The organism is Streptomyces sp. NPDC012637 (assembly GCF_042954805.1).
Lineage (GTDB): Bacteria > Actinomycetota > Actinomycetes > Streptomycetales > Streptomycetaceae > Streptomyces.
On the sequence record NZ_JBIBDS010000011.1, the window covers coordinates 112966 to 170636 of the forward strand.

The window sequence follows — 57671 nt, forward strand, 5'->3', positions numbered from 1 at the left end:
TCGAACTGCTTCTTCTGCGTCTCGGTGTCCTGCGCGGCGTTGTTGTACTTGACCTCGCAGTCGGAGCAGAGGGCCTTGATCTTCGCCTCGATGATCGGGCGGTCGAAGGTCTCGTAGCGCGTGGTCTTGTTCTCGGGCAGCAGCAGACCGATGGTCTTGCCGTCGCCGCCGCTCGCACCGTCGGAACCGTTGTCGCCGGCCTTGCCACAGGCGGCGAGGGAGAGGGCCATGGAAACCGCGGCCGTACCTATGACGACGCGACGCGTCACTGCGTTCATGTGGGGTTGCCTCCCTGACGAGGCCGCGACGTTGCGGCCGAGGTGGCTGGAAGTCAACTCGGCCGCGGCTTCGACGTCAAGAAGTAAATCTTTAACGAGATGGCAACGGTGCCATTCGTTATCTAAGTGAAGGCAGGCGTCTTCGGTCCCGCGGCGGCCGAAAGCCCGCTGTCAGACCCCTGCAAAAGCGTCGAATCGCCCATCTCGCTGAGTACGAGGGCCAGGGCGCCGAGCACTTCCGCGCGGCCGCCCAGGGCCCCTGGGGCCAGCGAGAGCTGACGGGCGGCGCTGGGGATGGCGTAGCGCGAGACGGAGTCCCTGATGGGCGCCAGGACCAGCTCTCCGGCCTCCGCGAGGTCGCCGCCGAGCACGACCCGGCTCGGGTTCAGGAGGTTGCAGAGGTTGGCGACGCCGCTGCCGATGTGGCGACCCACGTCGGCGACGACCCGGCGGCAGCCGGGATCGCCCTCGCGGGCCAGCTGGACCACCCGCTCCATGGTCAGGTCGGGCCCGTGGCTGGACTGGAGCAGCGGCAGGACGTAGCGCGCGGCCGTGAAGGTCTCCAGGCAGCCGCGGTTGCCGCAACGGCACACCGGGCCCGACTCGTCCAGGGTGATGTGCCCGATCTCGCCGGCCGTGCCGCCCGGGCCCCGGTAGACCCTCCCGTCGATCACCAGACCGGCGCCGACACCGCTGGCCACCTTGATGTACGCGAGGTCCTTGACGCCCCGCCCGCTGCCCCAGACCAGCTCGCCGAGGGCACCGAGGTTGGCGTCGTTGTCGACGTGCACGGGCACGCCGAGGCGGGCCGAGAGCTCGTCGGCGGGGTTGATCCCGCTCCAGCCCGGCAGGATCGACGTGGAGCCCAGGGTGCCCGAGGACACGTCGATCGGGCCCGGCACGCCCAGGCCCACGCCGACGACCTTGTCCCGGCCGATGCCGGTGGCCGCGATCAGGCGGCTGACCAGCTGCTCGGCCCGGTCGAAGCCCTCCGCGGCCGAGGCGTCCACGTCCAGTGGCTCGGCCTCCTCCGCGAGCACCTGGTGGGCCAGGTTGCCGACCGCGACCCGCAGGTGCGTGTGCCCGAAGTCGACGCCGATGACGATGCCGGCGTCGCCGCTGAGCGAGACGCTGCGGGCCCGGCGGCCGCCGGCCGAGGTCGGCGTGACCTCGACGGTGCCGCCGTCCTTCAGCTCCCGCACGATGTTGGAGACCGTGGCGGCGGACAGGCCGGTCGTCCGGGCGATCTCCGCCTGGGTGAGCGATCCGGCCATCCGTACCGCCCGGACGACCCGCTCGAGATTGGCCCGGTGCAGCGAGGACTGCGACCCCGGAGTCTCCATTGACTCTCTCCACCCTACGACGTGTACAAGTTATGAACTCCAAGCTCCTTCGTGGGGCTTGTCGCCGTCAAGTCCTCGACGGTAGTCGAATCCGGAACGAAAAAGTCCGGCCCCGGAGAGACGACTCTCCGGGGCCGGACGGGCGGCGACCGGCTCGTTACTTGAGCGTGGCCGAAGTGAGACCCGCCTGGACCTGCCGCTGGAAGGACAGGTACACGACCAGCATCGGGATCATGGCGATGGTCACGCCGGCGAAGAGCACCGGCAGGTCGGTCTCGTAGCCCTGCTGCTGCTCCAGCTGGATCAGGCCCTGGGTGAGCACGTAGCGCTCCGGGTCGTCACCGCTCTGCGGCTGCATCAGCACCGTCGGCAGGATGAACTGGTTCCACTGCCCCAGCGTGTTGAAGATCCCGACGCTGAGCAGGCCCGGCTTGGCCATCGGCAGCATCACCTGGAAGAAGGCCCGGGTGTGCGAGGCCCCGTCGAGGATCGCCGCCTCGAAGACCGCCGTCGGCAGCGTCCGGAAGAAGGAGTGCATGAAGAAGACGGTGAACGGCATCGAGTAGGCGACGTACACCAGGATCAGGCCCTGGTAGCTGTTGAGCATCCCGAGCATCTTCACCATGAAGAAGAGCGGGACGAGCGCCAGGAAGACCGGGAACATGGCGCCGGCCACGAAGAAGTAGTAGATGAGCCGGTTGCCCCAGAACTCGTAGCGCGCGAGGACGTACGCCGCCATCGAGCCGAAGAGCATGGTCAGCGGCACCGAGAACACCAGGACGATCACGGTGTTCACGAAGTAGTCGCCGATGCCCTTGTTCCAGGCCCGGGAGAAGACGTCCAGGGACCAGTTCTGCGGCCAGCCGAAGGCGGAACCGGCGATCTGCCCGTCCGTCTTGAAGGAACTCAGCACGAGCCAGATCAGCGGCAGCACGATCATCAGCGCCCACAGGGCGAGGAAGCCGTGCGAGAAGACGTTCAGGACGGTGCCCTCGCGGGCCGGGCCGGGCGCGGGCGCGCGCCCCTTGCCCGTCGCGCGCTGCCGCGGGACCGCGGCCCCGCCGGGGGCGGTGGTGTCGGACTTCTGGATGGGTGCAGTCATCGTCGTTCTCCCGCTCAGAACTCGAGGCGCTCGCGGCGGGTGGCGCGCAGCGTGACCACGGACACGATCAGGGTGAGCAGCAGCATCACGACGCCCATGGCGCAGGCGTAGCCGCTCTTACCGAAGTAGAGGAAGTTGCGCATCATGACCGTCGACATGACCTCGCTGTGGTGGTCGGGCCCACCGCCGTAGTCGCCGGAGGTCATGGTGGAGACGAGGACGAACATGTCCATCGCCACGATGCCGAGGTAGACCCAGGCGGTCTGCACGGAGTCCCAGAGCAGCGGCAGCGTGATCTTGAAGAAGGACTGGGCGCGGCCGGCGCCGTCGATCAGCGCGGCCTCGTAGACGTCGCGCGGGATGGACTGCATCGCGGCGGAGAACAGCACCAGGTAGAAGCCGACGCCGTGCCAGACGACGACCGCGATGAGGGCCCACAGGACGAAGTTCGGCTCGTTGAGCCACTCCACCGGCCGGTCGGCCTCGACGAGGCCGAGCTTGAGGAGGAGGCCGTTGAGCATGCCGCCGGCGTCGCTGCGGTACACGGCGCCGAAGAGCACCGCGAGGATCGCGAGCGAGAGCACCTGCGGGAAGAAGTAGACGACCTTGTAGAACTTGGATCCGGCGACGCCCGCGACACCGCCGGCCCGGCTCCGCCCGCCCGCGTTCACCATGAAGGCGAAGAAGAGGGCGAGCAGAATGGTGATCACCGGGATGAACACCAGGAACAGGATGTTGTGCCAGACCGCTCCCAGGAAGACGTCGTCCTCGAAGAGGGCGACGTAATTGTCGATGCCGACGAAGGAGAAGTCCTGTGACTGGCCTTTCCAGTCGGTCAGCGAGTAGCCGAACGTCTGGATGTACGGCCAGATGACGAAGACCAGATAGAGGGCCACGGGTATGAAGAGGAATCCCGTGACGAACTTGTACTGCCCTTTGCGCATGGCGTTCCTGTCCCTGATGTCCCCGGATGAGGTTTCGCGTTCCGGCCCGCGCGTCAGTCGCGGCGGTTGTTCTTGGACGCCGGGTCCTTGGCGGCCTTGTCGACGGCGGCCTGGGCCCGCTTGAGCCATTCCGCGGGCTGGATGCGCTTGGCCATCAGCTCGTTGGACGCATTCTGGATCTCGGTGTCCATCTCGCTGTACCACTCGGTGTACAGGTAGCGGAACGTGTTGGTGCCGGCCGCCTTGGAGGCCTCGACCGTGGACTGGGTGCCCGGGCGGAGCTTGACGCTCGGGTCCACGCCGTCGGCGAGGATGGTGAGCGAGTTGGCCTCCTTGGCGAAGAGCGTCGACCACTCCTTGGAGAGCATCATCCGCATGAACTCCTTCGCCTCGGCCAGGTTCTTGGCCTTGGCGGGGATGATGAAGGGCTCGCCGGAGCCGGCCCGGATCGCCTCGTAGGGCATCTTGCTGCCGGGCAGCAGCGGCATCGGCATGAACTTCATGTCGAAGTCGGCCGGGGTCTGCTTCAGCTGCTCGTTCTCCAGCCAGGAGCCACAGGTGATGAAGGCGGCCTTGTACTGGTTCCAGCGGGTCTGGGACTCGGTGTGCTCCAGACCGTTGGTGCCGGGCATCAGGTAGCCCTTCTCGACCACCTCGTACACGGCCTCGACGGCCTGCTTGGCGGCGTCGGAGCCGACGAAGGCCTTGGGGTCGAGGTTGTCGATGGCCTTCATGGCCTCGAGACCGCCGGTCTTGGCGATCAGGTCCATGATGGCGACGTTGATGTAGTACGGGTACTTGCCCTGGTGGGCGAGGCCGCCGATGCCCTGGGAGGTGGCGTCCTTGCAGATCGCGAGGAACTCGTCCCAGGTCTTCGGCTCGGTCCAGCCCTTCTCCTTGAAGAGCTTGCCGGAGTACCACAGGCCCCACACCGTGTAGATGTAGTTGAGGGCGACGACCTTGCCCTCCTGCAGACCGGCGTCGATGGTGCCGGGGATGAGGGTGTCGCGGACCTTCTTGTTCGGGTCGTCGACCGACGGCGCGTCGAGGACCTCCGCCAGGTCGAGCAGCTGGCCGTTCTTGTGCAGGACGTCGATCTTGATCTTCTGGGCGCCGGAGTCGTCGACGATGTCCGGCGGGTTGCCGGCGTTGAAGCGCGGCTGGAGCTTGCCGGTGATCTCCTGGGTGCCGGTGTGGGTGGCGGTGACACCCCACTTCTTGTTGAAGCTGGCCTCCCAGGCCTTGGCGTACTCGTCGCCGTATCCGCCCTTGAAGACGACCACGTCGATCTTGCCGCCCTTGGCGACGCCGAACGGATTGTCCTTCGTCTTCTCGCCCTTGGGCTTGTCGTTGCCCGTTTCGTCGCCACCGCTGGAGGCGCACGCGGACAGGAAACTCATGGTGGGCACCGAGATCAGACCGAGTGCGGCGGAACGCTTGATCAGATCGCGACGGCCGAGGCCCTCGTTGTTCGGGGCGGAGGTGGATCCCATGCTTAAGTCCTCGCCTTCATTCAGGACTCAGGCGGTGTACCGGTCGCCCGTACATTCGCCTCAGGCGAAGGGCCCCGCCACCGCGGTCAATTGCAGCTGGGTCGTGCAGGCGTCGGGCCGTCGTCGGTATGGCTCGGTATCGCTACGACGGGCGGGACGCCGACAGGTATAGTCCACTTCCCGTCGCCGGAGCAAGATCGAAACCAGCTTTCCCCGGCAGTCTTCTCCGAGTTGAGACCTGCGGGATATCCGAGCCGTTTCTGCCCCGTTTCCTCCCTCGAATCGGCGTCAACACCCTTGACAGCCCCTGGGACTTGCCTTCTCCTGGGTTCTTGCGCGATCGGTTTGACAACGTTGTCTAGAACCAGCGGCAGGAGCGACGACACGGCATGCACCCCCATCTCAGAGCGGTCTCCCTGGCGGCCTCGGCGGCGCTGATCCTGACCCTCACCCCCACGGTGGCTCAGGCGGTTCCGGGCGCATCGGAACAACCCGGCCGAACGGCACGGGAATTCACCACCTCCTTCGAAGCGGAGGAAACGCAGCCGACCTGGCGGAACACCGTCGAAGTCGGCCCCGACGGAAAGAAGCGGACATCCGGCGTCGACGGCGGATTCGTCACCGGAATACCGGGAAACGTCACCGACCAGGTGACGGCCCTGCGGGCCAGCGGCGAACACGCGGGCGCCGGCGAGGTCAAGGAGAACCTGGTCGACCTGCAGCCCGGCACCAAGTGGCTGGTGTTCGAGCCCACCGCGTGGATCGAGTTCGACCTGGACTCCCCAATCAAGCTCGCCACCTACGCGCTGACCTCGGCGAACGACGCCGCCGAACGCGACCCGCGCGACTGGACCCTGAAGGGCTCGGCCGACGGCAAGGAGTGGACGGTCCTCGACACCCGCTCCGGCGAGAGCTTCGCCAAGCGCTTCGAGACCAGGACGTACGACATCGCGGGCGGCGGCGCGACCGCCTACGCGCACTACCGCCTGGAGATCACCAAGAACGCGGGCGCGGGCCTCACCCAGCTAGCCGACGTTCAGTTCTCGAACGGGGACACCTCCCAGCCCGTCCCGGCGGACATGCGCAGCCAGGCCGACCGCGGCCCCAGCGGCTCCCCCACCGCCAAGGCCGGCGCCGGCTACACCGGCAAGCGGGCGCTGCGCTACGCCGGCACCCACAAGGGCGAGGGGCGCGCGTACTCGTACAACAAGGTCCTCGACGTCGACACCCGGATCGTCCGGAACACCGAGCTGTCGTACAGGATCTTCCCGTCGATGTCGGCCTCGGAGACGGACCTGAACTATCCGGCCACGAACGTGTCCGTGGATTTGGCCTTCACCGACGGCACCTATCTGAGTGACCTGGGCGCCACGGACGCGTACGGCGGTCTCCTCACCCCGCAGGGCCAGGGCGCCGCCAAGCGGCTCTACGTCAACCAGTGGAACCAGGTCTCCGCGCGGATCGGCGAGGTCGCGAACGGCAGGACCGTGGACCGGATCCTGGTGGCGTACGACTCGCCCAAGGGTCCGGGCAAGTTCCAGGGCTGGATCGACGACATCGCGATCGCGCCGAAGCAGCCGCAGGAGCCGTACGACCGGCTCTCCGACTACGCGTCGACGACCCGCGGCACCAACTCCTCCGGTTCCTTCTCGCGTGGCAACACCTTCCCGGCCACCGCCGTCCCGCACGGCTTCAACTTCTGGACGCCGGTGACCAACGCGGCGACCCAGAGCTGGATCTACGAGTACGCGCGCGGCAACAACGCCGACAACCTGCCCACCCTCCAGGCGCTGTCCGCCAGCCATCAGCCCAGTCCCTGGATGGGCGACCGGCAGACCTTCCAGGTGATGCCCTCGGCCGCGGCCGGCACCCCGCCCACCGACAGGGCGGCCCGTGCCCTGCCCTTCCGGCACGCGAACGAGACGGCGAAGCCGCACCACTACGGCGTCACCTTCGAGAACGGCCTGAAGGCCGAGATCGCCCCGGCCGACCACGCGGCCGTCATGCGCTTCACCTATCCCGGTGACGACGCGAGCGTGGTCCTCGACAACGTCACCGACCAGGGCGGGCTCACCCTCGACCCGGCGACGCGTTCCTTCACGGCCTACTCCGACGTGAGGAGCGGCCTGTCGACGGGCGCGGGCCGGATGTTCGTGTACGGCGTCGTCGACGCGCCGGTCACCTCGTCCGCCGCGCAGGGCGTGAAGGGGCACCTCCGCCTCGACGCGGGCGAGGACCGCACGGTCACCCTGCGGATCGCGACCTCGCTGATCTCCGTCGAGCAGGCGAAGGCGAACCTCGCCGACGAGATCCCGGAGGGCACCGACTTCGACGACGTCCGCGAGCGGGCCCAGCAGGCCTGGGACGAGGTGCTGGGCCGGGTCACCGTCGAGGGCGCGAGCCACGACCAGCTGGTCACCCTCTACTCCAGCCTCTACCGGCTGTACCTGTACCCCAACTCGGGCTTCGAGAAGGTGGGTTCGACCTACAAGTACGCGAGCCCCTTCTCCGCCCCGGCCGGGCCCGACACCCCGACCCGTACCGGCGCGAAGGTCGTCGAGGGCAGGCCGTACGTCAACAACGGCTTCTGGGACACCTACCGCACCACCTGGCCGGCCTACTCCTTCCTCACTCCGCGGAAGGCGGGCGAGCTGGTCGACGGCTTCGTCCAGCAGTACAAGGACGGCGGCTGGATCTCCCGCTGGTCCTCCCCCGGCTACGCGGACCTGATGACCGGCACCTCCTCGGACGTGGCCTTCGCGGACGCGTACGTGAAGGGCGTCGACTTCGACGCGGAGGCGGCGTACGAGGCGGCCCTGAAGAACGCCACCGTCGTGGCGCCCAGCCGCGGCGTCGGCCGCAAGGGCATGGAGACCTCCCCGTTCACCGGCTACGCGTCGACCGAGACCCACGAGGGCCTGTCCTGGTCCCTGGAGGGCTACCTCAACGACTACGGCATCGCGAAGATGGGTCAGGCGCTCTACGAGAAGACCGGCAAGAAGCGCTACCGGGACGAGTCGGCGTACTTCCTCGACCGTGCCCGGAACTACGTGTCGCTGTTCGACGCCGAGGCCGGCTTCTTCCAGGGCCGGGACGCGAAGGGTGCCTGGCGGGTGCCGTCGGAGTCGTACGACCCGCGCATCTGGGGCTACGACTACACGGAGACCAACGGCTGGGGCTACGCCTTCACCGCCCCGCAGGACTCCCGGGGCCTGGCCAATCTGTACGGCGGGCGCGCGGGCCTCGGGCAGAAGCTGGACGCGTACTTCTCCACGCCGGAGACGGCCTCGCCCGACGTCGCGGGCTCGTACGGCAGCGTCATCCACGAGATGACCGAGGCGCGTGACGTGCGGATGGGCATGTACGGCCACTCCAACCAGGTCGCCCACCACGTGCCGTACATGTACGACGCGGCCGGGCAGCCGTGGAAGACGGCGGCGAAGGTCCGCGAGGTCCTCTCCCGCCTCTACACCGGCAGCGAGATCGGCCAGGGTTACCACGGCGACGAGGACAACGGCGAGCAGTCGGCCTGGTTCCTGTTCTCCGCGCTCGGCTTCTACCCGCTGGTGATGGGCAGCGGCGAGTACGCGATCGGTTCGCCGCTGTTCACGAAGGCGACGGTACGGATGGACAACGGCCGCACGCTCGTCGTGGAGGCGCCGCGCAACAGCGCCCGCAACGTCTACGTGCAGGGCGTGAAGCTGAACGGCGTCGCCTGGAACTCGACCGCGCTGCCGCACGAGCTGCTCGCGAAGGGCGGCACGCTGAAGTTCGACATGGGCCCCCGGCCCTCGGCGTGGGGCACGGGCGGCAAGGCGGCCCCCGTCTCGATCACCACGGACGACAGGGTGCCTGCGCCGCGGGTGGACCTGGTCGAGGGAGCGGGCGCGGGGCCGCTGTTCGACGACACGTCGGCGACGGCGGGGCCGGTGGCCGGTCCGGTCGAGCTTCCCGTGGCCGGGCGGGTGAAGGCGGTCCAGTACACGCTGACCTCGTCGGCGGACCGTGCGAAGGCGCCGGCGGGCTGGGTGCTGCAGGGCTCGGCGGACGGGGCGACCTGGACGGACCTGGACCGGCGGGACGGCGAGTCCTTCGCGTGGGACCGGCAGACCCGGGTGTTCTCGGTGGCGAAGCCCGGCGCGTACGCGAAGTACCGCCTGGTGGCGGCCGGTCCGGCCCCGGCCGAGCTCGCGGAGGTGCAGCTGCTGGGCTGACGCCCGGCTGGTGCGCCCATGAGGAAGGGCCCTCTCCCCGGGCGGGGAGAGGGCCCTTGTCCTACCGGACCTTCGGCGGTCAGCCGCGGATCAGGTTGCGCAGCACGTACTGCATGATGCCGCCGTTGCGGTAGTAGTCCGCCTCGCCGGGGGTGTCGATGCGGACGACCGCGTCGAACTCGACACCGGTGTCGGTGGTGACCTTGACCGTGCTCGGGGTGGTGCCCTCGTTCAGCTCGGTGATGCCCGTGATGGAGAAGGTCTCCTCACCGGTCAGGCCGAGCGAGTCGGCCGTCTGGCCGGCCGGGAACTGGAGCGGGAGGACGCCCATGCCGATGAGGTTCGAGCGGTGGATGCGCTCGTACGACTCGGTGATGACGGCCTTGACGCCGAGGAGCGCGGTGCCCTTGGCGGCCCAGTCGCGGGACGAGCCGGAGCCGTACTCCTTGCCGCCCAGGATGACCAGCGGGGTGCCGGCGGCCTGGTAGTTCTGCGAGGCGTCGTAGATGAAGGAGACCGGGCCGCCCTCCTGCGTGAAGTCACGCGTGAAGCCGCCCTCGGTGCCCGGCGCGATCTGGTTGCGCAGGCGGATGTTGGCGAAGGTGCCGCGGATCATGACCTCGTGGTTGCCTCGGCGCGAGCCGTAGGAGTTGAAGTCACGACGCTCCACACCGTGCTCGGTGAGGTACTTGCCGGCCGGGGTGTCGGCCTTGATGGCACCGGCCGGGGAGATGTGGTCGGTGGTGACCGAGTCGCCGAGCTTCGCCAGCACGCGGGCGCCGGTGATGTCGGTGACCGGGGTGGTCTCCATCGTCATGCCCTCGAAGTACGGGGGCTTGCGGACGTAGGTGGACTCGGCGTCCCACTCGAAGGTGTTGCCGGTCGGGATCGAGAGCGCCTGCCACTGGGCGTCGCCCGCGAACACGTCCTGGTAGGACTTGGAGAACATGTCCTCGCCGATGGCGTTGGCGACGACGTCGTTGACCTCGGTCTCCGACGGCCAGATGTCGGCCAGGTAGACCGGCTTGCCGTCCTGGTCGACGCCGAGGGCGTCCTTGGTGATGTCCACCTTCATGGAGCCCGCGATGGCGTACGCGACGACCAGCGGCGGGGAGGCCAGGTAGTTCATCTTGACGTCGGGGTTGATGCGGCCCTCGAAGTTCCGGTTGCCGGAGAGGACCGAGGTGACCGCGAGGTCGTGCTCGTTGACGGCCTTGGAGACCTCCTCCGGCAGCGGGCCGGAGTTGCCGATGCAGGTGGTGCAGCCGTAGCCGACGAGGTTGAAGCCGACCTTGTCGAGGTAGGGAGTCAGGCCCGCCTTGTCGAAGTAGTCGGTGACGACCTTCGAGCCCGGGGCGAGGGTGGTCTTGACCCACGGCTTGCGGGTCAGGCCCTTCTCCACGGCCTTCTTCGCGACGAGCGCGGCGGCGACCATGACGTACGGGTTCGAGGTGTTGGTGCAGGAGGTGATCGCGGCGACGGTGACGGCGCCGTGGTCGATCGTGTAGGTCGTGCCGTCGGGGGCGGTCACCTCGACCGGGTTCGACGGGACGCCGTTGCTGACGGCCGGGGCGTCGGAGGCCGGGAAGGACTCCTCGCCCGCCTCGTCGGCGGTGGCGACGTAGTTGCGGACGTCCTGGGCGAACTGCGCGGCGGCGTTCGCGAGGACGATGCGGTCCTGCGGGCGCTTCGGGCCGGCGATCGACGGGACCACGGTGGAGAGGTCGAGCTCCAGCTTCTCGGAGAAGTCGGGCTCGGCGGCCGGGTCGAGCCAGAGGCCCTGCTCCTTGGCGTACGCCTCGACCAGCGCGACCTGCTGCTCGGAGCGGCCGGTGAGCTTGAGGTAGTTCAGGGTCTCGTCGTCGATCGGGAAGATCGCGGCGGTGGAGCCGAACTCCGGCGACATGTTGCCGATGGTGGCGCGGTTGGCGAGGGAGGTGGCGGCGACGCCCTCGCCGTAGAACTCGACGAACTTGCCGACGACGCCGTGCTTGCGCAGCATCTCGGTGATCGTGAGGACCAGGTCGGTGGCGGTGGTGCCGGTCGGCAGCTCGCCGGTCAGCTTGAAGCCGACGACGCGCGGGATCAGCATGGAGACCGGCTGGCCGAGCATGGCGGCCTCGGCCTCGATGCCGCCGACGCCCCAGCCCAGCACGCCGAGGCCGTTGACCATGGTGGTGTGCGAGTCGGTGCCGACGAGGGTGTCGGGGTACGCCTGGCCGTTGCGGACCATGACCGTACGGGCCAGGTGCTCGATGTTCACCTGGTGGACGATGCCGGTGCCCGGGGGGACGACCTTGAAGTCGTCGAAGGCGGTCTGGCCCCAGCGCAGGAACTGGTAGCGCTCCTTGTTGCGGCCGTACTCGAGCTCGACGTTCTGCGCGAAGGCGTCGTTCGTGCCGAACTTGTCGGCGATGACGGAGTGGTCGATGACCATCTCGGCCGGGGAGAGCGGGTTGATCTTCGCCGGGTCGCCGCCGAGCGCCGCGACGGCCTCGCGCATGGTGGCGAGGTCGACGACACAGGGGACACCGGTGAAGTCCTGCATGATCACGCGCGCCGGCGTGAACTGGATCTCCTGGCTCGGCTGGGCCTGCGAGTCCCAGCTGCCGAGGGCCCGGATGTGGTCGGCGGTGATGTTCGCGCCGTCCTCGGTGCGGAGCAGGTTCTCGAGGAGAACCTTCAGGCTGTAGGGGAGCCGGGCCGAGCCCTCCACCTTGTCCAGGCGGAAGATCTCGTAGGACTCGTCACCCACGCGCAGCGTTGCGCGGGCGTCGAAGCTGTTCGCCGACACGACAGTCTCCTTCATATATGTGCGCGTTCCACCGCATCCTGCCGCCACGTACTCGTCGTCGATCCGCTAAGGTAAGGCTAAGTTAGGTAACCCTTACCAGGGTGGCGGCAGCGGTGCGCCTCGGCAGATATCTCGATGTCGAGATAACTCTAGTACATCACCGGCGGTCGGTCATGCCCGGCAGGGCCCGAACCCCGCACCTCGGCGTATGGACCGACCCGACGTCGTCCTACCGGGCGGTCGCACAGGGTGGGTCGTACGGCAGCTGGGGGACGTAGCGGCTCCATTGCTGTCGGGTCAGGGCGCCGGAGCTCCCGGCGCAGACACGGCTGATGGCGGACTCGACGTCGAGGTCCCACAGCGTGGCCACGCCGTCGTCGGTGGTGGCGGCCAGCGTGTGGCCGTCCGGGCTGAACGCGAGAACGGCGACGAACCCGGTCTCCACGGTCAGCGGTCGGCCGATCGGGGCGGGACGGTCGGGATCGGACACGTTCCACAGGTTGATGGTGCCGTCGTCGGTGTGGCCGGCCGCCGCGAGGGTGCGCCCGTCGGGGCTGAAGGCCACCGACCACAGGCTGCCGCCGGGCACCGTCAGCGGTGTGCCCCTGCGCGTGAGGTGGTGGGGGTCGGTGGCGTCCCACAGGGTGACCGTGCCGCGGCTGTTCCCGGTGGCGAGCGTGCGGCCGTCCGGGCTGAACGCCACCCAGGTGCTGGTGCCGGTCGGCTGCCGGACCGGCTGCCCGATCCGGACCCCGGGGTCCGTCGTACTCCACAGGCCGACCTCGCCGTTGCTGGCGTCGCCCCCGGCCGCCAGCATCGTGCCGTCGCGGCTGAACGCCAGGGACTGGACGGACCTCGTGCGATTGGTGGAGATACGGGACCGGGTGACGGGGTGCGCGGGATCGCTGACGTCCCACAGGGCGATGCTGCCGGACTCGTCGTCGCCGGCCGCGGCCAGGGTGCGGCCGTCCGGACTGAACGCCAGGGAGAAGATGAGACCGTCCGCCCCGGTGAGGGTCTCCCGGAGGCGGACGGGACGGCTGGGATCGGCGACGTTCCACAGCGTGACCGTGCCGCCGCTGTCGCCCGCCGCCAGGGTGCGCCCGTCGGGGCTGAACGCCACGGCGTTGACCGGCTCCTTGGGACCGGTGAGCGGATCACCGAGAGGAGCGGGGAAGTGCGGGTCGGCGGTGTTCCACAGGGAGACGGTCTCGTTCTGGTTCCCGGCGGCCAGGGTGCGCCCGTCCGGGCTGAACGCCACGGACGCCACATTGCCGCCGGCGCCGGTGATCCGGGTCGGCGGCAGATGCCACAGATCGACGTTGCCGTCGCCGTTCCCGGCGGCGAGGGTGCGGCTGTCCGGGCTGAACACCACGTCGGTCACCGCGTCGCCGGGACCGGTGAGCGGCCGGCCCAGCGGGACGATCGCCCTGGGGTGGCTGACGTTCCACAGGTGGACGGTGTGGTCCGCGCTGCCGGCGGCCAGGGTGTGGCCGTCCGGGCTGAACGCCACCGACATGACGGGCTGAGCGGGGCCCGTCAGCGGCTTGCCCAGGGGGGCGGGGCGGCCGGGACCCGCGACCGTCCACAGGTGGACCTTGCTGTCGCCGGCTCCGGCGGCGAGCGTGCGGCTGTCGGGAGCGAACGCCAGGAAGTTGACGTCACGCCCGGCCGTGAGGGACCGCGCGCGACCGGGACGGGCCGGGTCGGTGGTGTCCCACAGGCGGATGGTGCCGGCGTCGTCGTCACATGCGGCGGCCAGAGTACGGCCGTCGGGGCTGAACGCGATGCGGTGGGAGAAGACGTCGGGGCAGCCGAGGTTCAGGGGCGCCTGCAACGGGGCGACGTCGTGGGGGCGGGTGACGTTCCACATGCTGACGAGTCCCGCGCGCCGTCCGGCGGCCAGGATGCGGCCGTCAGGACTGAAGGCCAGCGATTCGACGGCGTACGCGGCGTCCCAGTCGCTGACGCCGGGGCTCTTCAGCCGGCCGAGCAGGACCGGGTGGCTGGGACTGGTCAGGCTCCACAGGTCGACGAATCCGCCGGAACCCGAGTCACCCTTGTCGCTGGTGCGGCCGCCCACGGCCAGCACCCGGCCGTCCGGGCTGAACGCGAGCGACCGGATCGAATGCACGGAACGGTCCACGGGCACGGGTCCGCCCAGCGCCACCGGACGGCCGGGATCGGAGACGTCCCACAGCCGGACGAGGTTGCCGTCGTGGTTCCCCGCCGCCAGCATGTGCCCGTCGGGACTGTAGGCCACGGTGCCCACCCAGCCGGGCGGGCCTCCCGAAGGGCCGGGAAGCCGGGTGGCCAGCGGCGTGTTCTCGGTCGCGACGAGCCGGGACGCCGCCTCCTCGGACGGATCCATGCGGTAGGCGGTCAGCGCGAGTTGAGCGGACAGGGAGGGATCGGTCGACGCCAGTTGCACGGACGCGGAGGTCACGGCGGCCGTGACGGCCTGGTCACGGGCCCGCAGGGCCCGGTCGGCGGCTTTCCGCGCCTCGGCCTCCTGCCGCAGGGCGAACGCCGCGGCCAGCGAGGCGACCACGGCGAGGGCGGTGATGGTGGCGACGGCGGCGCGCCGGAGCCGTTGCCCGCGCCGCTGGTGGCGGCGGGAGGCTTCCAGAAAGGCCCGGGCGGCGGCGCTGAGTTCCGGCCCGTGCGTCGCGGCCCAGTCGAGTGCCGCCTCCAGACGGTTGCCGCGGTACAGCGCGGCCGGCTCCCGGTCGGCCTGCTCCCAGAGCCTGGCCGCCTCCTCCAGGTCCTGTCGTACGAGATTGCCGCCGCGGTCGTGCTCGATCCAGCCCCGCAGCCGGGGCCACGCCCGGATGAGCACCTCGTGCGTCATCACCACCGCGTCCTGTTCCCGGGTCAGCAGCCGGCCGTGGGTGAAGTCGTCCAGGACCGTGCGGGCCGCTTCCCGGTCCGGCGCGTGACGCAGCAGCTCGTCGTACCGGACGCGCCGGCGGCTGTCGTCGGCGTCGCGCCCCACGATGACGAGCCGCAGGAACACCCACCGGGCGGCCTCGCGGCAGGGTGACGGCAGCGTCTCGTAGAGCCTGTCGGCGGTGGTGGCGACGGCGCCCTGGATGCCGCCGGTGACCCGGTACCCGTCGACGGTGAGGGTGTGGCCGTGGCGCTGCTGCCAGGTGGCCCGCAGCGCGTGGGCGAGCAGCGGCAGCCGGCCCGTGGTGCTCGTCCCGACCGGTCCCCCGACCGCGCCCAGGTCCGCCAGCAGCACCTCCACCAGGCCGTCCTCGACGTCGAGCCCCACGCTGGCGGCCGGGCGGCGGATCGCGTCCTTGAGTTCGTCCTCCGTCATCGGCTCCAGCAGGACCGGTCCGGCCCGGAGCGCCGCTCTGAGCTGCGGATGGGCCGTGCACGCGGCGTAGAAGTCCGCGCGCACCCCCAGCACCACGACCGCACCGCCCTCGGGCCGGGCCAGCCGGTCCAGCACGTCGACGAACCACTGCCGTTCGGTCTCGTCACCACAGGCCGTGAAGAGCTCCTCGAACTGGTCGACCACGACCACCAGTCCCCCGGCGGGCGGCTCCCCCGTGGGTGTCGGATCGGCGGATCCGGTGATCGGGCGCAGCTCGTCGAGGCACTGTGCGGGATCGGCGGATCCGGTGATCCCGCGCAGCTCGTCGAGGCACCGTGCGGGATCGGCGGACCCCACGATCGCGCGCAACTCCTCGAGGCACCGTGCGGGATCGGCCCGCCACCGCGGTGCGGTGTTCCGGGCGGTGTCGGCGTCCAGCCCGGCGGCCGACGCCAGCGCCAGGGCCGGGGAGGCCGTGGGGGTCAGCAGCAGCCGCGGCCAGGTGCTCGAACCCGCCACCGGAAGCCGGCCCTCGTCCAGGGCCGGCAGCACACCGGCCGCGAGCAGGGACGACTTCCCGGCCCCGGAGGGGCCGATCAGCACCAGCGGGCCACCCTCGCGCATCCGGGCGTCCATCCGTTCGCACACGAGGTGAACCATGCGCTCACGGCCGTGGAACCACTGCTTGTACCCCTCGTCGAACGGAGCCAGTCCCGGGTACGGGCACGGCACCCGGTCGGCGCCGGGGCCCGGCACGGTGATGCGCCCCTCAGGGCCGAAGCGAATGTGCGTGTCGCGGCCGCTGAGGACGGCGTGGCCCCCTCCCGACACGGTCGCCTCCAGCCGAAGCGGCTGCCAGGGGGGCTGACCGTCGGGGGGCGGCCCTTCGGCGGGCGCCGCACCGGTGTCGCGTTCCGTCACTCCTGCCCGCCCCTGGTGACGGTCATGTCGCGCCCGGCCAGGAACGCGTCGCCGCCGGTCACGTGTGCCTCCAGCGTCATCGAGCCCGTGATCTGCTGGTCCCGGGTTCCGGCCGCGCGCGGCTCCTCGCCGAACAGCGCGCGCAGCTCGTCGACGGCGTCCGGGCGGGTGGCCAGCAGTCGGACGATGCGGGCCTGCCACTCGGCGACCAGCAGTCCCTGGAGCTCCCGGCCGTCGCCCGTCTGCCGGGCCTGGAGCAACTCGCCTCGCGCGTCGTCGAGTTCCTCCTCGACGCGCTCGGGATGCGCGGACCGCCACAGCGACAGGACCGAGGCCTTGACGGCGGCCCAGCCGTCCGTCGCCAGCAGATCGATCAGGCGCGCCGCGGCCACCGATGCCAGGCCGGCGAGTTCCACGCTCGTCTCCATCTCTTCTCCTTGTCGCTTACCGTGCGTGGGCCGCGATCGCGGTCATGGTGAGGTGGGAGGCGACGAAGACGCGGTCGCCGCCCACCGTCCACCGGAAACCCGCGTCCGGCTGCCCGGGGTCGCGGTACCTCCACCGGGCCCTGCCGGTGGCCGCGTCGATGGCCCACAGTGTCTTGGCGCTGTCCGTGGCGAAGACGGTGTCGGCCGAGCACTGCGCGCTCCTGCCGCCCATCCTCAGTGAGGCGTGGAACAGGTTGGACATGCCCGTGTCGCCGGCCCCCTCGAGCCTCGCGACCCACCGGAGGGTGCCGTCCGCCGTGTCCAGGGCGACCAGATCGCTGCCGACCCCCACGTACACGGTCGCACCGTCCAGGCTGGGGAACGGGGCGCCGATCCGGACCCGGTCCCCGCTCTTCGACTGGAAGAGCCGATGCCACTTCTCGCTGCCCGTGGCCGGATCGACGGCGAACAGCGTGTCGCCGGCGCCGCCGGCGAACAGGAACGTCCCGGCGGCGTGGCACGTCAGCGGCCAGCCGGGGTTGAAGTAGAACCCGTCGTCCTGAACGGACGCCTTCCAGCCGCGGGCACCCTTCCGGCCGGCGTCGACCATCTGGACACGGCCGGATTTCCCGCCCGGGATGGCCGAGGTGGCGAGCAGGTGAGAACCGGTGGGCGGTACGAGCACGTTGTTGATGTCCGTGCCCGTCACCCGCCAGAGCCCCTTGCCGGTGGCGGCGTCGAACGCGCGGATGTAGCCGATCGTCGGATCCTTGGCCGAGAACTTCCCGTCCAGCACGAGCAGAGTCCCGCACACGTAGACCGTGCTCCCCGCGGCCGCCACGTAGTCGCTCATGTACATCGCCGTGTGCTTGCCGCCGCCGGGACCCGTGTCGGCCATCTCGGTCGCCCACTTCAGCTTGCCGCTGACCGCGTCGAACGCCGCCAGTAGATTCGTCGCCTTCGGCGTGTCACAGAGCAGGTAGAACACTCCGTCCGCGTACGCCGTCGGGTGTCGGAGGCTGGTCACGCCGGAGTCGTTCTTCGTGTCGAACCCGGAGAACGCGGTCTTCCCGGTCGTCGCGTCCAGGAAGGACGTCCCGTCTTTCGTGACCACCATGACCACCTTGTCGGTGGCTTCCAGGCAGGTGGGGGCGTGCTTGCCGGTGCGCGACCAGGCCGGGACGGCGTCAGCTCCGGTCAGGACGATCGGTTCCGGTTCGTCCGTCGAGGACGGCGACGCGGAAGGGGCCGAGGAGGACGGTGCGCCGGAGGGAGTAGCCGGCCGCACGCCGGCCCCGGGCCCGCCGGTCCGGCCGCCGGCTGCCGGCGGCGAGTCGCTGGAGAAGGCCACCGCAGCCGCGGATCCGCCGAGCACGGCCGCGCCTCCCGCCAGTCCGATGAGCAGCTTCCGACGGCTGACACCTCTGTCGGCGGCGATCACCGGCGGCGGAAGCAGCAGGTCGGGGGCGCTGTCCTGGGTGCCTTGGGCTCCGCTCTGGGCGGGTGCCGATCCTGCCGCCGCAGCGGCGGCTGCCATGTCGGCGGTCACCGCCGGCGGCAGCCAGCTTCCCTCCAGGGACGGCAGGTTCTGACGTCTCAGGTAGTCGACGAGTTGCTGCGCGGTGGGACGGTCGGGCGGTTCCGGGTACAGGCAGCCGCCGATCACCTCGCGCAGCGACACGGGCAGGGCACCCAGGTCCGGCTCGCCTCCGGAAGCAGCGAACAGCACGGTCGACCCGAGGTCGACCATGTCGTCCGTCGGCGCGGGCGCCGGACTGCCGGTGGCTCCCGCGATTCCCAGGGCGCTGACGCGGGGCCCGTCCATGGTGAGCAGCACCGAGTCCGGGCTCACCTCGCCGTGGACCGTTCCGGCGGCGTGGAGCACGGCGAGCGCCCGGCCGAGGCCGTCGGCGAGGACCCGCAGAGCCGGTTCGGACAGCGGTCCGTGCCGGTCCACCGCATGCCGTAGGGGCAGTCCCGCGGTGAACTCGGTCGCCAGCCACGGAAGCGGCGCGTCGGTGTCGGCATCCACCACCGGCGCGAGGAATGCGGCACCGGACAGCGTCCTTGCCGCCTCCACGGCGGCGCGGAACCGGTCCCGGAAGCCCGGCTCCGCGGCGAGTTCGCTTCGTACGACCGTGACGGTGACGAGTCGCCCTGCGTCCGTACGCGCCGTGAAGACGTCGTTCCCGCCGACCGTTCCCTGCCGTCCGAGCAGCGTGTGCGACCCGATCCGGCGAGCGTCGTCCGCTCCGGGATGCTTCATCCTCGTCCGCCCCTCACGCCAGCCTGATCGTCTGGTCACGGGCCGCCATGTACGAGCTGCCACCGCCGGTCACATGGGCCGTCATGGTCACCGACGGCGCCGGGCCGGCGGCCGGCTCGGCGCCGGGAGACTGCTCCGTACCCGGCCCGGATCCGCCGACGGGCCCGGCATCGGACAGCAGGGCAGCCACCGCGTCGCCCAGGTGCGCCAGCCCGTCCGGCAGATGGGTCTCGGGAACGCGGAGGAACTGCAGGCGCCCCAGCGCCGCGATCTCGGCCGGCAGCGTCGAGGCGTCGGGCAGCATCGTCGCGTCACCCAGCAGGACCGGGACGACGCGGTTTCCCGCCCGAAGAGCCGTGGCGATCTCCAGGCGGACCCAGTCGTGGTCCCGGTCCAGCAGCCGGGAACCGTCCTCGCCGCGTGCGTCGAGCCACCCCGGGCCGATCAGGACGCACATGAGCTCGCACTCGGCGGCCTGCCGCCGCAGGATCTCGGCGAAATCGGCCCCGGGCGGGATCGACCGGCCCGACTTGAAGATCTCGTCGGCACCCAGGCGGTCGGACAGCTCGCGGTAGACGCGGTCTCGCATCCAACGGGAGTCCGGTTTGCGGAAGCTGAGGAAGACGCGCGGCACAAGTGCCCCCTCTCTGGCGGGACTTGACGTCAGGGATGGTGCTCACCATAGGGGCGGAGCAGTCGCGCGGCTGCTATTCAGCGAGGATTGAATAGCAGCCGCAAGGCTCCGTACGCTGGCTGGTATGGACTCGGCGGACAGCGCGGGAGGAACGGTTCCGGCACGAGTGGATCCGGCACAGGCGGATGCGACACGGGCGGATCCGGCACCGGCGGATCCGACACGGGCGGATCCACCGCGGAGATCATCCGGTACCCGTCTGCCGCCAGGCGACTTCGGCGTCGTCCTGGCCACGCTGCGGGCACGTCGGGGGTGGAGCGTGCGCGAGCTCGCCCGGCGTGCGAACGTGTCCGACGGGCAGATCTGCAATCTGGAGAGCGGACTGCGCAACCCGACGCCGGCTGTGGCGGCGGCCTGCGACGCGGCGTTCGGCGCCGGCGGGGAACTCGCCGAGCTGGCGGCGCCTCGGCGCAGGGGCGGCCCGGCCGAGGAGGTCGTCGAGGCCGGCCCCGTGGTCGCCGGATACGAGCGGGTCCTGCGCGAGCTGAAGGACATCGGCAGATCCAACGGACCGAGGTTCGTCGCCGCTTCACTGAAGTCGATCATCCGGATCCTGACGGACGCCGGTCCGCTTGCCGCCGGCGAGGAGCGTGCCGAGATCTGGCGGCTGGCCTCGACGTTCGCCGAGTACGCGGGCTGGATGGCGCAAGAGGCGGGAAATCCCGCCGAAGCCTTGCGCTGGACGAACACCGCTGTCCGCTGGGGTGCGCGCGGCGGAGACGAGACGGTGGCCGCGTACGCCCTGGTGCGCAAGGCGTTCATCGCCCAGCACCGCGGTGACAGCGATGCGGCGATCGGACTCGCCGACCAGGCGGACGCGCACCCGGCGGCCGACCCGGTGATCCGCGCGCAGGCCGCGCGGCGCGCGGCGCAGGCGCACGCGCGGCGCGGTGACGCGGAGGCCTGCCGGGAGGCACTGACGCGGTTCGGAAGCCACACCGCCGAGGCCGTCGGCGGCCGGACCCCTCACTGGGGTCCACGGGTCGAGAACGGCAACCCTCGGCTCATCGAAGCGTCCTGCATGCTCAGCCTGTGTCGCTTCGAGCTCGCCGCCGACCTTTTCGCCGCCGAGCTGGGCGCCGCCGGCCTTTCCGCCGGCGGACGCGGCCTCCTGCCGGCCGTTCCGGCGGACAGCAACTCCCAGGCCCGCTTCGCGGTCCGGCAGGCGACAGCGCTCGCCGGTGCCGGCCGCCTCGACGAGGCCTGCCAGATCATCGAGGCCACGCTGCCCGTGATCAGGCGCATCGACTCGGCCACCGTACGCGCGGAGCTGGGCGGTTTCGTGGCACAGGCGCGGACCCGAGGAGCCGGCCCGGGCCGGCTCGCCCTCATCGACGCGTCGGCCGCCTTCGCGTTCGGCTGAGCCGAGCCCGCGTTCGGCGCCACGGAGAAACGCCGTGGAGAAAGGCCGTGGAGAAAGGGCGGGGAGAAAAGGCGTCGAAAGGCGTCGAGAAACGTCACCAGGGAACGCCGCCGGGAAGCATCGCCGGGGAAGGTCACCGAGAAACGCCGTCAAGGAACGCCGTCGGGACCCTCACCGAGAAGCGCCGTCCAGGAACGCCGTCATCGACTCGGCGAAGGCGGCCGGGTCGTCCAGCCAGGGGTAGTGGCCCGCCCCGGGCTGTACGCGGAGTACGGCGTGGGACACGAGATTCGCGAGTTCCGCCACGACGCCCGGCGGACTGTTGAGGTCGAACTCCCCCGCGAGCAGCAGGACGGGGGCGGGCAGGGTGGCGAGCGCGGCACGGGTGGCGCGGATCCGGTCAGGCGCGAAGGCGCCGTCGGCGCCGAAGCCGGCGACGGCCTCGGGGTTGTCCGGGCGGCTCGCGGCCTCGTGGCGTCGGGCCGCCTCGTCCCAGCGGCCGTACCGGAAGGGTGCGATCGCCGCCCAGTCATCGCCCGTGCCGTCGTTGATCGCCTCCAGGGCGGCGAAGGCCGCCGGGAACCAGGGCTCGTGCGCGCGGCGGCGCGCGAGGCCGAGCCGGTCCTCGGCGGCGATGTCGATGCCCACGGCACGCAGACCCGGGGTGACGAGGACCAGGCGGGTCACGCGGTGCGGGTACCGGGCCGCGTACTGGACGGCGACGTTCGCTCCCGCGGAGTGGCCGAGCAGGTCGACGCGCTCGAGACCGAGGTGGGCGCGCAGGGCCTCGATGTCGTCGACGAGCCGGTCGCAGCGGTAGCCGGCGGGGTCGGCGGGCCTGGCGGACCGGCCGGTGCCGCGCAGGTCGGGGAGGACCAGGGTGCGGTGGGCGTCCAGACCGCCCAGGTCGCCGAGGTACGCGGAGTCGGCAGGGCCGCCGGGGACGCAGAGGAGCGGGTCGCCGGAGCCGGTGAGGCGATGGGCGAGGCGGGTGCCGTCGGGGGCGGTGAGGGTGCCGTGGACGGCCGGAGGAGTGCTCATAACCATGTTGTACAACCTGGTTATGAGTCGTGTCGAGCCCTGAGGGCGACCGGGTATAACTGAGTTGTGAGAACCGAGGAGAGCCCGACGACCGGGAGCACGACCGAGACCGCCGAGACCATGACCGAGGAACAGGTCGGGCGGATGTTCGCGGGAATGAACGAGATCATTCACGCCGGCGAGGAGATGCGGCGCCTGCGCGCCGAGATGATCCAGCTGTTCGCCGGCGCCGGATGGACCCAGGACCGGCTCGCCCGGCTCGCCGGGATGAGCCAGCCCGCGGTCTCCAAGCAGGTGGCCAGGGCGGCCGGGGCGGACGAACCGGCGGACGTGTCGCTCGAGCAGCTCGACACGCCGTGGCTGGAAGGGCGACTGTGGGGCCTGGCCGAGGAGCTCTCGGCGGCGCTCGACGACACCGCCCACTGCTCGCGCCTGGTGCACGCGCTGGCCCGGGGCCGGAAGCGCTTCACACCGCAGAACGTGGACGCGCTGCGCCGCCTGGTCGAGGAGGACCTGCGGGAGTACGGGGCGGAAGCGCCGTTCAGGGCGTACCGGAAAACGTACGACCGGATCGCGCGCGGTCTCGACGTCCTGGCGACGGGCGAGGGCACCGAGGCGGGCCGGGCGTCCAGGCGCCGCGCGCTGGCCTGCCAGATCCAGCGGGTGCGCCTGCACGAGGGGTGAGTGCAGGGAAAGCGACCCGGTCACCGTTCCGGCCCCCGTACGGGCGCGGCGCGATTGCCGCAAAGCGGATGGGAGCGGACGATTGAGGCATGTTCAGCGGCGCGCATGTGATCCTCTACACCCGTGACGCGGAGGCGGACCGCGCCTTCCTCCAGGACGTCTTCCGCTTCGAGCACGTGGACGCGGGGCGGGGCTGGCTCATCTTCAAGCTGCCACCGGCCGAGATCGCGGTGCATCCCACCGAGGAGGAGCCGAAGCAGGAGGTCTACCTGATGTGCGAGGACATCGCGGAGACCCTGAAGATCCTGGAGGACCGCGGAGCGGAGGTCTCACGGCCCGTCAGCGACCAGGGCTGGGGCCTGCTCGGGGCGGTACGGCTGCCGAGCGGGACCGAACTGCCGCTCTACCAGCCGCGTCACCCCGTCGCCCACAGCCTGTCACCCTGATGGCCTACCCCATCGCAAGGCTCATCTCATATCTGAGATAACGTGACGCCATGGCAGACGACTACCTCGTACGCATCGGCAAGCTCATCCGTGACGCCCGCCAGCACCGCGGCTGGACCCAGACCCAGCTGGCCGACGCACTCGGCACCAGCCAGAGCGCCGTCAACCGGATCGAGCGCGGCAACCAGAACATCAGCCTTGAGATGATCGCCCGCATCGGCGAGGCACTCGACAGCGAGATCGTCTCTCTCGGTTACGCCGGCCCGATGCACCTGCGGGTCGTCGGCCGCCGCCGCCTCTCCGGCGCCATCGACGTCAAGACCAGCAAGAACGCCTGTGTCGCGCTGCTGTGCGCCTCGCTGCTCAACAAGGGCCGCACGGTGCTGCGCCGGGTCGCCCGCATCGAGGAGGTCTTCCGCCTCCTGGAGGTCCTCAACTCCATCGGCGTCCGCACCCGTTGGATCAACGAGGGCGTGGACCTGGAGATCGTGCCGCCCGCCGAGCTGGACATGGAGTCCATCGACGCCGAGGCCGCGATCCGCACCCGCTCCATCATCATGTTCCTCGGCCCGCTGCTGCACCGCCTGGACCGCTTCAAGCTGCCGTACGCCGGCGGCTGCGACCTCGGCACCCGCACCATCGAGCCGCACATGATCGCGCTGCGCCGCTTCGGCCTCGACATCACCGCGACCGAGGGCCTCTACCACGCCCAAATCGAGCAGTCCGTGGCCCCCGACCGCCCGATCGTCCTGACCGAGCGCGGGGACACGGTGACCGAGAACGCCCTGCTGGCCGCCGCCCGCCACGACGGCGTCACCGTCATCCGCAACGCCTCCTCCAACTACATGGTCCAGGACCTGTGCTTCTTCCTGGAGGCGCTGGGCGTACGGGTCGAGGGCATCGGCACGACGACGCTCACCGTGCACGGCGTCCCGGAGATCGACGTCGACGTCGACTACTCCCCCTCCGAGGACCCGGTCGAGGCGATGAGCCTGCTGGCCGCGGCCGTCGTGACGGAGTCGGAGCTGACGATCCGCCGGGTCCCGATCGAGTTCATGGAGATCGAGCTCGCGGTCCTGGAGGAGATGGGCCTCGACCACGACCGCTCGCCCGAGTACGCCGCCGACAACGGCCGCACCCGCCTGGTCGACCTCACGGTCCGCCCCTCCAAGCTGGAGGCGCCGATCGACAAGATCCACCCGATGCCCTTCCCGGGCCTCAACATCGACAACGTGCCCTTCTTCGCGGCGATCGCGGCCACGGCCCAGGGCAAGACCCTGATCCACGACTGGGTCTACGACAACCGCGCCATCTACCTCACCGACCTCAACCGCCTCGGCGGCCGCCTCCAGCTCCTGGACCCCCACCGCGTCCTGGTCGAGGGCCCCACCCGCTGGCGCGCCGCCGAGATGATGTGCCCGCCGGCCCTGCGCCCGGCGGTGGTCGTCCTGCTGGCGATGATGGCGGCGGAGGGCACGTCGGTGCTGCGGAACGTCTACGTCATCAACCGGGGGTACGAGGACCTGGCGGAGCGGCTGAACTCGGTGGGGGCGCAGATCGAGATCTTCCGGGATATCTAGGGATAATCCCCGCGAAAGTCTGCGAAACCTGCGGAGGCCCCGTCACCCTTCCGGTACGCCGGTGGGTGACGGGGCCTCCGTCCCGCCCACCTGGCCCCCGTCCGGTTCAGGCCTCGCAGGCCGTTTCGATGTCCGCGCCCGCCTCTCCGTCGCAGTCGTCGGTGCCCGGGCCGCCGTTGAGGCGGTCGGGGCCGGGGCCGCCGCGGACGTGGTCGGGGCCTTCGCCGCCGAGGAGGGTGTCGGCGCCGCCCACGGTGCCGATGGAGACGTTGAGTTCGCTGTCGACGTTGTCGCCGAAGACGCGGTCGGCGCCGCCGCGGCCGTTGACGACGTCGTCGGCGGCCGTGGCATCGGTGGCGGTGTTCGTCACGCTGTCGCCGAGGAGGACGATCTCGTCGGCGGAGCCGCCCGTGATGCGGTCCCTGCCGGATCCGGTGGACTTGCCGAAGTTGGCCACGTGGTCGCCCGCCGCCCCGAAGCCGCCGTCGGTTCCCAGGTCGACGGTGTCATCGCCGCCCGCGCCGTCCACGACGTCGTCGGCGCGGCTGTCGCCGACGGCGAAGTCGAAGTCGCCCTGGCCCAGGAGGATCACGTCGTCGCCGGCGCCCGTGGCCTTGGTGACGGCGTACGAGTCGCCCACGATGATGTCCTCGCCGTCGTCGCCGTGGAGGAAGTCGTTCGCCCCTCCGGACGCCTCGACGCCGGAGCTGTCTCCGGTGATCAGGTCGTGGCCGACGCCGCCGTGGATCGTGTCCGCTGCCCCGCCCACGGCCTTGCCGCCCGCGGACACGTTGTCCCCGAACATGTTGTCGTTGTCCCCTCCGCCGTCGACCCGGTCGCGGCCGGCGACGCCGCCGGTCACGTCGCCGTCGGCGTACTCGTCGCCGACCAGCAGGTCGTCGCCGAGGCCGCCGTCGACCTGGTCGTCGCCCGTGCCTCCCGCGACGCTGTCGTGACCCGCGCCGCCGCCGAGGACGTCGTTTCCGCCCAGGCCGCAGATCTTGTCGTCGCCGCCCGCGCCGTCGATGCGGTCGTTGCCGGGCGTGCCGATGATCACGTCGTCGCCCGGCGTGCCCTGGGTGCCGGTGACCGTGGCCGTGGCGCCGAAGCAGGTCGGCTCCGCGGCGCCCGCCGCGCCGGCCCCCATTCCGAGCAGGGCCGCCGCGGCGAGCGTATGGGCCCCCAGGGCGGCCGCGAGCCGTCTACGGCGATGCACTTCCCACATGGGTGTCTCTCCTTCGCTTGCACAGTGCCTGGCGCTCACTGTGCGTGCGGAGGAGCGGCCGCGGCCGCCCATCGACGGGCCGCCCCGGTAAGTTCATCCGATCGGATTCTGATCTGTACGCGCGATGAGCGGGCTCCGTCAGGAGCGGTACCAGGTGACCGGGACCTTGACCTCGACGCCGCCGTTGCCGCCCTCGCCGCCGAAGCGGACGATGCCGCCGATGCTGGAGAGGGTGCTGTCCCAGCAGTTCACGTCGGCCAGCCGGATCTCCGGCATCTTCAGCGCGGCACCGTCCACCACCGGCCGGAACGGCTTGATGCCGTCCGGCTGCAGTTGCAGCTTCACCGGCTCGGCGGCCGTCCAGGCACCGCCGGCCGGGGCGAAGCGGGTGACGATCTCGTCGTCGGCAGGAAGGCCCGTGGCCGGGTCCGTCTTCGGGACGAAGCGCAGCTCGACCAGGGTCGCCTTGTTGCCCGTCGGGAGGGTTCCGGCGGGGACCAGGCCCACGTAGGTACCGGTGATCGGCTTCCCCGTGTTCCAGCACGCATAGGCGGTGGCGGGGATGTCGCCGGTGACCGGCGGCACCGAAGGGCTGGGCGTCGGGCTCGGCTCCGACGGGCTGGGCGTCGGGCTCGGCGGGCTGTACGTCGGACTCGGCCACGGGTCGGGCGTCGGGCTCGACGTCGGCTCTCCCCCGCCCGACGTCTCTCCGCCGCCCACGGTCCCGCCCGTGGACACACCACCGTCGCCCCCGCCGTCCACACCGCCGGTCGTCGTCCCGCCGGTGGTCTCCCCAGAGGTCTCACCCGAGGTGGTCCCCACGGAAACGCCGACGGTGTCGCCGCCGTCGACCGATTCGGCCGCCGGCGCGGCCGCGCCAAGGCCCTCGGCGAGGCCGGTGCCGGACGCCGTGAACACGGCGGCGGCGGCGATAGCCGTCGCCGCCGCCACCGTCAGGGATATCGGCCGGATTCTCTGCTTCTCGCTCAACGTGCCTTCTTTCGCTGGTGGTTCGGGCTTTCGCCCTCACCTTGTCTCCAGCAGGGTGCGTCCAAACCGTGATCTCCGCCTCACCCGCCCGGCATCACCGCGCCGCCCTTCAGGCGTTCCATGTCCGAGGGCCGGACTTTGATCGCGAAGACGGCGATCACGGCGGAGAGGATGGCGAAGGCCGCGGCCACGATGAAGCCGGCGGTGACGCCGCTGGTGAGGACCAGGTCGCCCCAGGGCGGCGGGAGCTGGCCGGTCTTGGCGAACTGGGCCTTCTCCACGGGCCCGGCCTGGGAGAGGAAGGCGGGGACCTGGTCCTGGGCCTCGTTGCGGCTGGCCGTGCCGAAGACCGTGACCAGGATGGACAGGCCCAGGGAGCCGCCGACCTGCTGGGTCGCGTTGAGCAGACCGGAGGCGGCTCCCGCCTCTTGGGGCTCCACGCCGGAGAGGGCCATCAGGGTCAGCGAGACGAACATCATGCCCATGCCCGCGCTGAGCACCAGCATCGGCCCGAGGATGCTGCCGGCGTAGGTGGAGTCGACGTCCGTCAGGGTCAGCCAGGACAGCCCGGCCGCCAGACAGATCGAACCGATCACCATGAAGGGTTTCGGGCCGAAGCGCGGCAGGAACTGGGAGGTGACCCCGGCGAGGACCGCGATCACCGCGCTGACCGGCAGGAAGGCCAGTCCGGCCTGCAGCGGGCTGAAGTCCAGGACCGTCTGCACGAAGAGGGTCAGGAAGAAGAACATCCCGAAGATGGCCGCCGCGAGGCAGAGCATGATGGCGTACGTGCCCGCCCGGTTGCGGTCCGCGAACATGTGCAGCGGGGTGATCGGCTGCCGCGAGCGGCGCTCGATCAGGACGAAGGAGACGAGCAGCACGACCGCCGCCGCGAACGAGGCCACGGTGTACGGGTCCCCCCAGCCCTCCTGCGCGGCGCGGATGAAGCCGTAGACCAGCGCGACCATGCCGAGCGTCGAGGTGAGCGCGCCCAGGATGTCGAAGTGGCCCGGATGCCGCTCCGACTCCTTGACGTGGCGGGGCGTCAGGAAGGCGATGAGCAGGGCGATCGGCACGTTGACGAAGAACACCCAGCGCCAGTCGAGCCATTCGACGAGGACGCCGCCGGCGAGCAGGCCGATGGCGCCGCCGCCGGCCGAGACGCCCGCGAACACGCCGAAGGCGCGGTTGCGTTCGGGACCCTCGTCGAAGGTGGTGGTGATCAGCGACAGCGAGGTCGGCGAGGCGATCGCGCCGCCGACGCCCTGCAGCGCCCGGGCCGCGAGGAGTTGCCAGGACTCCTGGGCGAATCCGCCGAGCAGCGAGGCGAATCCGAAGAGCAGCACGCCGAAGATGAAGACCCGGCGGCGGCCCAGGATGTCACCGGCCCGGCCGCCGAGCAGCAGCAGGCCGCCGAAGGTCAGCGTGTAGGCGTTGACCACCCAGGACAGGCTCGTGGTGGAGAAGTCGAGCGACCTCTGGATGTCCGGGAGTGCGATGTTCACGATGGTGATGTCGAGGACCACCATCAGCTGGCACGAGGCGATCACGAACAGGGCGATGCCCTTGCCGTCGCCGCCGGACTTCTTCGGGGCCGCGGTCTGTTGCGGGGTGGTCGGCTTGGGTGTACTCATGCCGCATCGCGCCCTCACCTGCGGGAGCCGTGGGCCGGTCAGTCCACCTTTCGACACTAAGCCCGGCCCCCGGGGGTGACCAGTTGATCTTTCAGCGACTCGGGGGCCCGGCCCTTCGCCCGGCTCCGGGGCCGCTACTCCAGGACCGCGAAGCCGTCCAGTTCGACCAGGGCCTGTTCGTCCCAGAGCCGTACGACTCCGATCACGGCCATCGCCGGGTAGTCGCGGCCGGCCAACCGGTGCCAGATGCCGCCGAGTTCGTGCGCGTGCCGGCGGTAGTCGGCGACGTCCGTGGCGTAGACGGTGACCCGGGCGAGGTCGGCGGGCGAGCCGCCGGCGTGGCGGAGGGCGGCGAGCAGGTTGGTGAGCGCGGTCTCGAACTGCTCGGGCAGGGTCTCCCCCGTCACCTTGCCGTCGCGGTCGAGGCTGGTCTGCCCGGCGAGGAAGGCCACGCGGGTGCCGGTGGCGGTGACGGCGTGGCTGAAGCCGATGGGCGGGGAGAGTTCGGCGGGGTTGTGGCGGTGCAGGCTCATCGGGCGCCTCCGGCCGTGACGGGTCGCTTGTAGAGCTCCTTGGCGATGATGGTGCGCTGCACCTCCGTGGCGCCCTCGTAGATGCGGGGCGCCCGGACCTCCCGGTAGAGGTGTTCGAGGAGGTGGCCGCGCTGCAGGGCCATGGCGCCGTGCAGCTGCACCGCCGCGTCGACGACGTACTGCGCGGTCTCGGTGGCGAGCAGCTTCGCCATGGCCGCGCGGCGCGGCACGTCCGGGTCGCCACGGTCGTACGCCTCGGCCGCCGCGTACACCAGCAGCCGGGCGGCCTCGGTGCGGGTGGCCATCTCGGCGACCTGGTGGGCGACGGCCTGGAGGTCCGCGAGGACGCCGCCGAAGGCGGGGCGCGCGGCGGTGTGGACGAGGGCGGCGTCGAGCGCGGCCTGCGCCATCCCGACGGCGAAGGCGCCGACGCTGGGCCGGAAGAGGTTGAGCGTGTTCATCGCGACCCGGAAGCCCTGTCCCGGCTCTCCCAGGACGTCCTCGGGCCCGACCGGTACCCCGTCGAAGACGAGGGCGCCGAGCGCGTGCGGGGCGAGCATGTCGAGGGCCTCGCCGGAGAGCCCGGGGCGGTCGGCGGGCACGAGGAAGGCGGTGACGCCCCGGGACCCGGCACGGGCCCCGTCGGCGGACCTGCCGCCGGATCCGTCGCCGGCAGCTCCCCCGGCACGTCCCCCGGCCCGCGGCCCGGCGCCGTCTCCCGCACCGCCGCCCGCGCTCTCGCCCGTTCGGGCGAACACGGTCACGAGGTCCGCCTCGGGCGCGTTCGAGATCCAGCGCTTCTCGCCGTACAGGCGCCAGCGGGGCGGGCCGCCGGGGTCCGTGTCCGGGTCCGGTACGGCTTCGAGGGCGAGGGCCGCGGCGTCCGAGCCGGCGCCCGGCTCGGAGAGGGCGAAGGCGGCGACGGCGCGGCCCGCGACGACCTCGGGCAGCCAGCGGGCGCGCTGGTCCGGCGTGCCGAAGGCGGCGACCGGGTGGGCGCCGAGGCCCTGGAGGGCCAGGGCGGTCTCGGCCTCCGTACAGGCGTGGGCGAGGGACTCGCGCATCAGGCAGAGGTCGAGGGCGCCCGAGTCGAAGAGGCGGCCGATCAGGCCGTGGGCGCCGAGGGCGGCGACGAGGGGACGGTTGACGCGGCCCGGTTCGCCCTTGTCGGCGAGGGGCCGCAGCTGCTCGGCGGCGAGCGCGCGCAGCTCGGCACACCAGGTGGTCTGTTCCGGATCGAGCGAGAATGCGGCCATCGGGGCCCTCTCTGGTGCGTCCGCCGGGCGCCGGGCGGACGCCGGCGGGACGAGCACCTGTATCGCGAACCGTTGACTGTCGTCACCATCACGATACGCTCGTGGAGCCACGGTCGACCCCACCACGACGATCCCGGACCGGAACGGAACGGAACGGACGGAGCAGACCGACAGCTCGCGGCTCCGCCCCCGACCCGCCCGGCTCCTGCGATCGACGGACATCCGAAGATCCACGACGACCCCACCGACAGGGGGACGGACGCATGGAGCTGACGCCCTCGGCGTACCTGGACACCTTCGCCCGCGACCATCTGCCGCCCGCGGAACAGTGGCCGCACCTCCTCTTCGAGCTGCCCTCCCTCACCTATCCCGAACGGCTCAACTGCGGCACCGAGCTGCTCGACCGCACGGTGGAACGTTTCGGCCCGGATCGCGAGGTGTTCCGGGACGGCGAGGGCGGCGTCTGGTCGTACGGCCAGCTGCGCGAGCGCGTCGACCGCATCGCGCACGTCCTCGCCGACGACCTCGGCGTGCGCCCCGGCAACCGGGTGCTGCTGCGCGGCCCCACCACGCCCTGGCTCGCGGCCTGCTGGCTCGCCGTGATGAAGGCGGGCGCGATCGCCGTCACCGTCCTCGCCCAGCAGCGCGCCGGCGAGCTGGCGGTGATGTGCGAGATGGCCAGGTGCAGCCACGCCCTGTGCGACGTGCGCGCCCTCGACGAGCTGCTGAAGGCGCAGGTGCCCGGGCTGCGCGTCACGCCGTTCGGCGGGGACGGGGCCGACGACCTGCTCAGCCTCGCCATCGGCAAGCCCGGGCGGTTCGAGGCGGTGCCGACCGCCGCCGACGACGTGGCGCTCATCGCCTTCACCTCGGGCACCACCGGGCGGCCCAAGGGCTGCATGCACTTCCACCGGGACGTGCTCGCCGCCGCCGACACCTTCTCCGCGCACGTCCTGCGCCCGGAGCCGGACGACGTCTTCGCCGGCTCGCCGCCGCTCGGCTTCACCTTCGGCCTCGGCGGGCTCGTCGTCTTCCCGCTGCGGGCCGGGGCGCGCGCGGTGCTGCTCGAACAGGCCGGTCCGCAGCAGCTGCTCGCCGCGGTCGAACGGCACCGGGTGTCGGTGCTGTTCACGGCGCCGACCGCCTACCGGGTGATGCTCGACGAGCTCGACAAGCCAGGGCACGCCCACGAGCTGGGTTCGCTGCGCCGCTGCGTGTCGGCCGGCGAGAACCTGCCGGCGGCCACCTGGGAGGCCTGGCGGGAGCGGACCGGCCTGAAGCTGATCAACGGCATCGGCGCCACCGAGCTGCTGCACATCTTCATCTCCGCCGCCGACGGAGAGATCCGCCCCGGCACCACCGGCCGGCCGGTCCCCGGCTGGGAGGCACGGGTGGTCGGACGGGACGGGACGGGCCTGAAGGACCTGCCGGACGGCGAGGAGGGCCTGCTCGCGGTGCGCGGCCCGGTCGGCTGCCGCTATCTCGCCGACCCGCGGCAGGCGGACTACGTGCACGACGGCTGGAACGTCACGGGCGACACGTACGTCCGCGACCCGGACGGCTACTTCCGTTACGTCTCGCGCGCCGACGACATGATCATCTCGGCCGGATACAACATCGCGGGCCCGCAGGTGGAGGAGGCGCTGCTCGCCCACCCGGACGTCGTCGAGACGGCCGTGGTGGGGCGGCCCGACGAGCTGCGCGGGCAGGTCGTGGTGGCGTACACGGTGGTACGGGACGGAGTGCCGCGCGACGGGGGCACGGCGACCGCGCTGCGCACCTTCGTCCGGGCCCGGCTCGCGCCGTACAAGGCGCCGCGCGAGATCGTGTTCCTGGACGCGCTGCCGCGCACGGCGACCGGCAAGATCCAGCGCTACCGGCTGAGGGACGTGCCGGACGGACGGGAAGGGCCGGACGGACGGGGAGGGAAGGACGTGCGGGACGACGGCGCGGGACCGGGCACCCTAAAGTGATCACCGTGGCCGAGCAGCACACTCCCCGATCCCTGATCGTCTCCCTGTACGGCGCGTACGGGCGGCTGCCGGACGGCGCGCCGTTCCCGGTGGCGGAGCTGATCCGGCTCCTCGCCGTGCTCGGCGTCGACGCGCCCTCGGTGCGCTCGTCGGTGTCACGGCTGAAGCGGCGCGGGCTGCTGCTGCCCCGGCGGACGGCGGAGGGCGCCGCCGGCTACGCGCTGTCGGAGGACGCGAGGATGCTCCTGGACGACGGCGACCGGCGGATCTACGCCCGTACCGAGCCCGCCCTGGAGGACGGCTGGGTGCTCGCCGTCTTCTCCGTGCCCGAGGCCGAGCGGCACAAGCGGCACCTGCTGCGCTCGCGGCTCGCCCGGCTCGGCTTCGGGACGGCGGCGCCGGGCGTCTGGATCGCCCCGGCGCGGCTGCACGAGGAGACCCGGCACACCCTGGAGCGGCTCGAGCTCTCCTCGTACGTGGACCTGTTCCGGGGCGACCACCTCGGGTTCGCGCCGACGGCCGAGGCGGTGTCCCGCTGGTGGGACCTGCCGTCCATCGCCAAGCTCCACGAGGAGTTCCTCGACGTCCACGAGCCGGTGCTCCGCACCTGGTCGGCCGGCCGGCGGCCGACTCCCGAGGAGGCCTACCGCGCCTATCTGCCCGCCCTCGACTCCTGGCGCCGGCTGCCCTACGCGGACCCGGTCCTCCCGCTCGCCCTCCTCCCCGAGAACTGGCCGGGCACCCGCTCCGCCGAGGTCTTCCTGGCGCTGCACGAACTCCTGCACGCGCGGGGCGGGGAGTTCGTGCGGGCGTAGCGGGCGGCCGGTGCCGGTCAGTCCTTGTACTCGGCGATCTGGATCAGGTTGCCGCAGGTGTCGTCGAGGATCGCGGTGGTGACCGGGCCCATGTCGGTCGGCGCCTGGGTGAAGCGGACGCCGAGGGCGCTCATGCGAGCGAACTCGGCGTGGACGTCGTCGACCGCGAAGGAGTTCACCGGGATGCCGTCGGCGGCCAGCGCGTCCTGGTAGGCCTTGGCGGCGGGGTGCTGGTTGGGCTCCAGGACCAGCTCGACGCCGTCGGGCTCGTCCGGCGACACCACGGTCAGCCAGCTGTGGCCGCCCAGCGGGACCTCGGTCTTCTTCACGAAGCCCAGCACGTCGGTGTAGAAGCGCAGCGCCTTGTCCTGGTCGTCGACGAAGACGCTGGTCAGGTTGATCCTCATGGGGTGTTCTCCGGGGTGTCGGTCCTGAGCCACCGGCTCAGGACGCGTTCGAGCGGCTCGGTGTTCAGGTCGTGGAACTTGTAGCGGCCCTCGCGCCGGGTCCTCACCAGGCCGGCGGCCTCGAGCACCGCGAGGTGCTGGCTCACTCCCTGCCGGGAGATCGCCACGCCGTGCCTGGTCGCCAGGCGCGCGCAGATCTCGAAGAGGGACTGCCCGTCCCGCTCCGCCAGCCCGTCGAGGATGAGCCGGCGGGTGGGATCGGCGAGGGCCTTGAACACATCGTCCGCCATGCCGCCACCATAGGCAAGCACCGACTTGCCTATCAAGTGGGTCAGACGTCCTTGCGGCCCGTCGGCGGCCGGCGGCTGCCCGCGCGGTACGGGACCGGCCAGGGCGCGGCCGGGCCCTCGTAGCCCTGTTCGGCGGCGGCGTGCAGCGTCCAGTGCGGGTCGTAGAGGTGCGGGCGGGCCAGGGCGCACAGGTCGGCGCGGCCGGCGAGGAGCAGGGAGTTCACGTCGTCCCAGGAGGAGATGGCGCCCACCGCGATGACCGGGATCCCGAGGGTGGAGCGGATCCGGTCGGCGTACGGGGCCTGGTAGGAGCGGCCGAACTCGGGGCGCTCGTCGGGCACGACCTGGCCCGTGGAGACGTCGAGGGCGTCGGCGCCGTGTGCGGCGAAGGCGCGGGCGATCTCGACGGCGTCGTCGGCGGTCGTGCCGCCCTCGGCCCAGTCGGTGGCGGAGATCCGGACGGTCATGGGCCGGTCGGCCGGCCATGCCTCCCGTACCGCGTCGAAGACCTCGAGCGGGTAGCGCAGCCGGCCGGCGAGGTCGCCGCCGTAGGCGTCGGTGCGGTGGTTGGTGAGCGGCGAGAGGAAGCCGGAGAGCAGATAGCCGTGGGCGCAGTGGAGTTCGAGCAGGTCGAAGCCGGCCCGGGCGGCGCGGCGGGCGGCGTCGGTGAACTCCTGGCGCACGGCGGCGAGTCCGGCCCGGTCGAGGGCGTGCGGGGTCTGGTTGACGCCGGGCCGGTACGGGAGCGGGGAGGCGGCGACGAGGGGCCAGTTGCCGTCGGGCAGCGGCTGGTCGATGCCCTCCCACATGCGCCGCGTGGAGCCCTTGCGGCCGGAGTGGCCGAGCTGGACGCCGATCGCGGTGCCGGGGGCCTGCGCGTGGACGAAGGCGGTGATCCGGGCCCAGGCCTCGGCCTGGGCGTCGGTCCACAGGCCGGCGCAGCCGGGCGTGATCCGGCCCCGGTCGCTGACGCAGACCATCTCGGTCATGACCAGGCCGGCGCCGCCGAGGGCGCGGGCGCCGAGGTGGACGAGGTGGAAGTCGCCGGGGACGCCGTCCTCCGCCACGTACATGTCCATCGGTGAGACGACGACCCGGTTGCGCAGGGTCAGAGCGCCGAGCCGGAAGGGCGTGAACATGGGCGGGATACCGGGCGGACAGCCGAACTCGGCCTCGACGGCGGAGGTGAACGCGGGGTCGCGCAGGCGCAGGTTGTCGTGGGTGACCCGGCGGCTGCGGGTGAGCAGGTTGAACGCGAACTGGCGTGGGGGCCGGTCGAGTTGTCCGGCGAGCTCCTCGAACCAGCGCAGGCTCGCGGCGGCGGCGCGCTGGGTGGACTCGACGACCGGGCGGCGCTCGGCCTCGTAGGCGGCCAGTGCGTCGGGGAGGCCGCCGGGGTGGGCGTCGACCTGGGCGGCGAGGGCCACGGCGTCCTCGACGGCGAGCTTGGTGCCGGAGCCGATGGAGAAGTGCGCGGTGTGGGCGGCGTCGCCGAGGAGCACCGTGTTGCCGTGCGACCAGCGGGCGTTGACGACGGTGCGGAACGCGGTCCAGGCGGACTTGTTGGAGCGCAGGGCGCGGCCGTGCAGGGCGTCGGCGAAGATCTTGGCGCAGCGGGCGGCGGACTCGGTCTCGTCGAGCTCGTCGAAGCCGGCGGCACGCCAGACCTCTTCGCGCATCTCGACGATGACGGTGGAGGAGTCGGAGGAGAACGGGTAGGCGTGCAGTTGCATGACGCCGTGCTCGGTCTCGGCGATCTCGAAACGGAAGGCGTCGAGGGCGAAGTCGGCGGCGAGCCAGATGTAGCGGCAGCGGTGGGTGGTGAGGGTGGGCCGGAAGGCCGCCGCGTGCGCCTCGCGAGTGCGGCTGTGGACGCCGTCGGCGGCGACGACCAGGTCGTGGGTGGCGGCGAGTTCGGCGGCCGGCGGGGCCTCGGCGCGGAAGCGGAGCCGTACGCCGAGCGTGTCGCAGCGGGCGTGCAGGAGCTCCAGGAGCCGGCGGCGGCCGAGGGCGGCGAAGCCGTGGCCGGTGGAGGTGTGGAGGTGGCCGCGGTGGGCGATGTGGATGTCGTCCCAGCGGACGAGCTCGCGGCGCAGGGCCGCGTACACCTCGGGGTCGGCGTCCGCGATGCCGCCGAGGGTCTCGTCGGACAGGACGACGCCGAAGCCGAAGGTGTCGTCGGGCGCGTTGCGCTCCCAGACGGTGACCTCGCGGTCCGGGTCGCCGCGTCCGATCAGCGCGGCGGCGTAGAGCCCGCCGGGTCCGCCGCCGATGACGGCGACCCGCAGGGGCGGCCGCACGGTCACCGCCCCCGCCACTTCGCGGGCCGCTTCTCGGTGAAGGCCGCGTGGAACTCCGCGTAGTCCTCGCCGTGCATCAGGAGGGCCTGGGTGGCGGCGTCCATCTCGACGGAGGCGGCGAGCGGCATGTCGAGTTCGGCGGTGAGCAGGGCCTTGGTCTGGGCGTGGGCGAGGGCGGGTCCTTCGGCGAGGCGGCGGGCCAGGACGGCGGCGCGGCTGTCGGCGTCGCCTTCCTCGGTCAGCTCGCTGATGAGGCCGATCCGTTCGGCCTCGACGGCGCCGACGGGGTCCCCGAGCATCAGCAGCCGGGTGGCGTGTCCGAGGCCGACGACCCGGGGCAGCAGGTAGGCGGCGCCCATGTCGCCGCCGGAGAGCCCGACGCGGGTGAAGAGGAAGGCGAAGCGTGCGGTGGGGTCGGCGACCCGGAAGTCGGCGGCGAGGGCGAGCACGGCCCCGGCGCCCGCGGCGACCCCGTGGACCGCGGCGATCACCGGGAAGGGGCACTCGCGCAGGGCGCGGACGGTCTGGCCGGTCATCCGGTTGAAGTCGAGGAGCTGGGCGGTGTCCATGGAGAGGGTGGCGCCGATGATCTCGTCGACGTCGCCGCCGGAGCAGAAGCCGCGGCCCTCGCCGCCGAGCACCAGGGCGCGGACGGCCCGCTCCCGCGACAGCTCGGCGAGCAGGTCGCGCAGGTCGGCGTAGGCGCCGAAGGTGAGGGCGTTCAGCTTCTCGGGGCGGGCGAGGGTGATCGTGGCGACCCCGTCGTCGACGGTCAGGCGCAGATGGCGCCAGCGTTCGGTCCGGGTTGCGGAGCCGGTGAAGGGGCTCATTCGGGAGGACCTCCCTGTTGTGTGCACGTACCGGTACGGCAGCACCATCAGGAGGGTATCACTCATGCGTGACTGTCGTCACGAGTACGCGATACACCAAGGTCCTGTGCCGGAGCGGACACAAGTCCCCGCAGATGCGGGCGACCGCCTCTGTGTCCGGATTTTCGGCTCCGTAAGGTTGAAACCAGGACCTCACCGCCCTGCCCGTCCGACCGCCCCACGCCCCCCACCGAGCACGAACGGAACCCCCGCCGTGTCCCCTGCCTCCGGAGCCCCCCGGCCCGCGGCCTGGCGCGTCGAGCTGCCGCACACCACGGCCGCCGTGCCGATCGCCCGCGCCCTCGTCCGTTCCGCCCTCACCGAGATCGAGGGCCCCGAACGGGCCGCCGCCGACAGCGACACGGCCGAGCTGCTGACCGCCGAACTGGTCGCCAACGCCGTGGAGCACACGCCCGGCGACGGCCCGATCGAGCTGGTCGTCGAGTTGATCCCCACCACCGGCGGCTGCCAGATCGAGGTCCACGACCGCCGCCCCGCGGCCCCCGGCGAGCTCATCGGGCCCGGCCCCGTCACCCCGGTCGACCCCTGGCAGGAACACGGCCGCGGGCTGCTCCTGATCCGGGCGCTGAGCAGCGACTGCGGCCACCGCCCCACCGCACACGGCAAGGCGGTGTGGTTCACGCTGCCGGCACTGCCGGCGCAGCGCCGCCGGACCCCCGGTCAGGAGCACTAGGTCCTGTCGTCGAACGCCCGTCGCCGCCCGGAGGGCGGGAGTCTGACGACAGGGCCTGGGCAGGGCGCGGGCACCGGCAGTCCGCCGGGGCGCACGAGCCGGGCACGCGCCTACACCCGGGCGGCCCGGAGGCGCGCGAACTCCCACGGGTCGTGCGCGGAGAAGACCTCGACCTCGTCACCGTGCTCGCGGACCAGCTCGCGCAGCCGGGCCTGGGTGCCGAGCCGCAGGTCGCGGTGGACCTCCGACCGGGTCTGGACGAGGTCCATCAGCGGGTGCGGCTCCTTCGCCGCCGCCATCTCGCGGTGGTAGTAGTACGCGTCGCCGCAGTGCAGCAGCCAGCGGTCGCCGTCCCGTACGGCGACGCCTGTGTGGCCCGCGGTGTGGCCGCCGAGCGGGACGAGCCGGAACCCGGGCGGCAGGCCGTCGAGCAGTACCGAGGTGAAGCCGAACCAGTCCTCGGTGGTCGCGCCGCCCTCGGGGTCGTACGTGACCCAGCGGGGCCCGTGCGCCCAATGGGCCGCCCGGTAGCGGTCGCCGGGGGCGTCGGCGCGCGCGGCGGCCAGTTCGGCGGCGAGCAGGTGCACGCGGGCGCGGGGGAAGTCGGGCAGGCCGCCGCAGTGGTCCACGTCCAGGTGGGTGAGGAGGACGTGCCGCACGTCGGCGGGGTCGAGTCCGAGGCGGGCCACCTGACGGACCGCCGTCTCCTCCTCGTCGAGCGCGGGCCCGGCCATGGCGATCCAGTCGGCACCGAGGCTCGCCTCCGGGTCGCGCACGTCGCCGAGACCGAGGCCGGTCTCGACCAGGACCAGACCGTCGTCGTCGGTCTCCACGAGCAGGCAGTGGTTGACGGCGGGCGCGGGTGCGGGCCCGTCGTAGGTGGGGTCGACCGTGCGGACCGATCCGCAGTTGAGGTGATGGATCTTCATGGCGACTAGGCTGCGACGTGAACCGCGCTTCAAGTCAAGGAGGCAGGGATGGACGAGCCGCTGCTGGACATCGCCGAGGTCGCCCGGCACTCCGGGCTCGCGCCCTCGGCGCTGCGCTACTACGAGAAGAAGGGCCTGATCGCCGCCGACGGCCGCAACGGCCTGCGGCGCACGTACCGTCCCGAGGTCCTGGAGCGGCTCGCCCTGATCACGTGCGCGCGGGGCGCGGGACTCTCGATCGCCGAGATCCACCGCTTCGTCGTGGCGCGCCCGTCGGACGCGGACCTGAGGGCCCGGATGACGGCCAGGGCCGACGAACTCGACGACCAGATCGGCCGTCTGACCCGTCTGCGCGACAGCCTGCGCCACGCGTCCGTCTGCGAGCACGAACCGATCGTCGACTGCCCGGACTTCAAGCGCGCGGTCGGCAACGTCCGCAACGCCCCCGACGCGCCGACGGCGCCCTCTCGTGTCGCCTGAGGGGGCCCGGGTGCGGCGTTGACGGCCGCACGGGGGCCGGAGGCTGCGACGCCCCGGGCCGTTCCTTTCGGATCAGGGCCGGACAGGCCGCGGCGTCCGGCGCGACGCCGGACGCCACGGACCCGGCCAAGATCCGGAAGAGGGGACCTAGGCGACCGGGTCGCCCATGGTGGCGACCATGACCGCCTTGATGGTGTGCATCCGGTTCTCGGCCTCGTCGAAGACCACCGAGTGGGCCGACTCGAAGACCTCGTCGGAGACCTCGAGTTCGGTGAGGCCGTGCCGCTCGTGGATCTCGCGGCCGACGGCGGTGCCGAGGTCGTGGAAGGCCGGCAGGCAGTGGAGGAACTTCACGTCCGGGTTTCCGGTGGCCCGGATGACGTCCATGGTCACGGCGTACGGGGCGAGGACGGCGATCCGCTCGTCCCAGACCTCCTTGGGCTCGCCCATGGAGACCCACACGTCCGTGGCCACGAAGTCGGCGCCGCGCACGCCCTCGGCGACGTCCTCGGTGAGGGTGATCGTCGCACCGCTGGTCTCGGCGAGGCGGTGCGCCTCGGCGACGAAGGACTCGGCCGGCCAGTAGGCCTTCGGGGCGACGATCCGGACGTCCATGCCGAGCAGCGCGCCGGTGATCAGGTACGAGTTGCCCATGTTGAAGCGGGCGTCGCCGAGGTAGGCGAAGACGATCCCGTCGAGCGGCTTGTCGCAGTGCTCGGTCATGGTGAGGACGTCGGCGAGCATCTGGGTCGGGTGCCAGTCGTCGGTCAGCCCGTTGAAGACCGGCACGCCGGCGAAGGCGGCCAGCTCCTCCACGGCGGTCTGGCTGTCGCCCCGGTACTCGATGCCGTCGAACATCCGGCCCAGCACCCGTGCGGTGTCCCTGACCGACTCCTTGTGACCGATCTGCGAGCCGGACGGGTCGAGGTAGGTCGTCGAGGCGCCCTGGTCGGCGGCGGCCACCTCGAAGGCGCAGCGGGTCCGGGTCGAGGTCTTCTCGAAGATCAGCGCGATGTTCCGGCCGCGCAGCCGCTGCACCTCCGTGCCCGCCTTCTTGGCCGCCTTGAGCTCGGCGGCGAGGTCCAGCAGGCCGCGGAACTCCTCAGCGGTGAAGTCCAGCTCCTTGAGGAAGTGGCGGCCGATGAGGTCGGTGGCCATGGGGCCCTCCTGGGGGTGGGTGCGGTCGGGGACGTCCGGGGACGAGGACCCTAGGAAGTATACGTAATTCAGCATTCTTATACAGCCCCGGACCGGCCATCCCTCCGCGGCCCGCCCCTCGGGCCCCCCGGCCCGCCCCTCGGCGCCCTCCCCGGCCCGCCCCTCACGCCACGGCGTCGCGCTCCACCGGACAGCTCATGCACCGTGGGCCGCCCCTCCCCCGGCCCAGCTCGCTCCCGGGGATCTCGATCACCTCGATGCCCTGCTTGCGCAGGTGCGTGTTGGTGGTGACGTTGCGCTCGTACGCCACGACGACGCCGGGCTCCACCGAGAGCACGTTGCAGCCGTCGTCCCACTGCTCCCGCTCCGCCGCGTGGACGTCCTGCGTGGCGGTGAGCACCCGGATGTCCTGGAGCCCGAGCGCCGCGGCGATGGCGCTGTGCATCTGCTCCGGCGGATGGTCGGTGACCCGCAGCGACTGGCCCTCGTCGCCCGGCTCGATCGTGTACGAGCGGAGCATGCCGAGCCCCGCGTACTGGGTGAAGGTGTCCACGTCCACCATCGTCATCACCGTGTCCAGGTGCATGAAGGCGCGGCGCTTCGGCATGTCGAGGGCGACGATGCTGCGCGCCGAGCCCGCCGCGAACATGCCGCGGGCCAGCATCTCCACGGCCTGCGGGGTGGTGCGCTCGCTCATGCCGATGAGCACGGCACCGTTGCCGATCACCAGGACGTCCCCGCCCTCGATCGTCGACGGGTAGTCGGACTGCCCCTCCGACCAGTGGTGGAAGTCGCCCGCCGCCGGGCCGGTGAACAGCGGGTGGTGCCGGTAGATCGCCTCGAAGTGGACGGTCTCCCGCTGCCGGGCCGGCCAGCGCATCGCGTTGATCGACACGCCGTCGTAGATCCAGGCGGAGGTGTCGCGGGTGAAGAGGTGGTTCGGCAGCGGGCCGAGCACGAAGTCGTCGAGGTCGAGGGCGTGGAAGCGCACCGAGGTCGGCTCGCGGTGGGCCGCCAGGAACTCCCGCTTCGTCATTCCGCCGACCAGCGCCTCCGCCAGGGCCTCGGCGTCCAGCGAGTCGAAGGCCGCGCGGAGGTGGTCGGCGGCGAGCGGGCCGTACTCCTTCTCGTGGAAGACCCGTTCGAGCACGAGCTTGCGGGCCGCGGGCAGTTCCAGGGTCTCGCGCAGGAGGTCGCCGAAGAGGTGCACCGCCACCCCGCGGTCACGGAGCACGTCGGCGAAGCCGTCGTGCTCCTGCCGGGCGCGGCGCACCCACAGCACGTCGTCGAAGAGGAGGGCGTCCTTGTTGGTCGGGGTGAGCCGCTTCAGCTCCAGATCGGGGCGGTGCAGGATGACGCGGCGCAGCCGCCCGGTCTCGGAATCGACATGGAATCCCATGCACCCATCCTGGCGGAGCGGAGCGGCGCGCGCGTGGTACTCGGCGTGTCACGTCAGGCGGACGCGACGATCACGACGACCAGGGTCACGAGCAGCACGAGGACGGTGCCGAGGAGGGCGAAGGTCAGCCACCCGTGCTTCGAGTGCTCCGAACCCGGCGCGCCCGACGGGGAGGCCGGCAGGGTCGTACGGGTCGGGGGCCCGTCGTCGGGGTGGCGGGTGCCGGAGGCGGGACGGGTGGGTGCCGGGTCGCGGGTGCCGGGAGCGGGACGGGCCGGGCCGCGGGTGTCGGCACGGGCCGGGTCGCGGGGGTCGGCCGCCTTGCGGGCGGGCGCCGTGCGCGGTGGTGGCGGTGCGGCGGGACGGGGCTTGCCGGGGTCCGCGGCGCCGGTCGGGCGCGGGTTTTCGCGGCTCGGGGCGCGTTGCGGCGGGGGGCTCCCGGGGTGCGGGGGCGCGGCGCGCCGGGGCTCGCCGCCCGGGGCACGGTCGGGCCGCGGGCTGCCGGACCGAGCGGGCTCGGGGCTCGCCGCCAGGGAGCGGCGGCCCTCCGGGAGGGCGGCGAGGACGAGATCGCGCCATACGGGTTCCGGCAGCCCGGAGCGGCCGCGGACGATGGCACGGAACGCCGCCTGCATCGCCGGATCCGTCGTCGTCGCGAACCGGAGGAGCACCTCGGCGAGCCGGGCGGGCGCCGCGTCGTCGGCGTTCTTGCCGGCGAGCAGCGGGCGGACCGCCCAGTCGTGCAGGTCGGCCGCGTCGGCGGCGCGCCGCTCCGGGGCGACCCGTTCCTCTGGGTGGCGGCGGATGACGAAGTACTCCTCGCCGATCACCAGGTCGCACAGCTCGCGCCGGAGCGGGCGGCCCCATCGGGGAAGCCTGCGGTGGATCTCGGCGACCAGGAGCATCGTCACCGCGCGCGGGCGGCGCTCCCGGAGCGCGGCCAGCAGCTCCGCGTCGGTCGCCCGGGCCGCGGCGGCCCGGACGTCGTCGGGCGCCCAGGACCGTGCGAGCCGCTCCTCGAGACCGCTGTGCCGCCGTACCCCCCGCCGTGCGCCGCCCGCGGGCCCGCGCCGGTTCCGCGCCGGCACGCCCAGGACGGAACCGAGGCCCCGGCCGGACTGCCGCCCGTCCCCCTCGGACCCGGCGGCCGCCGCAGAGCCGTACGGACTGGGCCCCACCGCCTCGGCGACGGGCCCGTCCCACTGGTCGTCCGGCTCCACGGCCGGTGCGAGGTCGCCGGGCCGGGGCGCATGGCCGCGGCCCACGGCGCCGCCGCCCAGCACCGGCGACCGGCCGGAGGAACCCGAGGAACCACCCAGCGGGACCGAGGAACCCGAGGGGCCTGAGGAACCACCCAGCGGGACTGAGGAACCCGAGGAACCCGAGGGGCCTGAGGGGCCCGAGGAGCCCGGGGTCCGGGCGGTCGGTGTGCCGGGCGGGGCGGAACGCTCGCGCTCGCGCTCCCTGCCGCCGTTCCTGCCGCCGTTCCTGCCGCGGTCGTGGTCCAGGTCGTCGAGCGCCGTGCGGACCAGGCCGAGCAGCGAGGCGTCGGGGTGGCGGCGACGGGCGGCGCGGAGCGCCAGCCCCACCGCGTACCTGCGGCTCTCGCCGTCCGCCACGTCCCGCAGATGGTGGGCCACGAGCCGGGCGGCGACCGACTCCGCCTCGTCGCCGACGCGTTCGCGCGGGTCGGACCGCTGCCGGTCGGTGTTGCGGCTGGCCGCGCCCGCCCAGCGGCCGACGAACACGAAGCGCAGGTCGGGGAGTTCGGCGGTGTCATGGGTGGCGAAGGTCCATCGCGGCCCGACGACCTCGCCGAACAGGCCGTAGAGGCCCCACAGCACGGGCAGTGCCGTGTCGCCCCGCTCGTCCAGGAACGTGAAGCGGCCGTTCGGGCGGCGCAGCAACTCCGCCGTCGCGCCCACGAGTTCGCCCTCGGCACGGGCGAGGCGGAAGTCGAGGGCGTACAGGCCGTCGTCCGTCGCGCCGATCAGGTCCTCCTCCCGCACGTGGGGCAGCGCCCCGCGCACCCGGGCGAGCGGCAGGCCCGAGCCCTCCCAGGTCCAGTCGTGCAGACCGAGGCAGACCGTCGGCTCCAGGAGCTCGGCGCGGCCGACGAGGGCGTGGCAGATGGTGGAGGCGCCGCCGCCCGGGTCGGTCCAGGGGATGCGGCGTATCAGCATGGCCCTCGTCCGGCCCTGCAGCCGGATCAGGGCGGGCCGCACCTCCTCGCCGCTCGCCCGCAGCGCCGTTCTCGCCCTGCGGAACATCGCCTCCGCCTCGTCCCGCCCTCCCGACCAGGCGACGGGCCCGAAGCCGGTGGTGCCGGAGTCGTTCGCGCCGTCCCAGCGGAACACGATCTGGTCGACCCGTTCGACGGCGCCGCCGTCCGGCGTCGTCGGTCGTCCCGTCGGAGCCATCGGTCACTCCCTTCCTCGAAGCAGCCCGCACGCGGCGAAGACGGACAGCAGGGGTGCGAGCACCCGGCGCGGCCGGGCACCGTGCGGGAAGCGGTCGCCGCGGGCCTGCCCGCCGGTCGCGGCGACGAAGTGCAGGGTGCAGCGGGCGCAGTCGTCGAAGGGCCGCAGCCACGCGGAGCTCGCGTGGTGGTCCAGGAAGGCGTAGGCGTCCCGGCTCTCCGCCCGCTCGGCCGCCGCGTCGTAACGGGCCGGCAGCGCCCGCCCCAGCCAGCGGTCCACGGCCGGGTCGAAGCGCACCAGGTCGCTCTTGTTGACGGCGAGCGCCGCGGGCGCGGCGACGTAGCCGTCGGCCGCCCGGGGCAGCCGGTTGAGGACGGTGGTGAACGCCTCGTCGCCGAGGTCGCGGCGCGGCAGCCCGTAGCGGGCGCGGACCGGGTCGAGTGCCGGTGTCCGCAGTGCGCGCAGCGGGTCGACCACGAACACGAAGGCGTCCACGCCCATCAGGAAGCTGGTCACCGGCCCGTCCTGGGCGAGGTCCTCGCCCGCGAGGTCGAAGAAGACGACCGGGCGCGCGGTGCGGCCCGGAGCGGAGACCAGGAGTCCGTCGGCGAAGCGCGCGAAGGTCTGCTGACCGGTGCGGCCGAGCTGCCTGCCCTGCTGGAGGCTCTGCACCCGCTCGCGCAGATAGGTGCGGTGCGCTTCGGGGTTGAGCGGCAGGCACTTCAGTCCGTACGGCTCGAGGCCGCCGAGCTCGACCTCGCCGAGCATCGCGGCCATGAGGTGGGTCTTGCCGACGGCGGAGCTGCCGACGAAGGCGATGGAGAGCGGTTCGCCGTGGGTGAGGTAGGGGACGGGCAGTTCGTGCGCCTCGTCGCCCTCGCCGGTGTGCGGGCACAGGTGGTACGCGGTCCGCAGCAGGTCCTGGCGGTGGCCCGGGCGGTGCTCGGCGGACAGGTCGAGCGGGATGCGGTTGCCCTTGGCGTCGATGGTGACGAGGAGGTTCTCGTCGTACGTGACGGGCAGCAGGCAGTGCGGGCACATCCGCCCCGGTGGCGAGGGCGGTCCGAGGGTCCCGGCGTCGGTTGCGCCCCGGCCTCCGGCGGCCGGTCCGTCGGGCGGGTCGCCGAAGAACAGGGCGCGCAGGCCGCGCCGCTGGGGCGCCGGGCCGGAGAGGTCCGGGAGGTCGTCGTGGCCGGGCGGCGGGGTGGCGGCCCTGCGGGCGAGTTCGGCGTCGTAGCGGGCCCGTCCCGCGGCGAGCGGGTCGGCGGTGCCGACGGAGTGGGCGAGCGGGTCGGGCAGCCGGAGCAGCCGCAGCAGCTCGGCGGGAGCGGGCCGGGCGGCGGCGGTCGCCGCGAAGAGTCCGCTCTGGGCGAGTGCGGCGAGCCGCCGGTACTGTCCGAGGTCCTCCGGCGGCCCGTCGGCCCGGTCGGCGCGTCCGGGCGGGCCGGGGTGACCGGAGAGCAGGAGGTAGGCGAGCCGGGCGAGCGACCAGAGGTCGTCGCGGGCGTCGGCGGCGCCGCGGCCCGCCCGCTGCTCCGGGGAGGCCCAGGGCGCGGTGCCGAAGGGTTCGCGGGCCTCGCCCGCGCGCAGCGCCGCGTACGGCTCGGACAGCCGTACGTGGCTGCCGTCCCACCGTACGGTGTCGGGCGCCAGCGCCCGGTGGACCAGGCCCAGCTCGTCCAGGAGCCGTACGGCCAGGGCGAGTTGCCCGACGATCCGCTGCTGCTCGTCGGCGCCGAGGCGGGGCAGGCAGTCGGTGAGCGGCGCTCCGGCGGCGCGCCGGTAGAGGACGAACGGCTCGGCGCAGTCGAGGTCGAAGCCGACGACCCGGGTGAAGAGCTCGACGAACTTCTCGCCGCCGTAACGCCGTTCGAGAGTGACGGCCGCGGACACCTCCCGTTCGAGGCGGGTGTACGCGTGCGGGTCGGCCTGGGCTGACAGCGGCAGCCGGAACTGCGTGACGGGCCAGCCCGCGCCCAGCGTGGCCGGGCGCGTCCTCAGCTGCGGCCGGCCCGGCGCGCGGGCGTCGTCGCCGTAGCGGACGGCGAAGCGGACCGGTTCCTCCTGCGGGGTGAGGAACTCCAGCTCCTCGTGGGCCCCTTCGGGTTCGCGGACGGGTGGGGGTGGTACGGGGTCGGTCTGCCGGTCGGCGGTCATGGTGCTCCGTCCTCCTCTGCCAGGACCGTGTGCACGACGTCCGCACGCAGCGGTACGAGGCGCAGCACGCCCGCGTGCCGGCCGGCGTCGGTCCACACCACGTCCTCGGCGGTGCCCCGCCAGATGTCGTCGCCGGTGGTGCCGCGGCGCATGGTCTCGGGCACGAAGCGCACCCGGCGGACGGCTCCGGGTTCGTGGGAGAGCAGCCGCAGGTGTTCGGGCCCGCAGAGCGGGACGGTCAGGTGCGTGTCGTCGTCCTCGACGAGCAGCTTGGCCACACCGTCCGGTGCGACGCCGGTGAGCCGGGCCGCGTCGGGCCGTTCGCCGCGCTCCCGGCCGGGCGGCGGGGACGCGGCGGCGTCCCGTTCCAGCCGGGTGCGGGTCTCGTCGAGCAGCGCGGTCATGGGCGCGTCCAGGGGCAGTCGTCCCGCGTTGCCCGGGTCGCGCTCGATGCCCGCCCAGCAGCCGTCGAGGATCGTGGAGACCCCCTCGACCAGGTCGGTGACCAGGGTGTCGACGAGGGCCGGTCCCCCGTCGCCGTAGCGCCGCTCCAGCCAGCGCGGCACGGTGGCCGGGGCGGGAGCGGTGGCGGTGGCGGAAACGGCCGGAGCCGGGGCGGTCCGGGCGGAGGCCGGGGCTGCGGGTACCGCGGGGCGCCGCTCGTCCCGGCCGGACCAAGCGCCGCCGTCCTGCCAGGCGTCCGGGCCCGGGCGGGCGTGGCCGCCGGGCGCCGCGTCCGCGCCGGGCCGGACCTCGCGGCCGGGCCAGGCACCGCCGTCCTGCGACGCCTCACGGCCCGACCCGACGTCCGGTCCCGACCCGACGTCCGGTCCCGAACGGGCGTCCGTGCCCGGCCAGGCGGGCTGGTCGGACCACGCGGTGCCGGCGCCCGACGCGTCCGCACCCGCCGGTCGCGCGTCCGTGGCCGGCCAGGCGGGCTGGTCGGTCCACGTGGTGCCGGCGCCGTCCAGAGGATCGCCGCCGTCCGACCAGTCGTCCCAGTCCCAGTCGCCGGCCCGGCCCGCGCCACCGGTCCGGTTGGTCCCGCCGGGGCTTCCCGGACCGGCCGCGCCGCCGGTGGCGTACGGATCCGGGTTCCCGTACAGGTCGGAGACGGCCGGGCCGGGGTAGGCGTCTGCGGTCGTGGCGAGGCCGCGGAGCAGCCGGGCCACCGCGCCGGCGCCGTCCGAGCAGTGGTGGCGCACGTCGGCGAAGAGCCAGTCGTGCACGGCGGCCGTGACGAGCAGCGCGTGGATCTCGTCGAGGGCGCGTCCGGCGTCCTCGGGGTCCACGCGCTCCCACCAGTCGTCCACGCCGAGGGTCCAGTCCCGCAGGGCGAGCAGCACGACCGCGGCGACCGCGACGACCACGGCGGCCGCGGTGGCCCAGAGGGGCGGGCCGAGGGCCTGGCCGACGGCCGCCCCGGCGAGTCCGCCGACCAGGCCGCCGACGAGCCGTGGCCCCGAGCCCGTACTGCCTCCGCCGTCGAGGCGGCCGTCCGGCGAGCGGTTGGGGCGGCGGCGCAGCATCAGCAGCGCGAGGACGGCGGCGAGCAGGCCGACGGCGGGGCCGAGCGCCCAGCCGGCGCCCGGCCAGAGGCCCCCGAGCAGTGCGAGGACGCCGGTCACCAGCGCGGCGAGGAGTCGCGGGCCGCCCGCCCGGAACGGCTGCCGGGCATCGAGCCGGCCGATCCGGTCGGGTCCGCAGAGGGCGTCGAGGGCGGCGAGCCGGGCGGCGCTGCCCGCCGGAGCGGAGCGGGCGGCGAGGGCCGCGAGCCGGGCCGCGACCGAACGCAGCGGCAGGCGGCGTCCGATCAGTTCCTGGGTGTGGTCGCGCAGGGCGGGGACGATACCGGTGCGGGTGATCTCCCTTGGCATCTCCGGGAGTTGGATGCCGCGGTCGGCGAGGAGTCCGCGCTCCTCGACGCTCGGCCGGGTGCCGCCGGCGAGGGCGAAGGCGTCGGCGACGGTGCCGCGGAACTCGCGCAGGGCGCCCGCGAGCCGTTCGACGTCTCCGGGCAGATCGGTGTCCCGGCCCACCCGGGTGAGCAGGCCGGCCGGTCCGCGGACCCGCGCGTAGCCGTCGACGGCGTCGTCGAGGGCGCGCCGGCAGGCGAGCAGCCGGGAACCGGCCCGGCCGTGCGCGGGCAGCCAGTCGTGTCCGGAGAGCGAGCCCGGCACCGCCTCGTCGAGGAGCAGGGCGAGTTCGCTCGGGACGCCCCCGACGGTCGCGGCGACCGGGACGTCGGGGCCGGTCAGCGCCTCGACGGCCTGCCGCCAGGCGCGGGCGCGGGCCTCGTCGCTGAGGTCGTGCTCCAGGATCCGCACGGCGGGCACGGCGACGCCGCCCGCGACCCTGCCGAGGGCCCGCAGCACGGCGTCGAACACCTCGGGCGTCGCCAGCACCTCCACCAGCGGGCGCAGGGCGGCGGCGTCCGGGCCGCGGAAGCCGTCGAGCAGCCACAGCACCCCGGCGGCGGGGGGCCGCAGGGTGAGGGTGCGGCGCAGGTTCCGCTCACCCGGCGCGCCGACGGCCAGGCAGACGACGTGGGCGGGGCCGTAGGAGGACAGCCGCTCGTGGAGGAGCTGGTGGCCGACGAGCCGGTCGGCGTCGTCGACGACGAGGAAGCGGCGCTCGTCGGCCGCCTGGGGGACGGCGAGGGCGCGGCGGACCGCGTCCTCGGCGGCGTGGCGGTCCTCGGGGTCGTACGCCTCGGCGCGCAGGTCGAGGCAGACGGCGTGGCCCGGCGCCGGCTGTTCGGGGACGACGCGTGGGTTCACTCCTCCTCACCGTCCAGGTCCCACGGGTAGCCGCCGTCGCCGGGCTCGGGCGAGGCGTCGCGCAGGGGTGAGGCGTCGTCATCGGGCGAGGCATCGTGCACGGGCGAGGCGTCGCGCACGGGCGGGGCGTCGTCGTACCCGGGTGAGGCGTCGCGCACGGGCGAGGCGTCGTACACGGGCGAGGCGTCGCGCACGGGTGAGGGCACGGCCGGGGCGGGCGCCGCGGGCGCCGGGGGCGCGGAGGGCGCGGAGGGCGCGGGGATGAACGGGGCGACGGGCGCGACCGGTTCCGCGTGCACCGCGGGGGTCACCGGCGGACGGGCGTCCGGAACCGGCGCCCCGTGGGCCGCGGGGCCGTGGGCCACCGGGGCGTGGCGCTCGTACAGTGCCCGCAGCGTCGGCCGGGTGGGCCGGCCCGCGCCCGCGAAGCGCATGTCGAGCGCGGCCGGGTAGGTGACCTCCCAGAAGTCCCGCAGCGGCGCCAGCCATTCGGCGTCCTCCTCCGCGTACTCCAGGGCCATCTCGTCGAGCAGCGCCCGCTGTCGCGGCGCGATCTTCTCGACGAAGCGGACGAAGAGCGGCGAGGGACCCACGGGTGTGTGGGCGAGTCCCTTCGGCAGGGCCTGCATCAGCCGGCCGCAGAACTCCTCGATGATCTGCCCCTCGTCGAGCAGCGCCCACCGCTCGTACGCCCGGAGCAGTCCCGCCCAGCTGGAGAGCGCGCCGTCGAAGTCCTCCAGGCGCAGCGACATCGTCGCGGACTCGCCCTCCTGGAGCCGGATGCGCACCAGATGGGGCGACTCGTCCGGGCCCTCGGTGTGGATGTGGCCGTTCCACATCGCGCACAGCAGCCGGTGCAGGATCCGCCGCCGGTCCTCCTCCGTGGACACCAGCCAGTCGTCCTGGTGGCCGAGCCGCTGTCGCCAGTGGAGGAAGTCCTCCTGGCCGCCGGTGTCGCGGGCCTCGGCCCAGAGGCTGAGGACGCCCCGCACCTCGGAGATGTCGGTGAGGTTCATGCCGCTGCGGAACAGGACCACGGTGATCGACTCGGTGTCGACGGCGCGGTACTCCTGGGCGGCGCGCGGCGGCAGGTTGAGCTCCTGGCGCAGGTAGTCGGAGGCCCGGCCGTCGGACTCGCTCGCCGGGTGCACGATGAGGATCTTCAGGGGGCCGCCGCCGTCCGGCGTGAAGCCGACCGGGAGCAGGCCGGCGAGCGCCGCGCGGAACTGCTCGAGCCAGCGTCCGTCGACCTTCGACTCGGCGGACTCGTCGCCGGCGGCCGCGCGCAGCAGCAGGCCCATCGAGGGCAGCAGCGGGCGGGCGAACCGGTCGTCGTTGGCCTCGCCGAACAGCTTCTTCACGCGCCGCTCGACGACCTGCTTGATCTCCTTGACGGCGGCGCCGGGCGAGCGGCGCACCGCGTCGAGCGCGCTGCGCCACTCCTCGGGCCGGACGAGCCGTTCGAGCAGGCCGGCGGCGTCGGTGTTCTCCGGCAGGCCCTCGCTCTGTACGAGCCGGTCGAGGACGTCGTCGTAGAAGGCGCGCAGGCTGTTCTGCGGCGGCAGGAGGTAGGAGACGCCGGTGCGGTCGTCGCGGTACAGCTCGCGGCGCCGGTCGGCGAACAGCTTGGCCTCGTCCTGCTCGTGGGCGCGCAGTCCCTTGGCGAGCTCGCCGAGCTCGTGGAGGACCTTGGTGAGCGGGGGCCGCCACTGCGCCTCGCCGGCCTGCCAGGCCCGGTGCCACAGGGACCTCGCCCGCCACTGGAACCAGGCCTCCTGGCGGGCTAGCGCGTCCTGCACGTCCGGGTCGCTCCACTTGGCCGGTACGAGACCGCCGGCGCCGCGCCTGACGTGCGGGATGGCCGGGGCCGAGCTCTGTACGTCCGGGGGCCGCTCGGCGTCGTTGCGCCGGTTGTCCAGCATGCCGGTGAACCCGGCGGCGGCGACCCGGTCCGCGTGGCCGGGCTGCCCGTTCAGGACGGCCTCGACGCGGAACGGGCTGATGACGCCGAGGAGTTCGCGCACGGCCGTGCCGGGCTTGAAGTCCTCGGTGAGCCGGGGCACCTCGCGGGCGAGGTCCGCCTCCAGGCGGCGCAGCGCGTCCTCCATGTCGCCGAGGCGGTTGCGCAGCTCCTGGGTGATCGCGTTCCTGCCCTTGGGGAGCTGTTCGGGCAGCGGCACGTCGGGGGCCTCGCGGTTCCACAGCCGGCCGATGCCGGAGCGGCTGAACATGTCCTGGACGAGCTGCTTGTCCTCGGGCGTGGTGCGGCGGGCCTTCTCGCCGAGGCCGCGGACGGCCTGCGCGAGGAGCCGGGCGGCGACTATCTCGGCGAGGTCGTCGACGGGCACGGTGAGGGAGGCGGCGAGGCTGGTGGACATGCCGCGGTAGCCGATGCCGGTGCGGGCGGGCGTGGAGCGTTCGACGCTCTTGTTGATGAAGCTGGCGGCGAAGGACTGGTAGTCGTCCTCGGACCGTCCGGCGGCGCCGGTGTCCTCGCTGAGTTCGGTGCCGATCAGCGACATCACCATGGCGGTGATGGAGCGGCGCAGGTCCTCGGTGCCGATGACGGCGGGCTTGGAGAAGAGGAAGGCGGTCTGGACCGTGGAGGGCCGCAGGGCGACCACGCCGTCGACCGGGTAGTGGACGCTGATCCGGCCGCGCTGTTCGACGTCGCCGACGTCGTCCAGGGCGTCGGGCACGTTCTGGTCGTCGACCAGCCGGGAGAGGTCCACGAGGGCGCGGGCGGCGTTGAGTTCGGCCTCGCGTCCGCCACCCGCCTCGGGCGGGAAGGCGGAGGGCATGACTACCAGCGGGTAGATCTTGACGCCGGGCACCTTGCCCTTGCGGAACTCGTGGCCGATGAGGTGGATGAAGTCGTAGAAGATGCCGGCGCCGGTGCCGCCGGCCACGGAGAACGCGACGAAGACGTCGCATCCGCGGATGCGGCTGCCGCCCACGCGCTGGAGGTCGCCGGCCGCGTTCCCGATCGCGCCGATGGCCTCGCGCAGCTGGCGCAGGACCGGTTCGAGACCGGAGCGCATGGTCGCGAAGAGGGCGGCACGGCCGACGGTGGGCAGCTGGCCCGCGCCGTTGTGGAGCGGGGCGACGCGCGGCTGACGGGCCTGCGGCGGCAGCCAGAGCCGGGTCTCCTCGTGGAGCGCGACCCGCAGCATGCGGGTGACCTCGGGCGAGGAGTCGTAGTCGGTGGGCAGCAGGTCGCGGACCATCCGGGAGGTACGGGCGAACGCGGCGCTCTCGGCGCCCTTGGCCCGGAACTGGGGCTGGCGGGTCAGTTCCGCCTCGCTGAAGTCCGCGTACACGAACTGCAGGCAGTCGGGCAGCTGGAAGGGCAGCCGCCGGCCGCCGTCGACGAGTTCGGTGCCGTCAGGGCCGCACAGTTCGCGGCGCAGGCTGCGTTCGAGCTCGCTGCCGATGCGGCCGCCGGTGCCGCCGAGGCCCACGAAGAGCATGGGCTGGTAGATCTTCATGTCGTCTCCCCTGAGGGCCCCGAGGACCCTTCTCCGTTCGTGCGTGGGGCGGTCGTGCGTGGGGGGGGTCGTTGCGTGTGGGGTTCGGTGCGCGGGGGTGTCGGTGCGCGGGGCGGTCGTGGGCGCGGCGGTGCGGGGCGCGGCCCGGATCAGAAGTCCGGGTCCCAGACGGCGGGTGTCGAGGACGTGGTCGGCGCGGTCGCGTCGCCCCTGGTGGCGGGGGGCACGGCGTCGGACGGCGCGTCGGCACCGCCGCGCCGTCCGGGGCGGCCGGGTCTGCCGGGCCGGCCGTTGCCCCCGGCCCGTCCCGGGCGCGGGACGGACAGCAGGCGGCCACCGCCCTGGAGCCGGTCGCGGACGGGACGCCGGCCGTCCCGGACCACCAGCTCGCACTCGTCGAGGCCGAACGGCTCGCCCGGCCGGATCGACGACTCGCGGCCCCGGTGCGGCCGCAGCAGCAGCTCGCCCGCGCCGGTCCTGCGCAGCCGGTGCGCGGGCCCGCCGCCGCGGGCGCGCCGCAGCGTGGGCGCGGCCCCGCGCGGCTCCTCCACGGTGAACAGGTACTCCCCGCCCCCGCTCTGGCCCGTGCGGACGGTGAGCGTGTCCAGGACCCGGCCGTCCCTGCGGAGTTCGAGCCTGACCCCGGTCAGGTCCCGGAGGCGGTTGCGGGCGGCGATCCGGACGGCGGCGACGGCGGCGAGCAGGACGGCGACGACGGCGCCCCCGACGACGTACGGCCACCAGCGGTCCCACCACGTGGGCGGTGCCTCGACGCGGACGTCGAGGAAGGCGGCGTCGAGCTTGCGGTCGCCGTCGTCGGTGTCCAGGACGAGCAGCCTGCCGCCGAGTTCGCCGAGCGGGGTGCCGGGGCCGACGGTGAGGGTGAACTCGACGCTGGTGGCGGGGCCCGGCCGGGCGACGACGGTGGCCGGGCTGATCCTCGGCCCGCCGGCGTTCCCGGCCGCGGCCGTGCCCGCACCGACCGTGGCCCCCGACGCGTCCTGGGCGTCCTGGCCGTCCTGGCCGTCTTCGAGGGCGAGGCGGAGGGTGTGCGGGACGGAGTCCCTGTTGGTGATGTCGATCCGGCCCCGCACGGTGTCGCCGGGGTGGACGGTGGCCCCGTCGACCGAGACCTGCGCCTCCAGGAGCGGGTCGCCCTCCGTGATGTGGGTGTGGAACGGGCGCCGGTCGGAGGTGACGCCCGGCGCGGACATGTCCGCGGTGATCTCCAGGTCGCCGGTCGCGGCGGCCGGCACGGTGAGCCTGCCGGTGAAGCGGACGTCCCCGGCCCGGCGGTCGGGCGCCTTGCCGTCGTCGGCCAGCCGGACGGTCACCGGGGCGAAACCGCCCTCGCCGGTGAGCCGGGCGGTGACGGTGATGCCCTCCAGCTGGCGCGGGTCGGTGATGACGACCCCGCGGCGGGTCTGCATCCGCACCTCGACGACGGCCTCCTGGCCGGGGCGGGGGGCTACGGGGTCGAGGACCACGGTGGACCGCAGCCGGCCCTGCCAGATGGCCCGGACGGCGACCTCGCGGTCCCGGTGGCCCTCAGGGGCCTCGACCCGTACCCGCCAGCGGCCGGGCAGCGGGTTCTTGACGCGCAGCGCCTCGACCGGCCCGTCCGCGCCGCTCACCTCGAAGGCCGAGCCGTCGAAGTCGCCGCGCGTGGGCACCTTGCGGCCCGCCGGGTCGTAGTAGGTGACCCGTACCTTCGGGTCGTGCTTGCTGACGGTCAGCGAGCCGTCGGTGGCGATGGGCGGGATCGACACGTACAGGTCGGCGGGCGGCTTGCCGACGGTGCCGTGGGAGATCCGGGCGCAGCGCGCGGCGGCGAAGGTCTCCTGGAGCGCCTTGTCGATCTCGGCGGAGCCGGCGACCACCCGCATCCTGGGCACGGAACCGGGCACGTCGGAGCAGGCGCCGCGGTAGCCGCCCTCGGCCATCGCGGTGAGCGCGGCCCGGTCGATCTCGCCGCCGAAGCCCAGCGGCCAGATCTGCACCCCGGCCTCCCGCGCCCTGGCCAGCTCCTCGGTGAGGCGCTTCTCGCCGTTGGACTGGCGGCTCGGGCCGTCGGTGCCGTACTCGGGGCTGTCGCTGACGTCGAGCCGGCCGTCGGTGAGCAGGAAGACCACCTTGGGCGTCTTGCGGGCCTTGTCGTCGGCCGCGCCAGGCCCTCCGCCCTCGGTGAGGCGGGTGACGGCCTGGCGGACGGCCGCCGGGAAGTCGGTGCCGGGGCCCATCCTGGACCGGTCGCGGCGGTTGAGCTCCTTGACGCAGTCGCTGAGCCGCTGCCGTCCGGCCGCGTCGACGACGGTCGGCGGACACACTTCGCGCACGGGCGACTGGCCGGCCTTCTCCGAGCTGCCGAAGCCGATCACGGCGGCCCGGGAGCGCTCGGAGATCTCGCCCTGGCTGAGCAGGGCGGCGGCCTCGGTCTCGCGGGCGAGGTCCTCGTCGGAGAGGCTCGCCGACTGGTCGACGACGACCGCGAAGTCGATCGGGTCGGCGCCCTCGGCGGGATCGGCCGCCACGGCCTGGCGCGGGTGCGGCGCGTACGGGGCCGCGGCGGCGGGGCCGCCGAGCGGCGCGGAGAGGACGAGCAGGGCGGAGAGGACGGGCGGCACTCCGGTGAGGAGGCCGCGGAGCAGCGGGCCGCCCTTGCGGACGCTCTGCCTCGGTGTCATCAGCACGGTCACCTTCATGGTCGTGTCACCACAGTTCGCTGAGGAGGGCCAGGAGGGCGCCGAGCACGAGGGCGGCGACGCCGAGCCGCAGCCACCGGTATTTGGCGGCGAGGACGAGCCCCTGGACGCTCGCCTGTTCCAGGAGCCATCCGGTGGCGTCCGGGCCCGCGGCCTCCAGACGGGCGCGCAGCGCGTCCGCCGGGGTGCCGGAGACGAGGTCGCGGAGCAGGGTGCGGTCGGCGCCCGGCCGGGTGCGGGGCAGGACGACGGAGACCAGCATCAGGACCCCGGAGGTCCACAGCACGCCGGCCGTGACGAGCAGCACGAGACCGGCGCCGTCCGGGAGCGGGCCGCGGTCGCGGGAGAACACGATCGCGAGGAAGGCGAGCGCGCCGGAGAGCAGGATCGCCGCCTTGGTGTCGGCCCTGCCGATGTCCTCGCGGACGGTGGCCAGCAACTGCTCGGCCATCCGTCGCAGTTCACCGGGCTCCGGCACGGGAGCGGTACGGGCCGAAGGCCCCTGGCGCTCCCGTGGGGGATCCGCGACCGGTCGCGGACCGGGTGCGGAAGCGGGTGCGGGTGCGGGGGCGGGCGTGGGTGCGGGTATGGGCGTGGGAGCGGGTGTGGGCGTGGAGGTGTTGCCGCCCTGCGGGGTGCTCATTCGTCGTCCCAGTCGTCGAACTCGGCGCTCGGCCGTGCGGGCCGCCGGGGAGCGTCGTACGGCTCGCGGTCGTCGTGCGGGTCGTACGACGCGCGGGTGTCGTAGGCGTCGTCGCCGCGCTTGCGGCCGTCGGGGTCCTCGGGGTCCTCGGTCTCGAAGGAGGCCTGGACGCTGGTCGGTTCGTAGACGCGCGGGTCCGGAGGCGCGTCGGGTAAGGGCTCCTCGTCCCAGTTGGGCGCGGTGGGCTCCGGGCGGGCGGCCTCCAGGGCGCGGCGGCCGGAGCGGCGCGTGGTCTCCAGGACCCGGTCGGCGACGCCGCCGAGGATGGTGTCGGTGCTGCCGCGCAGGTGCTGGAGGACCTGGAACGCCTGCTCGTCGATCTCGTGCCGTTCGAGCACGCCGGAGTCGAGGAGCCTGTTGAAGACGGCGAGGAGGTCGGCCTGGCCCTCGCGCTTCTCGCGCTGGAGCTGCGTGCGGATGTCCCATTCCTGTTCGGGGTTCCGGGCCATGTGGTGGGCGATCTGGGCCAGGTCGCCGCGCCGGAACATGGCTTCGAGGTCGGCGGCGCGGGCCGCGATCCGCTTCCGCTCCCATTCCTCCTTGCGCAGTTCGGCCTCGGCCACCCGGTCGTCGGAGCGGCTGGCCACCCCGACGAGGTCGCCGCGGGCGACCTCCTCCCGGGTGGGTTCGGCGAGGTCGAAGAAGACGTAGACCTGGGTGCGCAGTCCGATGTCCCGGCCGATGACCAGGCGTCCGGAGGCCAGCTCGTCCCGTACGGCCTCGTCGGCGCGCTGGGCCTCGGTGAGCCGGAAGCGGCGGGAGAGCGAGCGCAGTCCGTCGAGGAGGTCGTCGTGGAGCAGCTCCGCGACGTTCCACGCCTGCTCCTTGACGACGAGGTACGGGTCCTCGACCTTCCACTGCACCCGCACCCGGACGCTGAACGAGGAGCCGTCGCCGGCGGCGGGCAGCTGGAGTTCGAACTCGGTGACGTGGCGCCCGAGCTGGACCTCGAAGATGGTGTACGGGGTGCGGAGGAGGGGCTTGTCGACGTCCTCCTTGCGGTCCGGCCAGACGATCCGGTGGCCGCCCTTGCGGTAGAGCATGACGGCGGCGATCTGCCCGCTGGTGCGGCGGTACGGGGGCGCGCACTCGCGCAGCAGCGGCCCGAGGGGCCCGCCGCCCCGTCGCCGCGCGCCCTGTCCCCGGCCGTCGCCCTGCCGCTTCCCCTCGTCCGGACGCCCGCCCTGCCTGCCCTGCTGCCCCTGTTGGCCCTGGGCGCGTGCCCGGCCCTGGCCCTGCTGCGCCTGCCGGTCCTGGGCGCGCTGCCGGCCCGGCTCCCGCTCGTCGCGCATCCGCTCCCGTCCGTCCGGGTTCGGCCCGTTCATCGCTTCGCTCCTTCCGCGACGGCGTCCCACATGCGGCGCGCCGCGCTCTTGTCCAGGGGCCGGTCCCGGTCCCGTACCAGGTCGTTGAGGAGGCCGCGGAGCCGGTCGCGGTCGCGGCGCTCGACGGAGACGAGGGGGAGCAGCCCGCACACGAGGTCGAGCGTCGTGGCGTCCTTGGCGGCGCGGCGCAGCAGGCTGCCCATCCCGTCGAGCGCGGTCTCCCCGGCC

General features: G+C 73.0%; 40 protein-coding genes (2 of these 40 only partly in view). 9 read left to right on the forward strand and 31 right to left on the reverse strand.

Annotation, left to right across the window (positions count from 1 at the left end):
* The 5 genes from ACFY8W_RS35180 to ngcE form a co-directional block, all read right to left on the reverse strand.
* A protein-coding gene (locus ACFY8W_RS35180) for a substrate-binding domain-containing protein (RefSeq protein ID WP_391114502.1) crosses the window boundary here: on the reverse strand, positions 1–278 show its 5' end (the start). Its footprint begins 823 nt before the window's first position; the window shows 278 of its 1101 coding nt (coding positions 1–278); the start codon lies at positions 276–278; the stop codon falls past the left edge of the window.
* 122 nt (positions 279–400) lie between these two features.
* Positions 401–1621 carry an ROK family protein gene (locus ACFY8W_RS35185; protein WP_391114505.1) on the reverse strand — a complete coding sequence of 407 codons (1221 nt, stop codon included), beginning with the start codon at positions 1619–1621 and terminating at the stop codon, positions 401–403.
* A gap of 157 nt (positions 1622–1778) precedes the next feature.
* Complete coding sequence (locus ACFY8W_RS35190) at positions 1779–2723, reverse strand: ABC transporter permease subunit (RefSeq protein ID WP_391114508.1); 945 nt, start codon at positions 2721–2723, stop codon at positions 1779–1781.
* Between the two features lie 14 nt (positions 2724–2737).
* Entirely contained in the window at positions 2738–3667 is a 930-nt protein-coding gene (locus ACFY8W_RS35195) for an ABC transporter permease subunit (RefSeq protein WP_391114511.1), read from the reverse strand.
* Positions 3668–3720: 53 nt separating this feature from the next.
* Positions 3721–5160 (reverse strand): N-acetylglucosamine/diacetylchitobiose ABC transporter substrate-binding protein, encoded by a 1440-nt coding sequence (gene ngcE / locus ACFY8W_RS35200; RefSeq protein ID WP_391114514.1) that lies wholly within the window; start codon positions 5158–5160, stop codon positions 3721–3723.
* 389 nt (positions 5161–5549) lie between these two features.
* Between ngcE and ACFY8W_RS35205 the strand changes: the two genes are divergently transcribed.
* Positions 5550–9374, forward strand: a complete 3825-nt coding sequence (locus ACFY8W_RS35205; protein WP_391114516.1) for a GH92 family glycosyl hydrolase — start codon at positions 5550–5552, stop codon at positions 9372–9374.
* Between the two features lie 79 nt (positions 9375–9453).
* On the opposite strand, the gene acnA is transcribed toward ACFY8W_RS35205, so the two are convergent.
* The 5 genes from acnA to ACFY8W_RS35230 all read right to left on the reverse strand — a co-directional run bounded on the left by acnA (position 9454) and on the right by ACFY8W_RS35230 (position 19742).
* Entirely contained in the window at positions 9454–12168 is a 2715-nt protein-coding gene (acnA, locus tag ACFY8W_RS35210; RefSeq protein ID WP_391114519.1) for an aconitate hydratase AcnA, read from the reverse strand.
* A 229-nt stretch (positions 12169–12397) separates the two neighbouring features.
* Positions 12398–16324, reverse strand: a complete 3927-nt coding sequence (locus ACFY8W_RS35215; RefSeq protein ID WP_391114521.1) for a hypothetical protein — start codon at positions 16322–16324, stop codon at positions 12398–12400.
* A gap of 86 nt (positions 16325–16410) precedes the next feature.
* A complete protein-coding gene (locus tag ACFY8W_RS35220) occupies positions 16411–16842 on the reverse strand; it encodes a hypothetical protein (RefSeq protein WP_391114524.1) in 432 nt (143 codons plus the stop codon).
* 16 nt (positions 16843–16858) lie between these two features.
* Entirely contained in the window at positions 16859–19108 is a 2250-nt protein-coding gene (locus tag ACFY8W_RS35225) for a PQQ-binding-like beta-propeller repeat protein (RefSeq protein WP_391114527.1), read from the reverse strand.
* A 13-nt stretch (positions 19109–19121) separates the two neighbouring features.
* Positions 19122–19742, reverse strand: coding sequence for a TIR domain-containing protein (locus ACFY8W_RS35230; RefSeq protein ID WP_391114530.1), 621 nt, complete (start codon positions 19740–19742; stop codon positions 19122–19124).
* Between the two features lie 259 nt (positions 19743–20001).
* On the opposite strand from ACFY8W_RS35230, the gene ACFY8W_RS35235 reads away from it, so the two are divergent.
* Positions 20002–21165, forward strand: a complete 1164-nt coding sequence (locus ACFY8W_RS35235; protein ID WP_391114652.1) for a helix-turn-helix domain-containing protein — start codon at positions 20002–20004, stop codon at positions 21163–21165.
* A 171-nt stretch (positions 21166–21336) separates the two neighbouring features.
* On the opposite strand, the gene ACFY8W_RS35240 is transcribed toward ACFY8W_RS35235, so the two are convergent.
* Positions 21337–22206 carry an alpha/beta fold hydrolase gene (locus tag ACFY8W_RS35240; protein ID WP_391114532.1) on the reverse strand — a complete coding sequence of 290 codons (870 nt, stop codon included), beginning with the start codon at positions 22204–22206 and terminating at the stop codon, positions 21337–21339.
* A 66-nt stretch (positions 22207–22272) separates the two neighbouring features.
* On the opposite strand from ACFY8W_RS35240, the gene ACFY8W_RS35245 reads away from it, so the two are divergent.
* From ACFY8W_RS35245 to ACFY8W_RS35255, 3 genes are all read left to right on the forward strand, one after another.
* Entirely contained in the window at positions 22273–22890 is a 618-nt protein-coding gene (locus ACFY8W_RS35245; protein WP_391114535.1) for a sigma-70 family RNA polymerase sigma factor, read from the forward strand.
* An 89-nt stretch (positions 22891–22979) separates the two neighbouring features.
* The gene (locus ACFY8W_RS35250) at positions 22980–23336 is read left to right on the forward strand and encodes a VOC family protein (protein ID WP_391114537.1); all 357 of its coding nucleotides are present in this window, start codon (positions 22980–22982) and stop codon (positions 23334–23336) included.
* A gap of 50 nt (positions 23337–23386) precedes the next feature.
* Positions 23387–24916 carry a UDP-N-acetylglucosamine 1-carboxyvinyltransferase gene (locus ACFY8W_RS35255; RefSeq protein WP_391114540.1) on the forward strand — a complete coding sequence of 510 codons (1530 nt, stop codon included), beginning with the start codon at positions 23387–23389 and terminating at the stop codon, positions 24914–24916.
* Positions 24917–25022: 106 nt separating this feature from the next.
* On the opposite strand, the gene ACFY8W_RS35260 is transcribed toward ACFY8W_RS35255, so the two are convergent.
* The 5 genes from ACFY8W_RS35260 to ACFY8W_RS35280 all read right to left on the reverse strand — a co-directional run bounded on the left by ACFY8W_RS35260 (position 25023) and on the right by ACFY8W_RS35280 (position 30554).
* On the reverse strand, positions 25023–26141 hold the full coding sequence (locus tag ACFY8W_RS35260) for a calcium-binding protein (protein ID WP_391114543.1): 1119 nt from the start codon (positions 26139–26141) through the stop codon (positions 25023–25025).
* A 138-nt stretch (positions 26142–26279) separates the two neighbouring features.
* Positions 26280–27131 carry a hypothetical protein gene (locus ACFY8W_RS35265; protein ID WP_391114545.1) on the reverse strand — a complete coding sequence of 284 codons (852 nt, stop codon included), beginning with the start codon at positions 27129–27131 and terminating at the stop codon, positions 26280–26282.
* Positions 27132–27211: 80 nt separating this feature from the next.
* Positions 27212–28765 carry an MFS transporter gene (locus ACFY8W_RS35270; RefSeq protein WP_391114547.1) on the reverse strand — a complete coding sequence of 518 codons (1554 nt, stop codon included), beginning with the start codon at positions 28763–28765 and terminating at the stop codon, positions 27212–27214.
* A gap of 134 nt (positions 28766–28899) precedes the next feature.
* Positions 28900–29298 (reverse strand): Rid family hydrolase, encoded by a 399-nt coding sequence (locus tag ACFY8W_RS35275; protein WP_391114550.1) that lies wholly within the window; start codon positions 29296–29298, stop codon positions 28900–28902.
* On the reverse strand, positions 29295–30554 hold the full coding sequence (locus ACFY8W_RS35280) for an acyl-CoA dehydrogenase family protein (RefSeq protein ID WP_391114553.1): 1260 nt from the start codon (positions 30552–30554) through the stop codon (positions 29295–29297). The genes ACFY8W_RS35275 and ACFY8W_RS35280 overlap by 4 nt, the downstream gene beginning before the upstream one ends.
* Positions 30555–30817: 263 nt before the next feature.
* Between ACFY8W_RS35280 and ACFY8W_RS35285 the strand changes: the two genes are divergently transcribed.
* Positions 30818–32527 carry an AMP-binding protein gene (locus ACFY8W_RS35285; protein ID WP_391114555.1) on the forward strand — a complete coding sequence of 570 codons (1710 nt, stop codon included), beginning with the start codon at positions 30818–30820 and terminating at the stop codon, positions 32525–32527.
* A 5-nt stretch (positions 32528–32532) separates the two neighbouring features.
* Complete coding sequence (locus ACFY8W_RS35290; RefSeq protein ID WP_391114557.1) at positions 32533–33342, forward strand: PaaX family transcriptional regulator C-terminal domain-containing protein; 810 nt, start codon at positions 32533–32535, stop codon at positions 33340–33342.
* 17 nt (positions 33343–33359) lie between these two features.
* Here ACFY8W_RS35290 and ACFY8W_RS35295 read toward each other — a convergent pair whose 3' ends face one another.
* Genes ACFY8W_RS35295 through ACFY8W_RS35310 form a run of 4 tightly spaced genes read right to left on the reverse strand, consistent with a single transcriptional unit; the run spans position 33360 to position 37169 of the window.
* A complete protein-coding gene (locus tag ACFY8W_RS35295; RefSeq protein WP_391114559.1) occupies positions 33360–33749 on the reverse strand; it encodes a VOC family protein in 390 nt (129 codons plus the stop codon).
* Positions 33746–34039, reverse strand: a complete 294-nt coding sequence (locus tag ACFY8W_RS35300) for a metalloregulator ArsR/SmtB family transcription factor (protein ID WP_391114562.1) — start codon at positions 34037–34039, stop codon at positions 33746–33748. The genes ACFY8W_RS35295 and ACFY8W_RS35300 overlap by 4 nt, the downstream gene beginning before the upstream one ends.
* Before the next feature lie 41 nt (positions 34040–34080).
* Positions 34081–36357 (reverse strand): bifunctional salicylyl-CoA 5-hydroxylase/oxidoreductase, encoded by a 2277-nt coding sequence (locus ACFY8W_RS35305; protein WP_391114565.1) that lies wholly within the window; start codon positions 36355–36357, stop codon positions 34081–34083.
* Positions 36342–37169: an enoyl-CoA hydratase family protein gene (locus tag ACFY8W_RS35310; RefSeq protein WP_391114568.1), complete on the reverse strand. Its 828-nt coding sequence runs from the start codon at positions 37167–37169 to the stop codon at positions 36342–36344. Before ACFY8W_RS35310 ends, ACFY8W_RS35305 begins: the two co-directional genes overlap by 16 nt.
* Positions 37170–37422: 253 nt before the next feature.
* On the opposite strand from ACFY8W_RS35310, the gene ACFY8W_RS35315 reads away from it, so the two are divergent.
* Complete coding sequence (locus ACFY8W_RS35315) at positions 37423–37902, forward strand: ATP-binding protein (RefSeq protein ID WP_391114571.1); 480 nt, start codon at positions 37423–37425, stop codon at positions 37900–37902.
* Between the two features lie 110 nt (positions 37903–38012).
* Here the strand turns inward: ACFY8W_RS35315 and ACFY8W_RS35320 are convergent, their stop codons facing one another.
* The gene (locus tag ACFY8W_RS35320) at positions 38013–38831 is read right to left on the reverse strand and encodes an MBL fold metallo-hydrolase (protein WP_391114573.1); all 819 of its coding nucleotides are present in this window, start codon (positions 38829–38831) and stop codon (positions 38013–38015) included.
* 48 nt (positions 38832–38879) lie between these two features.
* Between ACFY8W_RS35320 and ACFY8W_RS35325 the strand changes: the two genes are divergently transcribed.
* Positions 38880–39311 carry a MerR family transcriptional regulator gene (locus tag ACFY8W_RS35325; protein ID WP_391114576.1) on the forward strand — a complete coding sequence of 144 codons (432 nt, stop codon included), beginning with the start codon at positions 38880–38882 and terminating at the stop codon, positions 39309–39311.
* 147 nt (positions 39312–39458) lie between these two features.
* On the opposite strand, the gene argF is transcribed toward ACFY8W_RS35325, so the two are convergent.
* The 10 genes from argF to ACFY8W_RS35375 all read right to left on the reverse strand — a co-directional run.
* Positions 39459–40469, reverse strand: coding sequence for an ornithine carbamoyltransferase (argF, locus tag ACFY8W_RS35330; RefSeq protein WP_391114579.1), 1011 nt, complete (start codon positions 40467–40469; stop codon positions 39459–39461).
* Positions 40470–40632: 163 nt separating this feature from the next.
* Entirely contained in the window at positions 40633–41868 is a 1236-nt protein-coding gene (locus tag ACFY8W_RS35335) for an arginine deiminase (protein ID WP_391114582.1), read from the reverse strand.
* A gap of 53 nt (positions 41869–41921) precedes the next feature.
* On the reverse strand, positions 41922–44288 hold the full coding sequence (locus tag ACFY8W_RS35340) for a hypothetical protein (RefSeq protein WP_391114584.1): 2367 nt from the start codon (positions 44286–44288) through the stop codon (positions 41922–41924).
* A 3-nt stretch (positions 44289–44291) separates the two neighbouring features.
* Complete coding sequence (locus ACFY8W_RS35345; protein WP_391114587.1) at positions 44292–46445, reverse strand: hypothetical protein; 2154 nt, start codon at positions 46443–46445, stop codon at positions 44292–44294.
* The gene (locus ACFY8W_RS35350) at positions 46442–49225 is read right to left on the reverse strand and encodes a hypothetical protein (RefSeq protein WP_391114590.1); all 2784 of its coding nucleotides are present in this window, start codon (positions 49223–49225) and stop codon (positions 46442–46444) included. The genes ACFY8W_RS35345 and ACFY8W_RS35350 overlap by 4 nt, the downstream gene beginning before the upstream one ends.
* Positions 49222–52713 carry a tubulin-like doman-containing protein gene (locus tag ACFY8W_RS35355; RefSeq protein ID WP_391114592.1) on the reverse strand — a complete coding sequence of 1164 codons (3492 nt, stop codon included), beginning with the start codon at positions 52711–52713 and terminating at the stop codon, positions 49222–49224. Before ACFY8W_RS35355 ends, ACFY8W_RS35350 begins: the two co-directional genes overlap by 4 nt.
* Before the next feature lie 149 nt (positions 52714–52862).
* Entirely contained in the window at positions 52863–55397 is a 2535-nt protein-coding gene (locus ACFY8W_RS35360) for a VWA domain-containing protein (RefSeq protein ID WP_391114595.1), read from the reverse strand.
* 25 nt (positions 55398–55422) lie between these two features.
* Positions 55423–55866 carry a Pycsar system effector family protein gene (locus ACFY8W_RS35365; protein ID WP_391114597.1) on the reverse strand — a complete coding sequence of 148 codons (444 nt, stop codon included), beginning with the start codon at positions 55864–55866 and terminating at the stop codon, positions 55423–55425.
* A 188-nt stretch (positions 55867–56054) separates the two neighbouring features.
* Positions 56055–57443 carry a hypothetical protein gene (locus ACFY8W_RS35370; RefSeq protein WP_391114599.1) on the reverse strand — a complete coding sequence of 463 codons (1389 nt, stop codon included), beginning with the start codon at positions 57441–57443 and terminating at the stop codon, positions 56055–56057.
* A protein-coding gene (locus tag ACFY8W_RS35375; RefSeq protein WP_391114602.1) for a hypothetical protein crosses the window boundary here: on the reverse strand, positions 57440–57671 show its end. Its footprint extends 2144 nt past the window's final position; only the last 232 of its 2376 coding nucleotides appear in the window; its start codon lies beyond the right edge, outside the window; its stop codon occupies positions 57440–57442. Before ACFY8W_RS35375 ends, ACFY8W_RS35370 begins: the two co-directional genes overlap by 4 nt.

Bases quoted from the DNA above. Each gene is read 5' to 3' on its own strand.
- ACFY8W_RS35185 (WP_391114505.1), bottom strand. From the start codon at position 1,621: ATGGAGACTCCGGGGTCGCAGTCCTCGCTGCACCGGGCCAATCTCGAG.
- ACFY8W_RS35190 (WP_391114508.1), bottom strand. From the start codon at position 2,723: ATGACTGCACCCATCCAGAAGTCCGACACCACCGCCCCCGGCGGGGCC.
- ACFY8W_RS35195 (WP_391114511.1), bottom strand. From the start codon at position 3,667: ATGCGCAAAGGGCAGTACAAGTTCGTCACGGGATTCCTCTTCATACCC.
- ngcE (WP_391114514.1), bottom strand. From the start codon at position 5,160: ATGGGATCCACCTCCGCCCCGAACAACGAGGGCCTCGGCCGTCGCGAT.
- ACFY8W_RS35205 (WP_391114516.1), top strand. From the start codon at position 5,550: ATGCACCCCCATCTCAGAGCGGTCTCCCTGGCGGCCTCGGCGGCGCTG.
- ACFY8W_RS35220 (WP_391114524.1), bottom strand. From the start codon at position 16,842: ATGGAGACGAGCGTGGAACTCGCCGGCCTGGCATCGGTGGCCGCGGCG.
- ACFY8W_RS35225 (WP_391114527.1), bottom strand. From the start codon at position 19,108: ATGAAGCATCCCGGAGCGGACGACGCTCGCCGGATCGGGTCGCACACG.
- ACFY8W_RS35240 (WP_391114532.1), bottom strand. From the start codon at position 22,206: ATGAGCACTCCTCCGGCCGTCCACGGCACCCTCACCGCCCCCGACGGC.
- ACFY8W_RS35250 (WP_391114537.1), top strand. From the start codon at position 22,980: ATGTTCAGCGGCGCGCATGTGATCCTCTACACCCGTGACGCGGAGGCG.
- ACFY8W_RS35255 (WP_391114540.1), top strand. From the start codon at position 23,387: ATGGCAGACGACTACCTCGTACGCATCGGCAAGCTCATCCGTGACGCC.
- ACFY8W_RS35260 (WP_391114543.1), bottom strand. From the start codon at position 26,141: ATGTGGGAAGTGCATCGCCGTAGACGGCTCGCGGCCGCCCTGGGGGCC.
- ACFY8W_RS35270 (WP_391114547.1), bottom strand. From the start codon at position 28,765: ATGAGTACACCCAAGCCGACCACCCCGCAACAGACCGCGGCCCCGAAG.
- ACFY8W_RS35275 (WP_391114550.1), bottom strand. From the start codon at position 29,298: ATGAGCCTGCACCGCCACAACCCCGCCGAACTCTCCCCGCCCATCGGC.
- ACFY8W_RS35280 (WP_391114553.1), bottom strand. From the start codon at position 30,554: ATGGCCGCATTCTCGCTCGATCCGGAACAGACCACCTGGTGTGCCGAG.
- ACFY8W_RS35285 (WP_391114555.1), top strand. From the start codon at position 30,818: ATGGAGCTGACGCCCTCGGCGTACCTGGACACCTTCGCCCGCGACCAT.
- ACFY8W_RS35295 (WP_391114559.1), bottom strand. From the start codon at position 33,749: ATGAGGATCAACCTGACCAGCGTCTTCGTCGACGACCAGGACAAGGCG.
- ACFY8W_RS35300 (WP_391114562.1), bottom strand. From the start codon at position 34,039: ATGGCGGACGATGTGTTCAAGGCCCTCGCCGATCCCACCCGCCGGCTC.
- ACFY8W_RS35310 (WP_391114568.1), bottom strand. From the start codon at position 37,169: ATGAGCCCCTTCACCGGCTCCGCAACCCGGACCGAACGCTGGCGCCAT.
- ACFY8W_RS35320 (WP_391114573.1), bottom strand. From the start codon at position 38,831: ATGAAGATCCATCACCTCAACTGCGGATCGGTCCGCACGGTCGACCCC.
- ACFY8W_RS35325 (WP_391114576.1), top strand. From the start codon at position 38,880: ATGGACGAGCCGCTGCTGGACATCGCCGAGGTCGCCCGGCACTCCGGG.
- argF (WP_391114579.1), bottom strand. From the start codon at position 40,469: ATGGCCACCGACCTCATCGGCCGCCACTTCCTCAAGGAGCTGGACTTC.
- ACFY8W_RS35335 (WP_391114582.1), bottom strand. From the start codon at position 41,868: ATGGGATTCCATGTCGATTCCGAGACCGGGCGGCTGCGCCGCGTCATC.
- ACFY8W_RS35340 (WP_391114584.1), bottom strand. From the start codon at position 44,288: ATGGCTCCGACGGGACGACCGACGACGCCGGACGGCGGCGCCGTCGAA.
- ACFY8W_RS35345 (WP_391114587.1), bottom strand. From the start codon at position 46,445: ATGACCGCCGACCGGCAGACCGACCCCGTACCACCCCCACCCGTCCGC.
- ACFY8W_RS35355 (WP_391114592.1), bottom strand. From the start codon at position 52,713: ATGAAGATCTACCAGCCCATGCTCTTCGTGGGCCTCGGCGGCACCGGC.
- ACFY8W_RS35360 (WP_391114595.1), bottom strand. From the start codon at position 55,397: ATGACACCGAGGCAGAGCGTCCGCAAGGGCGGCCCGCTGCTCCGCGGC.
- ACFY8W_RS35365 (WP_391114597.1), bottom strand. From the start codon at position 55,866: ATGGCCGAGCAGTTGCTGGCCACCGTCCGCGAGGACATCGGCAGGGCC.
- ACFY8W_RS35370 (WP_391114599.1), bottom strand. From the start codon at position 57,443: ATGAACGGGCCGAACCCGGACGGACGGGAGCGGATGCGCGACGAGCGG.